This is a genomic window from Parapedobacter sp. (assembly GCF_035556095.1).
In the GTDB taxonomy this organism is placed as follows: Bacteria; Bacteroidota; Bacteroidia; order Sphingobacteriales; family Sphingobacteriaceae; genus Parapedobacter.
Window position 1 is genome coordinate 173,015 of the sequence record NZ_DATMFT010000005.1, and the last position, 57,671, is coordinate 230,685.

The following is a 57,671-nucleotide window of genomic DNA, read 5'->3' on the forward strand; positions in this document are numbered from 1 at the left end:
AACTTCGTTTTTCTTTCAGGTGGATATTCACGCTAATATTGCAATTGATAAATCATCAATTATTTATTTATATGAATTATGAAGAAGAAAATACCTAAAACTATCGGTGCGAGCCGAGGCACGGGCCGCACTATGCGGGTTGCAAACTGGTGGATGATGATAGTTATCATCCTTTCCGTTCCCCACATGCTTAAAGGGTATGGGTCTGGGGGGCTCATCCAACGGGAAGTATCTGGCAAAGTCACGAACGAACAGGGAGAGGGGCTGCCGGGTGTAAGTATTGTGGTGAGTGGTACCACCACAGGTACATCGACCGTAGATGACGGCACATTTAAGATCTCGGTGCCCGGCGAACACGCCGTGCTGGTGTTCTCATACGTTGGCTACGTTGACGAAGAAGTGGAAATAGGCACCCGAAATATTGTCAACATTTCACTCAAGTTAGCATCAGCATTGGATGAAGTTGTGGTTGTGGGTTTTGCTACCCAACGAAAGGCCAACGTCACAGGCTCGGTTTCAGTGATCGGCAGTAGAGAACTGGAATCAAGGCCGGTAACCAATGTCGCGCAAGCGCTGCAAGGTTTAGCTACCGGTTTAGAAATAGGGCAAAGCAGTTATGGGGGGAGCCTCGAGAGTGCTCCGACAATCAACATTCGGGGCCGCAATACAATCGGCCAGGGGTCCAACGGCGGTCCGCTGATTTTAATCGATGGTGCCGAAGGGAACCCTAATCACCTGAGTCCAAATGATATTGAGAGTATTTCGATCCTCAAAGACGCAGCAGCATCATCCATCTACGGATCTCGGGCACCGTTCGGCGTGATCTTAATTACGACCAAGCGGGGAACAAAAGGCGGGCCGATTATCACGTATAACAACAGTTTCCGTAATTCCTCACCCATCAATTTCCCTGAGACAGCTGATTCATATCGTTGGGCACTTTTTATCAACGATGCATCGAGAAACAGCGGGGCGCCGGATTTTGTGGGCCCTGAGCGTATGCAGCGGATTATCGATTATATGGCCGGCAAATCCGGAGTGACAAACATTCCCCCCGATCCGGGAAATCCTGTACGTTGGGCGGGCGGTTCGTCTGAAGGCAACGACAATCACGACTGGTGGACGTCGGTATTCCGTTCAAGCTCGCCTGCCAATGAACATACGCTGAGTATGCGTGGGGGCGGTAATGCGATGAATTATTACTTGTCTGGCAATGTACTTAATCAGACAGGTATGTTGAGGTTGGGTGGTGATGATTTGACGCGATACAATGCAGTTGTGAACCTCGAGTCTAAAATCGCTGATTGGCTTACCTTGGGTTATAATGGAAAATTTTCACGGGAAGATTACGACCGCCCATCGGACTTCGAGGGCCGATATATGCAATACATGAGTAGGACCCAGCCAGCCAATCCGCTCTACGATCCGAATGGTCATTTGTTTGATGTAACGACCGACCGGTTATCCATCATAGCGGTTGGCGGCCGCTACAACCGCATTATCGATAACAGCAGTAACCAATTCCGCCTCATCGCTGATCCATTGCCCGGACTGACCTTGCAAGGTCGTTTTTATTACAACCTCGGCGACCGCTTTGCACGGACAGTAAGACTGACCACCTATGCGCATGACGTGGAGGGAAACCCGTATGTGGCCGAGCCGGAAAATTATGTGAGTGAATATATTGAACGCTACGATTATATTTCACAAGATTATTTCGCGCGATATGATAAATCCATTGATAAGCATGGGTTTCAGGTGATGGCTGGATTCCAATCGGAATACAACAAATTCCGGAATGCCTCCGCAACCCGTCATGGCATGATTATCCGGGAAAATCCCACTATCAACGTAACTACGGGGCAGGCACTGGATGGGTCTACTATTCCACCATCAGTATCCGGAGGAGAAAACGACTGGGCAACGATGGGTTATTTTGGTCGAATCAACTACAGTTATGACGAGCGGTATTTTGTTGAACTCAACTACCGGTACGATGGTACATCGCGATTCCGTGCAGACAAACGTTGGGGCAGTTTTCCTTCTTTTTCTGCGGGATGGAATATTGCCGGTGAAGAGTTCTGGAAGGCTCATATAAAGAACATCAGTCAGCTTAAGCTGCGGGGCTCCTATGGCGTATTGGGCAACCAGAACACCAGTTCAATCTACCCCACATATGTAACTATGCCGGTAAATACGGCTAACGGCGGTTGGATCATCAATAATGCGCGACCAAACACCGCGTCGGCCCCAGGGTTGGTAAGTGCAGTACTCACGTGGGAAAATATCAGGGCTTGGAACATAGGAATCGATGTGGAAGCCCTTCGGAATCGGTTAGCGTTCACGTTTGATTACTTCACCCGTTATACGGAAGACATGGTGGGACCAGCGCCACAGCTGCCGAAAGTACTGGGCACAAGTGTGCCAACCACCAACAATACCGACATGAAATCCTACGGGTTCGAAGCGGAGGTAAGCTGGAATGACCGCCTTAGCAACGGATTGGGCTACCGGGCAAAATTCATGCTATCGGACGCACGAAGCGTTGTATTGAGGTATCCGAATCCGACAAACAACTTCTGGACTTATCTCGCTGGGCAGGAACTTGGGAACATATGGGGTTTCACGACCATCGGCATCGCAAAAACCCAAGCGGAAATGGATGCGCATTTAGCGACGTTGCCAAACGGTGGACAGCAGTACCTCGGTAGTGACTGGAGTGCGGGTGATATCATGTTCAAAGACATCGATGGCGACGGCAGGGTTGACGGCGGTACGGGTACCATGGATAACCAAGGAGACTATTCGGTTATCGGAAACTCCACACCGAGGTTCCGGTTCGGGTTTGACCTGGGCGCGGATTGGAAGGGCCTCGACCTGCGCATGTTCTTCCAAGGCGTCATGAAGCGAGATTACTTCAATGGTGGATACAATTTCTGGGGATCTGGCCCAAATGTTTGGTGGTCTACTGCGTATATACCCCATCTTGACTATTTCAGGGATGATCCCGATCATCCCCTGGGATTAAATCTCGATTCCTATTATCCGCGGCCTTATTTCAACGGAGATTACGAAAGCAGCGGACGGAATAAAGCGGCTCAGACCCGCTACCTGCAAAATGCGGCTTATATCCGGCTAAAAAATGTTACCGCTGGATATACGTTGCCCCAGGCGCTTACCAAGAAGGCAAAGATCGAGCGGGTCCGGTTATTTGCCTCCGGCGAGAACCTATGGACGTTTACTAAGATTTCGGAGCTATTTGATCCGGAGTTGTTGGATCAAGGATTCACCGGTGCAGTGTATCCCTTTAGTAGGGTAGTGAGCCTTGGGTTAAATGTGACTTTTTAAAACGAATATAATGAAGACGAAACATAGCTATATTTTATTGCTGCTATTGGCCTGCTTTGGCATGACCTCCTGCCAGAAGTCGTTTCTTGACCGGAAGCCAATATCGGCCGTGACGCCCGAAAACTACCTGACGGATGAGGCCCACTTAGCGGCCTACACCATTGCCCGGTACGGACCCACCAATGGCTGGAATATCGGTGATGCAGATACCGACAATCAGGCCGCTATTGGGTATTCTACGATATTCGCACCTGGAGAGTGGCGGGTTTCAGCCTCTGGGGGATGGGATTTTGGGTCGCTGTATCAGTGCAACTATTTTCTCCAAACGGTTTTACCTAGGTTTCATGCGGGGACAATAACTGGCAACGCCAACAATATCCGTCACCACATCGGCGAAATCTATTTCTTCCGCGCAGAGTTTTATTTCAATAACCTCAAGAGTTACGGTGATTTCCCAATCATCAGGAACGTTCTTCCAGACAACCATCAAGTGCTGAACGAAGCAAGCCAGCGTGCGCCCCGGACCGAAGTGGCACGTTTTATCCTGTCGGATTTGGATTCGGCTATTATGCTGATGCAGAATAATTCTCCCGATGGGCAGAAAAACAGGTTGTCAAGATTGGTGGCCCTCCAGTATAAATCGAGGGTCGCCCTGTATGAAGCCACCTTCCTGAAATATTTCAAAGGCACCGCTTTTGTTCCCAACGGCGAGGGCTGGCCCGGTAAACAAAAAGATTACCATGCCCAATATAATTTTCCATCGGGGAATATAGACGGTGAAATCGACTTTTTCTTGACGGAAGCTATGGCAGCGGCGAAAGAAGTGGCAGACAATGTGCCGCTTGTTGATAATACCCATCATTTTCCGCAAACTCCTTCAGATGCACTAAACCCCTATTGCGAGATATTTAGCAGTGTAGACATGTCTGGGTTTTCGGAAGTGCTTATGTGGCGTAAGTTTGACCGCAACCTCAACGTTACCAGCTACGCCGGCAAGAGCTACCAAGGGGGAAACATGGGGGTGGGCCTAACGAGAGGCATGGTGGAATCCTTTTTGATGGCTAATGGTCTCCCGATTTATGCAACTGGATCTGGTTATCATGGTGATGAGTACTTGGAGGATATCCCCAAAGACCGTGACAATCGTCTCCAATTGTTTTTGAAGGTGCCAGGGCAGGTGAAAATCCTGTACAACAACCCGGTCATTGTGGAGGAAGGAATACCCGATATCCTGGCATCGCACGAGCATCAGAAGTACACTACGGGATATGCACACCGAAAAGGGCTTAACCTGGATGATAACCAAAACTTCGATGGATATAGCACCCAGGGTGAAATCTCTTTCAGGGCCGTGGAGTCTTACCTCAATTACATTGAAGCTTGTTATGAGAAATTCGGGAGTCTCGATGGTACCGCTAATGAATATTGGAAATCGATTAGAAGGCGGGGCGGGGTAGATGAAGATTTTCAGAAGACAATTGATGCGACCGACCTCGCAAAAGAAGCGGCCGGCGACTGGGGAGTATACTCAGCGGGAACGATGGTAGATAAAACGTTATTTAATATCAGACGTGAGCGGCGGGTCGAATTAATGGGTGAAGGTTTGCGGGGGATGGATTTGCGCAGATGGCGCGCCATGGACCAATTGATCAATACGCCTTATCATATTGAGGGATTCAAGTTGTGGGGGCCGATGCAGCATTGGTATGATGCAGCACAGTTGACTTACAATGACGGTTCGGCGAGTACGGTTTCAGACCCTGCACGCAGTGCATACCTCCGCCCTTACGAACGGACTACCGTATCATTGGTGTATAACGGTTATCTTTGGAATATGGCGCATTACTTATCGCCCATTGCCATTGAACATTTTTTGATCACGTCAATAAATAACGATATGAGTACATCGCCGCTATACCAGAATCCGGGATGGCCGATGAACGCTGGCGTTGGACCCAATTAATCCGTGTTTATGAGGTGCATGATTTTCTTATTATCGTTATTGGGGGGGCTATCGATTGGATTTGCCCAGTCAGCCACAGACATCATATACCTATCGGGTACTGGTGCAGATAACCGTGTAGATTGGGAGTTTTATTGTTCAAAAGGGAGGAATAGCGGGAAATGGACGACGATTCCGGTGCCTTCCTGTTGGGAGCAGGAGGGGTTCGGCGGATATTATTACGGCTATGGCTCGGGTGACCGGTTTTACGAAACCGGTCACTACCGCCATGGGTTCGATATCCCGGCAAACTGGGAAGGAAGAGCCATCCACATCGTGTTTGAGGGGGTAATGACGGATGCGGAGGTGAAGATCAATGGAAGGCTGGCTGGCCCCGTTCATCAAGGAGCATTCTATCGATTCAGGTATGACGTCTCATCGCTTTTGACTTACGGCGGTACTAACACGGTGGACGTGCTCGTCAAGAAACATTCCGATAACAAGAGCGTGAACCAAGCGGAGCGTGATGCGGATTATTGGGTGTTCGGCGGCATTTTCCGGCCGGTATACCTCGAAGCCAAACCGGAAACACATATCGAACGCGTCGCGGTGGATGCCAAAGCAGATGGCCAGTTTAATGCCGATATCTATATTTCTGACATTAGACAGGTCAGTAAAGTATGCGTAGCCATACAATCCAGCGAAGGAACGGAAGTAGCTACATGGCAAACAGACCGTATTTCTGGGGTTACGCGGATCATGGGGCGATTGGATGCGCACCGGCCGTGGTCGCCGGAATTTCCGCATTTGTACGCTGCTGTTTTCCAGCTGTTTGACAAAGAGGGCTTCCTGGTGCATGAATACAAGGAGCGGATTGGTTTCCGGACGGTAGAAATCCGTGAAAGTGACGGCATATACATCAATGGGGTTAGGGTAAAACTGAAAGGTGTGAACCGGCACACCTTTCATCCTAAATTTGGTAGGACATCCTCCAAAGCGCTGAGTATCTTGGCCGTCAATCTGATCAAGGATATGAACATGAATGCCGTACGGATGTCGCATTATCCACCAGATAAACATTTCTTGGAGGTATGCGACTCACTCGGGCTTTTTGTATTGGACGAACTGGCCGGGTGGCAGCATCCCCCGTATGACGATACCGTGGGCAGGAAGCTCCTCATCGAAATGATTGAAAGGGATGTCAATCACCCCAGCATCATCCTATGGGACAACGGCAACGAAGGCGGGTGGAATACCAATCTGGATGATGTTTTTGCTCAATTGGATATCCAGCGCCGGCATGTGCTGCATCCGTGGCAGGATTTCGGACTGTTCAATACCTACCATTACATGGACTACAATTACCTCGCTAACGATGGGTACAGCAAACGCAAGCTGTTTATGCCCACCGAGTTCCTGCATGGCTTGTACGACGGTGGGCACGGCGCCGGGTTGGAAGACTACTGGTTACGGATGTGGAATGATCCGCTTTGTGCAGGAGGTTTTCTCTGGGTGTTCGCGGATGAGGCCGTGGAACGCGCCGACAGAGACAACGAATTGGATACCTACGGCAACGAGGCTCCAGACGGAATTGTGGGACCATACCATGAGAAGGAGGGAAGCTTTTATACTATTAAGGAAGTTTGGTCCCCCGTCCATTTCGACAAGCGGTACATCACACCAGTGTTTGACGGCAGTTTTCGCGTGGAAAATAGGTTCCATTTCACCGATTTAGCCGAATGTCGTTTTGTGGCCGAATGGGTGAATGTATCAGCCCCGGGTGAACCCATCCAAGAAAGGATCCTGAAAAAAGAAGACCTGGCAGTACGTATGCCTCCCGGACATAGCGGGACAATACAACTGGAACTTCCGGACGCTTGGCATGCCATGGATATGCTCCGCATCCGTGTGGTTGACCCTCATGGCCGGTTGGTCAATACGTTTAGCTGGCCATTGAAGACGGCGTCGGCAAAGAACGTAGAGCTTATCCAATCAGCATTTACCAATCCGGTGGTACAGGAAACGGCGGATGGCTGGCGTGTGCACGCCGGTACGATAGGCTATACGTTCGACAAACAGCAGGGCCGACTAATCGAGGTGACGAAGGAGGGGAAGCAAATCCCGCTTGCCAATGGGCCGGTACTGCTTGGCGGCAAAAGGGAAGTTGCCAGCGTAGACCAATCCTTCCAAGCAGGCGGTGTGGTAATCCACACCACATTTACCGACGGGGACGAATATCGATGGACGGTCAAGAGAAATGGGCTGTTGGATTTGGAAGTAGCGTATAAACCGGAGCTTACCAGTGCTTTCGCGGGTATAACTTTTACGTACCCGGAAGACCGGGTAGCTGGTGCGAAATGGCTGGGTGACGGCCCATACCGGGTGTACAAGAACCGTATGAAAGGGGTCCGTTTTGGTGTTTGGGAAAAAGCCTATAACAACACGGTGACCGGCGAATCGGGATATATGTATCCCGAATTCAAGGGCTACCATGCGAACATGTATTGGGCACATATCGATGGTAAGGATGTGCCTGACTTTACGGTGTATGTGCACAGCAACGATATTTTCCTTCACCTGTTTACCCCCCCGGAGCCGCAGAAACCCGAAAATGCCAAGATGGTTTATCCCGACGGGGATATTTCTTTCTTGCATACCATTAACGGTATCGGAGACAAATTCATGGATGCCTCCAGATTGGGACCCCAGGCCAACCCGGCACGGTTCGAGGCCCCGCGTTATGCCGGTGGGCGGTTAACAATGCATTTAACGTTCAATTTCAATTAACAAGATTACAATGGTCATTTCATTTACAGGCAAAACAGCAGTGGTGACGGGAGGAACATCCGGGATCGGCAAGGCGGCGGCTTTACAATTGGTAGCCGCCGGGGCAAGGGTAGCCGTTATCGGTAGGGACGCCACCAAACTGACCGGTGAACTCGCTGAATTCCCGGATCGGCTTTTCTTTTTCCGTTGCGAGCTAGCGGATCACGCGTCCATCAAAAACACGTTTGCCAAGATTGGGAACCTATTCGGAACAATTGATGTATTGGTCAACAATGCTGGGGTACAAACCTATGGGAATGTGGTGACCACGGGTGAAAATATCTGGGATTTCACGATGGATATCAACTTGAAAGCAGTATACTTATGTGCCAAATATGCCATTTCGCTAATGGAAAAGGCCCCCTACGCCGTCATTGTGAATGTGGGCAGTGTACAAGGTTTCGTGTCGCAGCGTAATGTGGCTGCTTACGCCGCTAGCAAAGAAGCGTTACACGGGTTAACGCGTTCCATTGCCATCGATTTCGCCCCTAAAATACGGTGCCTGGCTGTATGCCCCGGCGCAGTACAGACACCCATGTTGGAAAAAGACATCGAAAATTTCGTGGACAAGGAGGCCATCCTCGAAGAAACACGAAATATCCATCTGTTGAAGCGAATTGCCACGCCTGACGAGATAGCTAATTTTATCACTTTCCTCGCCAGTGACAAAGCAAGTTTCGCCACCGGGCAAACTTACCGGGTAGACGGTGGTATTGGGGTACGTATAGAAGGGACCTAACAATTGACGAACTAACCATGGCAACAACCATACGATTATTCGCCGACCAACGACTGCTTTGCGGAGAGGGGCCGGCATGGGATGCCGGCAACGGTCGGCTTTATTGGACAGACTGTGGCGGCGAGGCCATTTATGCCAAAGGTATAGCTGATGACGCCCCAAAACTAGTGCTTAGCGGCTACCACGCAGCATCATTGGCGCTGCATGAATCGGGCGGGTTGGTGTTCGGCGGGCGGGACGGATTCTTCCAATGGAAGGAAGGCGAGGTGCCGCGTTTGATATGCGACCGTAGCGATCACATGGAGGTGAACGATATCAACGATATCATTGCCGACCCCGAAGGCCGGGTCTTCGGTGGCCAGGAAGCTTTTCGTGAGGATGAAGCGTACGATACCGGATACCTGTTCCGTATCGATCCTGATGGAAGCTGTTCGGTTGTGGAGGAAGGATTGCACCTCAGCAACGGCCTGGGATTCAGTTCTTCCTGCGATCGCTTCTACCTCGTAGATAGCATTCCCCGGATGATTTACGCATACGATTATGACCGTGCCACCGGTGCCATCTCCAATCGAAAGCCGTTCATCCGACTGGATAAGGATGATGGCTTGCCGGATGGGATGACCGTGGACCAAGATGGGTTTATCTGGGTTGCGAAATGGTTTGGTAGCGGCATATCGCGCTATGATCCGGATGGAAAGCTCGAGCGGACAATTGATCTTTCAGCTGCGCAAACCAGTTCGCTAACATTCGGTGGCCCGGACTTCCGTGACATTTTTGTCACCTCGGCTGCCCAATATTGGGAAACACCGCTGGCTCCGACTGGCCACGATTTTTCATTCCCCAGGGGTGGCAGTGTGTACCATATCGTTCAAGATATCGCGGGTAAGCCCGAGTACAAAGCAAAGATTTGAAAAACAGCAATAAACGCATACTTAATTTTAAATGAAGATAACAAATATTGAATGTAAGATCCTGAAGATTCCGGGCTTGAAGGAAAACGCCACATCTTCTTCGCAGGACGATTTGGTCGTGATAGTACACACCGACGAAGGTATATGTGGCATCGGTGAGACCGACACCGGACCGTGGCTGGCCAAGGCGGCCATTGAGTCCCCCGGCAGCCATTCCATGGCCATGGGTATGCGTGACTTGCTAATTGGTATGGATCCGTTCGACACCGGGGCCATTTGGGAGAAATTATATACCTATACCTGTATGAGCGGCCGCAGGGGCGTGGTGATCTGTGCCATGGGCGCCATCGACATGGCGTTGTGGGACATCAAAGGAAAAGCCCTGGGTTTACCCGTTTACAAACTACTGGGTGGGGCAGCGAAGGAAACCATTACGCCATATGCTTCCCTGCAACCTTATGGAGATTCGGTGACGGCCTACGGCGATTCGCTGATTGCTTGGATCAAGCGGGCCAAAGACTATGGATATTCGGCAGCGAAAATCGAGTGCACGCTTGGTGGCCCCTATAACCACACGGGCTTGTGCGGCAGTGATGAGGAGATGACCGATATCATCCGCTCCTGTCGCCGTGCAGTGGGGACGGATATGCGGATCATGGTGGATGTGCAATACCTGTGGTATGATGCACGTTCGGCACTGCGCACCATACAGAAGTGGGATGATCTGGATATTTATTTTCTGGAAACGCCCCTGCAGATCGATAACCTTGAGGGTTATGCGCTCTTGGCGAAAGAAGCACCCATGCGGATCGCTGCCGGCGAATGGCAGAACACCCGGTTTGAATTTATGGATCTGCTCGACAAAGGGCTTATAGACGTGGCACAACCGGATGTGGGCAGGGTAGGGGGGCTTACGGAAGCTGTTCGTGTATGTGATATGGCACAGGATCGTGGGCGCTTGATTGTGCCGCACTGCTGGAAATCGGGCATTGGCATAGCCGCTACTGCCCACTTGGCATTTGCTACGCCCCATTGCCCCATGATTGAGTTTCTGCCGGCCGAAATGTGCGACTCGGCGCTACGCATCGAACTGGTGGACGATCCGATCCGTATGATAAACGGCGTCATTACGCTGCCGGACGAGCCCGGATTGGGCATTACACTGAACATGGATGCGGTTGCTAAATATGAGGTAGATTGATGAAGCAGTTGATTTATGTATGGTTCCTTGCCGGTGTGGCGGCTCTGGGCGGTTTCCTCTTCGGGTTCGATACGGCGGTCATCTCCGGTGCACTTAGCCCGCTTATCCAGTATTTTGGTTTAGCGTCCCAGCCAGCCTTCCAGGGGTGGTTGGTCAGCTCCGTGGTATTGGGCAGTGTAGTGGGTGCCCTACTATCCGGCTATTCTGCTGATCGGTTCGGCCGCAAATCCACGTTGGTATGGGTTGGCATCTTCTTCTTGGTGTCTTCCATCGGGTCGGCCGTTGCGGATACCTTTTTCCTATTCATAGGGTTCCGGTTGATGGCGGGATTTGCCGTGGGCACCGCGGCGATGGTTTCCCCGCTGTACATCGCTGAGATGGCCCCGGTGGCCATCCGGGGCCGCATGGTGGCGCTCAACCAATTTGCCCTGACCATCGGAATCCTGGCAGCCTATTTTTCCAATAACTACGTGGGTAATGTAATGGCAAACCAGGCACATGTGTTGGGGGGCTTATTTTCGGAGGTGGAAGTATGGCGAATCATGTTGGGTGCAGCAGCAATTCCGTCCTTGGTATTTCTGTTGCTGCTGGTATGGGTACCCGAAAGTCCGCGTTTTTTGATGTTAAAGCAACGAGGTTCGGCAGCTTTAGCCATCTTGCAGAAACTCAATGGAGCCCAAGTGGCCGAAAAAGAAGCACTGCTTATCCGGCGGACGATAGCCGGTACAGCCATCTCGGTAGGTGATCTGTTCAAACCGCCGTTACGGATGACCACTTTCGTTGCCCTGTATCTGGCCATCGTGTCGCAGTTGAGTGGCATTGATTTGGTGTTGCACTACGGCCCGCTTATTTTGGAGCGGGCGGGATTTTCTTTCGTGGACTCCCTGGGCGGGCAGTTGGTGTTTGGGGTTGTGTTGGTCGTGTTCACATTGCTGGCGATGTGGAAAGTTGATAGCCTGGGCCGTAGGCCCTTGCTATTCATTGGCAATGCCGGCATCTGTATGACGTTGTTGCTGATCGGCTATTTCTTTACAGATACCGCGTTTTCGGAGACGGGACTGCTCATCGCCATTTCCTGCTTTGTTGCCTGTTTTGCATTTTCCATGGGACCGATACCCTGGATCGTGATGGCCGAGCTATTTCCAACGAAGATAAGGGGACAGGCGATGGCACTGGCTACATTTTCCCTGTTTGGCGCCAATTGGGTCATTGCCCAGCTTTTTCCCGTCAGCATGGAATATTTTGGCGAATCGGCGACCTTTTGGTTGCTGGCTTTGACTACCCTGCCGACATTTTTCTTCATCTGGAAAGTCCTACCCGAGACCAAGGGCAAAGCACTGGAAGAGGAACGCTAATAACGAACATATCTTAAATTAGAAAATATGAAGCTCTATAGTAACCTTTTTTTTATATACCTGTTGCCGTTCTATGTTGCATCGGTGGTCGTGGGGCAACCCTTTGCTACCGCACAGGTTGTTGACCCTTTGGAATTATTTGCGCTCGACGGCAAGCGGAACATCATGATTGAGGAAAATTTCGGCATCATCAATGGAAAAATCACCACCCGTGTCCATCACGGGGATATTGGTACGATCAGTGGTCTTTTTGCGCCGCCCTACGCCAGTTCCAACTTTTTATTGGAAACTCGTCTTTTCGGTGAAAAGGTACCGACCTCCGATTACCGCTGGTATCCGTTCGAAGTGCAGCGTGAGGGAGAGATCAACGGCATTTCCGTGAAGACGACAACCGTGCTGCCCCATGGGGATCGGGCTGCATTGATTAGGATGACATTCGGCAACCAGAGCGGGAAGGATATCCTGATGCCGATCCAGTTCCATATACAGGGTGGCTTGGACTACGTGGAACGGTGGGAGTTTTCGCGGCCGAAAGCGGAAAGTAAAACGACAAACCTATCAGAAGCGAACAGGCTGGTCAGGTCAAATGCGGCGGGAAATATCGTCATCGCCACCGATATTCCCGGGTTGGATTGGTTTGAGCTCGGCTCCCGTTGGGATACCAAGGTAACCGTCCCCGCCGGAACGGATGTGACCTTCCATATCGCTATGGAGATCGGCGGTCCTGAGATTACCGGCGAAGCGATATCGGCCATCTTGCAAAATCCGCCGATGGTCATTCGGCAAGCGAATGCGGCTCATACCCAGCAGGTGGAAGACATGTTTGGAAAGTTGCCCCGCTTCTCTGCGAGCGACAAGCGACTGGAGGATTATTACTATCGGTCTTTGGTAACCCTATTGACCAATAAGTGGGAGGTGCCGGAATTCCTCTTGCAACCCTATTATGGGAGCGGGGGGGTTATTGGCGGCTGTGTAGGTAATTACCTGTGGGAGTTCGGGCTTCCTGCGCAGATTTTCCCGCTCTATGATCCACTGGCATCAGCGAGCCATATCAAGCAGTTCCTCAAAGTGGACATGACCAAACATTACCTCTTCGAACCGATGACCGGCGAAGGAGGGGGAGTGTGGTACCAGGTGAACCAAGATAAGATCGTGGAGTTGATTTACTATTATATACTTCATACCGGCGATGTGGGGTTCCTTGATGAGGTGGTAGAAGGCAGGCCTATTTATGACCACATGCTACAAAACGCGTTATTCGGTGACGACCTCAGCAAAAAAATCAACCTCGTGGACTATGGTCACGATGGCGAGAATCACCTGGAACTTCGGCGAGGCTATCCTTACCGGGGTGTCATGCCCGATGTGAATGCGTTGCGGTACCTAACTTATATCCGCGCATATGAGTTGACAAAATTAGCCGGAAAGCCCATGAAGCAGTTGTTCGCCCGTGCCGAGGAGTTGAAAGACCTATTGAAACGAGAGCTGTGGAGCGAGAAAGACCAATGGTTTTTCTTCCGGTATGACGGTAAGAAAGATATCCGGTATACGAATTTTATGTACACATTGATCGGTACGGGTGTGTTTGATGAGGAAGTGGAGCGGGGGCTGCTGTCGCATCTGAATGAAAAGGAATTTCTGGGCGACTACGGTATCCATAGCATTTCCAAGCTTGACCCGGCCTATGATCAGGTAGATATAGACCACGGTGGCGGCGGTAGTTATGTGGCGTTTCCTCCACTGATCTGCCAGCGGTTGTATAACGCAGGTTTCGCTGATGCTGCCAACGACCTGTTGGAGCGTCACCTCTGGTGGGGTGAGCGGCTGCCCTATTGGGGTGACTCGAAGGTGGCCAACTATATGGGCTACCGTGAAGATACCCCGCTGCAAAGCGACTTTGATGCGTGTACCGGTGCACAGACGTTTATCTTCGGGCTGTTCGGAGTCAGTGTAGGATTGGACGGAACCATTACGGTAAACCCGACGGTACCTTCGTTCTCGCCGGAAATCCGATTGGAGGGATTGAAGATACGGGGTAAGGAGCTGGCCATCGACGCCAATGCCAACGGGTATACGGTTACTGTGGATGGGAAGCCCTATACCGAAGCATTGGGTATCCCCATCACGTTTTAATACTTGTTTATATTGTCAACTCATTGTTATGATTAGGAAATCGGTTGCCATTGTTACATGGATAGTGACCATGCTATCCAGCTGTTTAGCTACTCAGCAGGATGGATATAACATCGTCGATTTCGGTGCGATAAGTGACGGCATCACCGTCAACACAGAAGCGATCAACAACGCAATACGGGCTTGTGCTGTCGATGGCGGCGGGCGCGTAGTTATCCCGCCCGGAACATTCAAGAGCGGTACGATCCGGCTGCTTAACAACGTAGAACTATATCTGGAGACGGGAGCCGTACTTATGGCAAGCACCGATCGACGGGACTTTCCACGGCAGCCTCAGCCGACGTACCGCTCCTTAAAAGATAAAGGGGGTTGGTTTGCATTGGTGTATGCTCTGGAAGCCCAAAATATTGCTATCACCGGCAAGGGTACGATTGATGGCAACGGAGCTGCGCAGCAGCCTGACCCGACCTTGTTTGGAGGCGACCTGGATGGACGACCCCGTAATATCCTTTTTATTTCCTGCAAAGGTGTCCGTGTGGAGGGTATCAGCATGCGGAATTCGGGGATGTGGAACCAACATTACCTGGATTGTGAAGATGTACTGATCGACCGGATTGAGGTGTATAACCATTCCAATCGCAATAACGACGGTATAGATATCGACGGCTGCCGCCGGGTCGTTTTATCCAACTCAATCATCGATTCCGATGACGATGGAATCACACTCAAGAGTACCGGTCCGGCCCCAACCGAAGACGTAGTGATCACTAACTGTGTGGTGTCCAGCTTCTGCAATGCAATCAAAGCGGGGACGGAGTCTACCGGTGGATTCCGTAATATCAGCATCAGCAATTGCGTGGTGAAACCGAGCAGGAGCGAAACGAATCCGATATTCGGTACTCCACGTCATGGTATAACCGGCATATCGCTGGAAATCGTGGATGGTGGAACCATGGAAGGCATCACGATAAGCAATGTTACTATCGAGGGGACGGAGTGCCCGCTGTATATCCGCTTGGGCAACCGGGCGAGGAAATATGCAGAGGATGTTCCCTCGCCGCCGATGGGCAAAATGCGAAACATATCCATCAGCAACGTGATCGCTTACCATACGGGCAATTTTTCCAGTTCCATCACCGCCATCCCGGGCCACTACATCGAAAATGTACTGTTGAGCAATGTGCAATTCTTCAACCGTGGGGGACTCCAGCCGGGAGATTATATCAGCCGTGCTAAGGATGTGGCAGAAGATGAACGGGGCTATCCGCAGCCCACGGTGTGGGGGAACTTGCCTTCGTCGATGTTCTTTATCCGCCATGCGAAGCGTGTATCGCTAATCGGCTTCCAGTTCGGGAGTGATAGGCCGGACCCCCGACCACCCTTGGTAGCGGTGGACGTGGATCTGCTGCGGGTAGTGAATGGAATGCATACCGGGCCGTCTGCAAAGGGTGTCCCTTTCATGGTGTCGGAAGGCGTTGCCTCGCATCATGTGGAAACGCCCATAGGTTGGGACGAATAAGTCGCTGCAATCTCATTTTTCCAAAACAATTCCGGCCGTTTCCCTGTAAGTCTTAATAAAGAAAGAGGAGGAAGATTTTATGGCTGATGAATTGAAAGACCGGCGTGTAGCTATTTTGACAGCTGATGGATTCGAGGAAATCGAACTGACAAGTCCGCGCGATGCCATCCAGATAGCTGGTGGCAAGACGTATATTGTATCGCCGAAAAACGATGTGGTGCGTGCGAAGAAAGGAAACGAATGGAGTTTGGATTTTGACGTCGATGTGTCGCTTGAACAGGCTAGTCCAGATGACTATGACGCACTACTCATCCCCGGCGGTGTAATTAATCCGGACAAGCTGCGTGCGATTGACAAGGCACTGGATTTTGTGAAAGCATTCTTCGATGCAGGGAAGCCCGTTGCCGCGATCTGCCACGGGCCGCAGGTACTTATCGACGCCGAAGTGGTAGCCGGAAGAAAGATGACTTCTGTAAAGAATATCCGCAAGGATCTGATCAATGCAGGTGCACGTTGGGAGGACAGCGCCGTTGTGGTTGACCAGGGGTTGGTAACCAGCCGAACGCCCGACGACCTTCCCGATTTTAACGAAAAGGTCATCGAGGAATTCACGGAAGGTAAGCATGCTGGCCAGCATGCATAAACCTAACGGACACCCCTGACTGCCATTTGTAGCGTAAATACTTTGTCGCTGGCGGTGATGAACAATACATCGTGATTCAAGCCGCTGAAACAGACGTTGGCTGTCCAGTTTACCGGCACATCGATGTGCTGGATTTTATTTCCAGCAGGATCGTATACGTCGATACCTTTGCCTGTGAGGTATACATTGCCTTTTTCGTCAATCGTCATTCCATCGGACCCTTGGTTTGCAAAGAGTTGTCTGTCGCTGATTGTGCCATCCTTCCGCAGCGTGTAGCGATAGATTTTATTGTCCCCGATATCGGCGACGTACAAGAACTTTCCATCCGGTGTGCCAATGATGCCATTCGGTCGTTTGAATTGGTCGTCCAGTCGGGTCACCTGTCCATCCTGATACCTATACAGCGCTTCGGCGGCGAGGTCGGGTGAAGTCCGACTCCAATAGTCGCGCTGGTAATACGGGTCTGTGAAATAAAGGACACCTTTTGGGGAAACCCAAACATCGTTGGGCCCGTTGAAAAGGGAATCACGGTAGTTCACGGCCAACTTCTCGACTTTCCTATCCATTCCAATGCGCCACAGTTCGTATTGTTCGTCTGCACACGCAATCAAGTATCCGTGTTGGTCGACGTAGAGACCATTGGCCCTGCCCGCGGGTTCCATAAAGATAGCCAGGTTCCCATTCGTACCGTATCGCCAAATCCGGTTATTGGGCTGATCGGTAAAAAACACATTGCCATTCCGGTCCGCGGCGGGTCCCTCGGTAAAGCTGAAACCGTCGGCAAGCAATTGCAATGTAGCGCCGGGGGCGACAACCTGCGCGAAGCTCAACTGCACCGCGAAGACGGCTATGACGACCGTAAGATGGAATTTTCGATTCATCGTTCCTATTGTTAATTTGTGTTTAATCCAATGATTTTGAAATCTGTGCGCCGATTGAGCTGGCGACCTTCCGGCGTTTCGTTGGTGGCCACCGGATGGGATTGGCCATATCCCTTGAAACGCAACCGTTGCGCCGAGATACCGGCTTGGACCAGATAACCATATACGGCTTGGGCACGGCTTTCCGACAGCTGTTGGTTGTAAGCTTCTGTGCCCGTATTGTCGGTGTGGCCGCCGATTTCGACCAGTACTTGTTTATTCAGGTCAAGGAAGCGGACGAGTTGATCCAGGTCACTCTTGGATTGGGGCAGCAGGGCAAATTGATCGGTTTCGAAGAAAATGTTGCTCAGTGTTTGTGAGTTGCCAACCTTTATCCGCGACAGCGGGATACGTATTTCATAGGCATCGTTGATTTTCACGCTGTCGTCGAGCGGATAGCTTTCTGAGAAAAAGAGGTAGCCGGGCTGGTTGATGTGCAACGCGTATGTCTTGCCAAAGGGTAGGGGGGCGAGGAAAGTCCCATCCTCGTAATCGGCGGTTTCGTTATATAACACCTGATTGGTCGTAACGTCTGTCACCCTCACCTCGGCTTGAAGCGGATTGCTGCTTTCGGCATCCACAATGATACCTTTGAGATACGCTACGGGATCGGGGCGTGCAGCCTCTGGCAGTTGGAAAGCGTATATGTCTAAACCGCCGATAGCGTCTGGCCTGCGGGTTGAGAAGAAAGCCTGCATGCCGTTCATGCTCACTGTCAACGCGTTTTGCTCGTGATGGTCGTTGATTGGATAGCCGATATTGACGGGATGCCCCCAGTTACCAATGCTATCTTTCCTGCTTTTGAAAATATCTTTATCGCCCAATCCCGGCCAGCCATTGGAGGCGAAGTAAAGCGTGCGGTTGTCAGCATGGATGTAAGGTGAGCTTTCATCGTAGGGTGTATTAACGGCGGGGCCGAGGTTCTGTGGTTCTCCCCATTGTCCATCTGCTTTGAGCAAGGCCCTCCAAATGTCATACCCTCCTTGTCCGCCAGGGCGGTTGCTGACGAAGTAAAGCGTACGCCCATCGGCGGCCAATGCGGGCTGTGCTTCCCAACCCCGGGTATTGATGGGCGCACCTAAATTATGGGGCGCTCCCCAACGATCACCCTCGCGCCTCGAAACGTATATATCACAACTCCCCAAGCCGTCGGGTCGATTGCAGCCGGTGAAAAACAGGTATTTCCCATCTGGCGAAATGCAATGGGCGCCTTCGTTGTACAGCTCCGAATTGATTTGCCCTTGTAAAAACCCGGCTTCCTGCCAGGTATTGCTACTATCCCTGGTACTCATGAAGAAATTCTCGCGGTTGTCCTTCTTGCGTGTAAAGATGATAGTCTGCTGATCGGCGGTAAGCCGGGGGAAGTATTCATCGAAGGGGCTATTGATCGCGGGTCCGGCATTTTGGGGGGCAAACGGGACGGGGTTGCGCAATGCTGTTGCGCTAAACTCACAATCCGCAATGTATTTATCGGTAAGCCGTCTGCTTTCCGCCGCTAAACCTGGCGTATCCCTGTACCGGTTCAGGGCAGTCAGTGCATCGGTATAATTGCCCGTATGCAGGAGGCTTTCACCGAGGCCAAACCACGTAAGCGGTGTTAGGGTAGGGTCAAGTTGAATGACCTTCTTGTAGTTGCGTTTGGCCATTTCATAGTCCCGTTGTTTGCGGTAAATGTCTCCAAGTTGTTGATAGGCGGTGGCGAATCCGGAATCCAATGCAATCGCCTTTTCCAGTGATGCAACGGCGAGGTTATATTGTTGAGCCCTAAGTTGCAATCCCGCCTTATCGAATGCCTGTTGTGCACGTTTATTGTTGGACGGTTTTTGCCCGGTGGCGGACAGTGAAAACAACACGCCGAATAAAATTAGGATGTATGTCGCGTTTACTGTTTTCATTACGGGAGATGGTTATCGGCTTTTGAATTCGCGAAGCGAGCGTTGTGCTTCTTCATCCAGCGCTAGGCGGCCGCTAATGGTAGCCAGGTCGTAGAGCGACACCTCCCAATGGTCCGTACCTTGCCACAACGTCTGCTTTAATGCAGTGAGTGCTTCCGGGTTTTTGTTAAACAATGTATTGCAGAATTCGTCGATGGCTTTGTCCATCTCGGTAGTGGTGGGCTGTACGCTGTGGACCAAGCCATTCCGTTGTGCCCAATGGCTGTCAAAAAATGTGGTCGGATTTAAAGAAAGCGTGGTGAATGCGGAGAGACCGATTTTACGTTCCAATGCAGGAGCGATAACGAACGGGCCGATATTAATACTGATTTCGCTGAGTTTGACAGCTGCGTTTTCGGATGCAAAACAATAATCGCAGGCTGCCATAAGGCCAACGCCGCCACCTATCGCTTTACCTTGGGTTCTACCTATCACGAGTTTGGGCGACCGTCGGATAGCGTTTATGACATGCGCAAACCCGGAAAAAAAGGCCTTACCTGCTTCTTCATCTGTTAGCGCCAAGAGCTCATCAAAGCTTGCCCCGGCGCAAAATGTACGGTCACCGTCACTTTGCAGTAGAATTAACTTTACGGCAGGTTCGGCCGCCGCTTGGATATGTTCACTGAGCTGTTTCAATAGGTAGGATGGTAGCGAATTATGCGCGGGGTGACCGAAAGTGATAACGGCGAGCCCGTCGGTGGTTATTTCGGTTTTTACGAATCCTGAATCCATAGTGATTACATCAGCAAGGAACGCTGTGTTCCGTCATCAAATATACTTATTGCCAAATTTCCCCTTTACATCGGCTACGATTTCCTTAACACCCTGTTCTTCATCCTTGGGGCAAATCATTAAGGTGTCGTCCGATTGGACCACGATGAAGTTGTGGAGTCCTTTCAAGATGACGAGCTTGTCCTTGGGTACATGGATCATACAATTCGACGAATCGTATGCGATCACATTTTCTGACGAAGAGGATACATTGCCGAGGTAGTCCTTTTCAGACAGTTCGTATATGGAGGCCCAGGTACCCAAGTCGGACCATCCGAAATCGACGGGCAGCACGAATACGTTGTCGGCCTTTTCCATGATGGCAAAATCGATGGAGATATTGACGCACCGCACAAATGCTCCGGAAATGAATTTGGCCTCCCTATTGGTATTGTATACTTCTGTGCCTTCCCGGAACACTTCATTCATTTCCGTCTGGTACTTCTGAAAGGCTTCGATAATCGCTTTAGCTGACCAAATGAAAATCCCCGCATTCCAGAGAAAATCACCACTTTGCAGAAACGTCGTAGCGAGTTCAAGATTCGGCTTTTCGGTAAAGGTCTTCACCTTTTTAAAACCCGGCACCGCGGCGCTTTTGCCGTATTGGATATATCCATACCCCGTGTCGGGTCGAGACGGCTTTATGCCTAGGGTAATGAGCCAATCATTATTCGCTGCACATTCGAGTCCCCTAATCACATCAGCTGAGAAACCATCAGGCTCCAGAATCAGGTGGTCAGCCGGTGCAATGACCATAACTGCATCGGGGTTCAACTGTTGTATTTTGTGGCCGGCATAGGCAATACAAGGTGCGGTATTGCGCATAATAGGTTCCAAGATCAGCTGCTGGGCCGAAAGCTCTGGCAATTGTTCCCTGACGAGCTGTGCATAGGACTCGTTTGTAGCCACGAAAATGTTCTCTTTGGGGATTACCTGCCGGAAACGATCATATGTGCTTTGGATGAGCGTTTTACCGATACCCAGCATATCTATGAATTGTTTAGGCAATTTGGTGCGGCTCACAGGCCAAAACCGACTACCGATGCCACCAGCCATGATAACGGCGTAATAATTCTTCATGTGTTGTCGTGCTTTCTATTCTCTATGTGCTTCTGGATTCCAGCCGTCCGGCCGATTTTTTTATTTCCGTGCATAATATAGTCATTTTGCGGATGCCGTCATAACCAAGTATGCATTAAGTAATGTCATGCTTCCTCGCTGCTTAACGCAGCCATCTGGCTTACAGCGACAGCGGAATGCTTAATGCAATATTTTTTTATTTCGGATTGCTTATCACAAATATATTTTCTAATTTTAGATACTGATATGCGCAAAAATATGTTATTTTGGGCATTCTTTGGTTATCAGTCTATCTGAATTTTTGCGAAAGGCGCAATGGAAATAGAGAAAAGATTATTTGACAATCTACAAGATTTTTTTGGGTTTGATACATTCAAGGGCGACCAAGAAGCGATAATCACCAACATCCTACAGAAAGAAGACACGTTCGTGATTATGCCGACCGGTGGTGGTAAGTCGATATGTTACCAATTGCCTGCGCTGATGAGTGAGGGTACGGCTATCGTTATATCCCCCCTCATTGCGCTGATGAAAAACCAAGTGGACCAGCTGCGTTCATTCGGTGGTGATGACAGTATTGCCCATTTTTTAAACTCTTCATTGAACAAAAGTGATATAACGCGCGTTCGGCAGGACGTAGTAGCGGGTAAAACAAAGTTACTTTATGTTGCTCCCGAGTCGTTAGCGAAGAGTGAGAACGTGGAGTTTCTTAAGCTAATCACCGTGTCGTTCGTGGCTGTAGATGAAGCGCATTGCATTTCCGAATGGGGGCACGATTTCCGGCCGGAGTACCGTAAAATCCGTTCGGTCATCAATTCCATCGGCGAAGGCATCCCGGTAATTGCATTGACGGCGACAGCGACACCTAAAGTGCAATCGGATATCCGGAAGAACCTGCAGATGAACGATGCCACGTTGTTCAAATCCTCTTTCAACAGGGCAAATCTTTTTTACGAAGTACGGCCCAAACGGAATGTTGTTAAGGAAATCGTCCGTTTTATCAAAAACAATACGGGCAAGTCAGGCATCATTTACTGCTTGAGCCGGAAGAAGGTGGAGGAAATAGCGGAGGTGCTGAATATAAATGGCATAAGGGCATTGCCATACCACGCGGGCCTTGATGCGAAGACACGAGCGGATACGCAGGATAAATTCCTTATGGAAGACGTGGAGGTCATTGTCGCAACCATTGCATTTGGTATGGGGATAGACAAACCGGATGTGCGGTACGTGATCCATCACGACATCCCCAAAAGCATGGAGGGTTACTACCAAGAAACCGGCCGTGCAGGACGGGATGGGGGAGAAGGGCATTGCTTAGCATTCTATTCTGAAAAGGATATTGAGAAGCTGACAAAGTTCATGAAGGATAAGCCAGTATCCGAACGGGAGATTGGCACGCAGATACTCAAGGAAGTCATTGATTATTCCGAATCTTCGGTATGCCGCCGCAAACAGATTCTCCATTATTTCGGCGAGAATTTCGATGAGACGGGCTGCAACAGTATGTGTGATAATTGCAGTTCACAGCAAACAACCTTCGATGCTGAGGAATCGCTTTTGAATGTGTTGAAATTTATCCAAGAGCAGGGTGAGAAGTTTGATGACCACCATGTCATCAATGTTTTTATGGGGCAGAATAACCAGCCGGTATCGTCTTATAAGCACGATACCCACCCGATGTTTGGCAGCGGAAAAGAACGTGGCATCCTTTATTGGAAGTCACTTATCCGGCAGGCTGTATTGAATAATTTTTTGGCGAAAGATATTGACCACTATGGGCTGTTGATGCTCACTGAGGCGGGAAGACGGTATATCGAAAACCCATATGGGTTGAAATTCATTTTAAATGAACCTATGGAAGCGGCGGCTGAAGACGGTAGTGATGAGCCCGCCCAACAAGGAGGTGGAGCGGTGGATACACAGTTGCTCAAGATGCTGAAGGAGTTACGTAAGAAAATTGCCAAGCAGAAAGGATTGCCGCCATTTGTGATTTTCCAAGACCCCTCGCTCGACGAAATGTGCACGCACTATCCGATCACCATCGACGAACTGAAACAGATTCATGGTGTAGGAGCCGGAAAGGCACTCAAGTTCGGGAGTAAGTTTATCGAACTGATAAAGCAGTATGTAGAAGAGAATGAGATAGATCGACCCCAAGATTTGGTGATTAAGGGTACGGCCAATAAATCGGCCCTGAAAGTTTCAATCATCCAGAACATCGATCGCAAAATCGGACTCGAAGACATTGCCCATGCCAAGGGGATTACGTATGAAGATTTATTGAAAGAGGTTGAGTCTATCGTCAACTCTGGCACAAAATTGAACCTCGGTTATTTTGTAGATGAGATTATCGACGAGGATCGGCAAGACGAGGTTTTTGATTATTTCCGCGCGGCTGAAATCGATTCGGTGGATCAAGCGCTACGCGATTTAGGTGCTGATGATTATACTTACGAAGAAATCCAGCTAATGCGAATCAAATTCATGTCTGAATTGGGGAATTAAGGGATAGTTCATCATGTGGTTTCCGAGCCGTTGTTCTGCTTGATCAGCTGCTCCAACATAGTAATCGTTTGCTGTTGCGCGGCTACGATGTTGTTGAGTGAAGCAATGACTTCGTCGTGGTTATGTCTGAGCATGTGCGCGATCTGCCGCTCTCTACACTTCCATTCGGTATCCATGTCATCGCTTGGATCCAGTAACATACTTTCTCTTCCAGTAAGCACCCAGTTTGGGTTGAGATCGGGATATACCTTCAGTATATTTTCTAATTTATCAATACCTATCGACCGGTTTCTTTTTAGCTGCCCTCCAAAAAGACCATTGGAAAATCCCGCTGATTTCTCAAAGGCACTAATGTTAATCCCTTTAAAATCAATATAATCCTTAATTCTCTTTAACGGATTCGACATAACAATAATAGAAATTTCTAAAGACGCTTGCTGTTTTTAGAATATATTCTGTATATTCGTTGCGTTTAATTCTACCATCAATAACACTCTTATAAAGAATATCGCTTATGGAAAATTCATTCACACAATTACCACAAATGATGCCAAAAAAAACCGTTTCGGTTATGTTGATTAACCCCTTACGAAAAACGCATCAAGGTAATTAACTATTAAGAGATAATTACATCTACTTTTTGGCAAAACATCGCATAGTCCTATTTCCTTTTGACCATTAAACCGCCGGTTTTCTTTTATTAGCTATTTAGACGGCCTGCGACTAAATTTAATAAGTCTGTCGAATACTTTCGCCATTCAGTTTATTCATCCTGATTCCGCGCAGTGCATGTTAGCGAAACCGAGTTTACAGAACATTGAATTGATATTGCCACAACAGCCAGTAAGCAAGCGTTGTCTGGTATGTTCCCTGTTGCTTATATTATGCATGGCTTGGGTTCCGCGACTGTTTGCCCAGGTCTCGCTTGCGCACGGCGCGCCAGCCATTTCTACCCATCGTATATCAGCTTTGGCATCGGAGAGTTACCCGGGCTCGTTGTCGCAGATTGGTGGGAGTCGTTGGGTTACGCCCATGCTAACCATCAAGACAAACGTCACCGAATTGGCCACCACCACATTGAATGTAGGAGTTGAGCAATATATCGGTAACCGATTCAGCCTGAGTATTCCCGTGAGTTATAATCCCTGGACATTTAAAGATAACAAGAAAATTAAGCACTTAGCGATTCAGCCTGAATTCAGGGTTTGGTTTGGCGAGACATTCCGGGGGTCGTTCATCAACGTACAATCATTTATTGGCCTACAGTTGCACTACCTATATTACAATGTGGGGGGCGTTAATCTCCCGTTCCGTATGTTCCCTGACCCCAAATCTACACGTTATGAGGGTCAGGGGGCCGGCGGGGGGCTTACCTATGCCAATCAGTTCGGCTTGGGTGGCCGGTGGCGGGGCGAAGTAGGCACTACGCTGGTCTTTTCGTATTTATGGTATGATAGCTACGAATGCAAAACCTGTGGTGCCTTTAAAGGATCGGGTACGCATAGGTATGTAGGACCTGGTAAGTCGTCGCTCTCTATCATCTACCTAACTGCTGTATATGCACTTTACTAATAATTATATATCAGATACTTAACAATTATTCACATTCAATTAATCAATTTTTTAAACATTTAAAATTTTTTACTTATGAAAATCAAACAGTATGCAGCCTTTGCGCTGATTGGACTCGCGCTCGGCGCTTGTAACAAGCCGGGAGGAGACGGCCCGGATGTGGTAGAACCGGAGGGAAGAATAGTAAAAACCAAGTTAGCCATTAATGTGCCGAATAGTATCCGTACGTATGCACCTGGAGATCTGGATAACTACGCCACTTCGGAAGAGAAGGTAGCAAATAGCATTGATGTATTTATTTATGAAGATGGGGGGAGTTATGCATTAACTTATTATCGCTTCGACCCGGCAGCAACTCTTACAGATCCTCCGGGCGCAGGTGAATTTGCTTATAATGCGGGAGGCACGCAGTTCATAACGGCTGATTTTGACGTAAGGGAAGGACCTAAATTAGTTTACGTTGGTATCAATCTACCAAGTTTCATTGTGAATAGGCTAAGAACGGGATATTTCGTCAATGAGATATTTCAACAAACCGACTTGATTGACGAGTTGGTTAACGCATTGCCAACAGGGTCGGGAGAATTGGCATTTTTTAATACGGCTATTGTTGAGTACGATGTTGACGCAGACGGCGAAGATATTCCTGTAAGTGTAAGCAGATTAGTTGCAAAGGTGATTGTAATGGCAGAAGATGGAGACGGTGATATAACTGCAGGCAATGATGCATCATGGGATGTTAATGGCGGAACTGTCTCTAATTTAGAATTTGCTATTGGTCAGCGTAACAACCAAATGTTTGTATCTCCGCTTGTTGGTGGGGTGGACCCAAATTATGTAAACGACTCTATTTCCGTTGTTGGTGCAACCAGTACCCCCGGGGGTATACAAAAACTGCAGTTTGTTGATGAAAACGATTACCTCGCGGTAAATGATATCAATATAGATAGGGAGGCAATATCATCATCATCGACTACGCATATTCGGTACGCCACGGAAAACACTTCTGAAAACCATCGACACCAAGATGTAACTTATGTTAGTGTAAAAGCACAATTCATACCACATCGTATAGGTGCAGATGCCGCTACGGGAAAGATACCTGACGATGGCTCGTCTTATAATAACGCGCCGATACCGGGCGGTTTTTATGCAGTCTTTACGGGAGAGTCAGTTGGCACGAGCGCTATTGGTGTACGGTATTTTGCCGATTTAGAAGATGCACGGGACTTTGTAATGGGAGCTTTTTTTGAAGGTTTAGCACCCGACCTTGCGACCAGAAGTTCTACCGGAACGGTGGATAACGATGCATTGAACACTGACTCCGACCATTACATCCATTTTTATGAAGATAGCTACTGCTATTACCGAATATACCTCAACCCAACTTTGGGAAGTGATGGCAATGCCGGAACAGGCACGCAAGGTTACAATATCCTTCGAAATACGGTATATTTAGCTACTGTCACCGGTGTGAACTATATCGGTACAACGGCACCTGATCATCTGCCTGGGTCGGTGGTATATGCAAACGGTAAAGGCACACCTACCTACCCCGGCGCGTGGCTTCTTGACCCTCTTCCTCATTTGCCGATTGCGAATACTGATCAGATTGACCCACTTGACTTGATGACAGGTCTTGGTGCAACAATAACGTTGAGTCCCTGGGATACTGACGATCAGGACTACGAAGTGTATTAAATTGTTTAATAGTTTTCATCGTATAGAGTAACAAACCTGACAGAGGTCCCTCATCCAATCAGGGACCTCTGTTTACAAAAAACCAGCAAGAGATTGACAATTCAATTCATGAAAGTCATTTCCTATTTTAAGATATATAGTTGTGTCATATGGGCAATGATTTTTGCAGGCTGCATCAAGGAAGACCTTGAGATTTGTCTGCCACAGTTGGTACGCCTTAATTTTGTGTTTGTTCCTTCTGAAGCGTGCGCCGAAGAACCGATCATTCCAACAGATTTGAATCGCTTATCGGTGTTTTTATTTGACCACCATGGACGATTTGTGCAACAGGTAGATACCATACCAACCGGAAGTAATTATCAGATTGAATTATCCTTAGAGCCCGCCCATTACCAATTCGTAGCCGTTGCCGGATACGACGAGGGTCAATTGGATGGCGTTCCGTTTATTCCAGGTGTCACACATATACAGGACGTAGCCGTATCGAGCTACCTCGAACAACGCGACGGTTCGTTGATGTCGGCAGAACAAGTGCTTTATCTTGGACACGATACACTTACAGTGCAGCCCGAGGTGCCGGGCCAGGAGCTCTCGATGACATTGGTCCAACAAACGAAAACATTGAACGTCACAGTGGATGGAATAGCCAATACCCAATACCGGATTGCGCTTGCAGGAAACGCTGCACGGTATATGTTTGAGATGGGACAAGTCTACCTAACGGGAAGCCCCGTAATCTATATCCCGTTAAAGCAGGAGGGCGGCATCTTCGAGGGACAAACGTTGGTCAATTGGCCACTGAAAGACGAAGGCGATTATACCCGATTGCAGATCATCGATCCAACCACAGGTCGAAGGGTCGTCGACGAGATTTTACTGGAATTGCTGGAACGTGTGCCGGAAATCGATTTGGAATGTTCCACTGGTTTTGACATCGAGATTGTGTATCGAATCAATGCCGGACTGACTATCTATATTGAAAATTGGAAAGTATACAGTGATGGTTATATCTTGATTTAGTAGGATTATGCAACGTTATGACAAACACGGGGGTATAAGGTGGCGATTGGCACGTCTGTGCTTGCTCTGCATCGTGCTCAACGCTTGCCATAAAAGCCCTTTCAAGCCGATACCGCCCGATTCTGACGAGGTAACACTCACATTTTCTGCAAAATTACCAAGTGCTTCGCAGGGTGTAAAAACATACGCGTTGTCCGATGCAGACGAGAATTTCCTTAAAGACATAGATGTATTAGTTTTTACTGATGACGGCAGTGGTAATATGAAATTCCGCTACCGGTCAGTTGGAAAAGACATCATGCCCAGCGTGGGGAACACCGTAGACATCAAAGTAACGCTTTGGAGGACCGTGGTGGATACGCGGCTGGTCATCATCGCTAATGCGCGTGACGTTATAAATGCTTTTGACTTTGAGATTGGAATAACCACACCGGACGATATCCAACAAGAGCTGGTCTATGAGATTGACCCGCTTGATAAATGGCTTGCTGACGACGATGATTTCACACCGTTGCCGATGTGGGGGCAACCCGATGATATTGAAGACGGTATTAATGGGGAGGTCATCCTCGACGACGTCACTTTGTTGCGTAGTCTCGCTCGCGTGGATGTCGTGGTGGACGAAAATGCGAATTTCGAGCTTACTGAGGTTTGGGTTTTTAACAGCAAATCAAACGGGTTGATCATTCCAGAACCCGGCAAGGTCGTGGGCGGTGTCGCCCAAAACCCAAGCTTGCCAGTCGGTGGTCCGACCAACAACAGCAATCCGTTGGAATATCAGACAAGCGGCGAAAATTCGGTTCGGGAAATTTACCTATTTGAGGCCGATGCCCAACCTATAAATGATGCCAACGCCACAGCGCTGGTGATTGGCGGAATATACGGTGCGGGGCCTTCCACGACGTATTACAGGATAGACTTTCGGGATCCGAATAACTCTAATACGGAGTATCCCGTGTTGCGCAATCGCCGATATCTGATTACAATTGCCGACGCTCTGAATGCTGGACACGCGGATGTGCCGGCAGCTTTCGGAGCACTTTCTGTTATTCCACTTGGTGCTTACGGTGGGGCTACCGGCGTGAAACCCGCACAGGCCGCACAGGTTACGAACCCCAATTCATTAACGCAATACGGCGACATCGTTCCCAAAAGTACCGGAGGGCTAATGTACACGGTTACCACCATTAATGAAAGCCAATGATACACCATGAAAGGTTATTACTTAACATATCATTCATGTCTCCGCGTGGTAGCATTCGTGCTAGTGCTTTTTAGTTGGTCATGCAGCAAAGATCCCACCATTGAACCCGAGCCCGACCTACCCAGCCGCACGATTCTCTATTACTTGGCGGCAGATAATAATCTACAGGATGAAGCCGACGAGAAGACCGAGGCGTTGCGCCTCGGCTTTCCCGGAGGCAATGACCGTTTGGTGATTTACCGGGATACCGAAACCGAAACACCCCGTCTGCTGGAAGTTTACCAAGACAAGATCGGCGAGAACAAAATCCGTGAGGTGAAAACCTACCCGGAACAGAACAGTGCGACGGCAGAAACTTTCCAAACCGTACTAAATGATGTGGAAGCACTTACTCCCGCAGATTCCTATGGACTTATCCTGTTTTCACATGCCACAGGTTGGTTGCCCACAGGCGCACTTTTACGGCCGGAAGCGGCCTTGCTACAAATGGGGCTGGTTCCCATACGGACTTATACCATAGCCATGGACGGCACCACCGAACTTGGTTTGAAAGAATTCGCCAATGCCATTCCCGATCGTTTTTTTAACTTCATTGCCTTTGAAGCGTGTTTCATGGCAGGGGTAGAGGTGCTCTACGAACTGAAAGATAAAACCGATTACATCTTGTCTTCGTCAGCCGAAATCTTATCCCCGGGCTTCGCTCCGATCTTCCCAGCCTCATTGCCGATGCTGTATCGGCCGGAAGCCGACCTCATAGGCTTTGCTCAGGCCTATTTCGACTTCTGGGACGGGCAACGCGGAGATTATCGTTCGGCTACCGTGACGGTGGCAAAGACCGAAGAGTTGCCCGCGCTGGCAAATTGGGTGAACCGATGGGGCGTCAACGAACTGCCGCCAGCAGCCTTGTCTGAAATACAGCATTTCGACCGATACTCAACCCATCGGCTTTTCTTTGATTTTGAAGACTACTACCAACACACGACGACAGAAACTGGAGCGATGAATGAACTGGCCGACCTATTCAGTGCTATCGTCGTATACCAGGCCGCAACGCCGACATTCATTCCCAGCCAACGCGGTTTCGATATCAACCGCCACAGCGGCCTGACAACCTACATCCCGCAAGAAGGGTTTCAGAAATTAAATGAAAGATACCGTGAACTGGCTTGGTATCAATCCATAACACGACCAGTGAGATAACCCATCCTGTGTGTGCCAGTAAACTATAAGCGCCGCGCGAAAAAACAACAACGCTGTGAGGAAATATTTGCCATAATTCATTGCCTATCCGAAGGCATCGGTGTTACATAAATTGATATGGCGCTGATATTACAAATGATGATTTAGTTCCCAAAAGATTGCTTAACAATATGTTGTGTGACAACTAGGTGGATTTTTTATTTTAAAACTACTATTTCTATATACTTTAAGTATATTTGTCGTCGAAACAGTGATGTCGCCTTATGCCATCACAAAGAGGTGGTAGCAGCATTGACAGGGGGCGAGGATCGTGTGCGTTTTTATTAATTTTTACTTTTAGCTAAACAACATCCATGCAGAGCTTTAGGACCGAACTGGAAAACCCGGTCGTTGAAAAGGAGATTATTGAACTTGAGCGCAAAATCAGGGCGTTTCGTGACGGATCGTTGCCGGAACAAAAATTCAAAAGCCTGCGGCTTGCCCGTGGCATATACGGACAACGGCAACCTGGCGTACAGATGGTGCGGATCAAATTGCCGTTCGGTAAGGTCACGTTCAAGCAACTGCTCCGTATATCCGATATTTCCGATGAATATGCAATTCGGAATCTGCACTTTACTACCCGTCAGGACATTCAAATCCATTTTGTAAGCTTGGACCGCACACCCGAACTTTGGGCGAAGCTGGCAGCGGATGATGTAACGATACGTGAAGCCTGCGGCAATACGGTGCGTAACGTCACTGCATCGCCCGAGGCGGGTATCGACCCCAACGAGCCTTTTGATGTATCGCCATATGCCCACGCCACATTTTCCTATTTCCTGCGCAACCCCATTTGCCAAGAGCTTGGCCGGAAGTTCAAGTTCGGCTTTTCGTCCAGCTCCCGGGATACCGCGTTTGCCTTCGGCCAAGACCTGGGGTTTATCCCAAGGACCCGCAACGTGGATGGCCAAGAGGAACGGGGCTTCCGCGTGGTGTTGGGTGGAGGATTAGGCGCTCAGCCTATGGCAGGGCATGTGGTGCATGAGTTTCTTCCCGAAGACCAACTGATACCATATTCCGAAAGCGTACTGCGGACATTTGATAGGTACGGTGAGCGGAATAACCGAAACAAAGCAAGGTTTAAATACCTTATCCAAAAATTGGGCCTCGAAGAAGTGAAGCGGCTGATCGAGGAGGAGCAGATGGCAACCAAAGTGAAGACATTTGCAATTGACCGCAATACGGTACCCCAACCGGAACCTCCGAGTCTGGTTCCAACAGAGGCAGTACCGGTAGTTGATAGCATTGCTTACGAAATATGGCGGAAAACAAACGTCTGGGAACAGAAACAAGCTGGATTCTATGCAATTAACGTTAAGGTTCCAACCGGCGATATGCCTACTGAGAAAGCAAGGGTATTGCTTGCTGGTATTCGTGGACATGTGGCTGACGAATTGCGAGTAACGCAAAACCAGGGGTTATTGCTAAAGTTCGCTCGCGAAGAGTCGCTCCCCCATATCTACAACATACTGCTTAAAATAGACTTCGCAAAGCCAGGATTCGACAGCGTTGCGGACGTGACAACTTGCCCCGGAACGGATACATGTAACCTGGGTATTTCCAACAGTACCGAAATGGCTAGGGTGTTGGAGGGGCTGATCTATGAAGAATATGAGGATCTTGTTTACGATCGGGACCTGAAAATCAAAATCAGCGGCTGTATGAATTCATGCGGACAGCATGGAATAGCCCATATTGGTTTGCACGGTAGCTCATTGAAAGCGGATGGAAAGGTCGTGCCGGCTGCACAGGTTATGCTGGGTGGCGGTGTGCTAGGTGATGGGCTTGGCCGCGTGGCAGAACGTGTGATTAAGGTACCATCCAAACGGGTTGTCCAAGCGGTACGGCTACTATTGGATGACTATGCGGCAAACGCTCTTCCGTCTGAGTATTTCCATGACTACTTTGAGCGCCAAACCAAGGACTATTTTTACCGAATGCTGAAACCATTGGCCGATCTCACGACGTTAGTGGAAGAAGAGTTCGTTGATTGGGGCCACCAAGAGACCTACCAGCAGGCAATCGGCGTGGGCGAATGCGCAGGTGTGGTTGTAGACTTGGTTTCTGTATTGCTCTTCGAAGCGGAAGAAAAACTCGATTGGGCTAACGAAAGCTATAGTAACGGTTCGTTTGCCGATGCCATTTACCATACCTATAGCATGTATATCAGTGCAGCTAAAGCGTTGCTGCTGGAAAAAGGCATTCACAGTAGCACCCAAATAGCCATTATCAACGATTTTGAGAAGCACTTTGTGGAATCTGGCGACATGGATGTACCAAATGGTTTTGCCAATCAGGTGCTTGAAATCAAAAAGTATGAGCCATCCGAAGCGTTTGCGCGACAGTATCTGGCTAACGCCATCGACTTTCACAAGGCAAATATCGCCAAACGATCGGTGCCCGAGGCAATAAACGGTTAACGGCAGGATTTCCTGTGCGTAAACAAAATAAACTGAACGACGAAATGAACAAACATCAAAAAATAACGCTGGTGGGAGCGGGGCCGGGTGACACCGACCTAATCAGTTTGAAGGGGTTGAAAGCACTGGCTACGGCAGACGTGGTTCTATACGACGCTTTAGTGAATGAAGCGCTGCTCGATTATGCTCCTGAACATGCATTGCGTATCTTTGTGGGGAAGCGCGCGAGCCATCATACATTTAGTCAGTTGGAAATTAATCAGATGATGGTTGAGCTTGCCCAAACAAATGGGCACGTGGTTCGCCTGAAAGGCGGTGATCCCTTTGTGTTTGGAAGAGGAGGGGAGGAATTGGCCTATGCAGCTGAAAACAATATTCCGACGGCAGTGGTACCCGGTATTTCTAGTTCCATTGCACTCGCAGGGTTGCAAGGGATTCCTTTAACCTATCGTGGCATAAGCGAAAGCTTTTGGGTGATTACCGGCGCTACAACGGCGGGGATGGTTTCAAAAGACATTCATGCAGCAGCCCATACAGATGCTACCGTGGTTGTGCTCATGGGGCTGAATAAATTACCGGAGATTGCCCGTATTTATCAGGATGCCGGGCGTGGGAAGTTGCCGATAGCGGTTATCCAGAATGGTTCGCTGCCGGATGAGAAAATTGCATTAAGCACAATGGATTACATCGTTGAGCAGGCTAACGTGCAGCAAATCGGAGCGCCGGCGGTGATTATCATCGGCGAAGTGGTCGCCAAACACGAGCACTATGGGGTGAAGCAGGGTAGGGAAGATGCAATAGCCGTATGAGCGAAAAGCCAAGCAATCAGCTATTTCCGGTTTTCCTGCAGTTGAACCGCTTGTACACGCTCCTTGTGGGCGGCGGGAATGTGGCGCTGGAAAAACTTACTGCGCTCCTTGGTAACAGTCCTGGTGCGACCATTAAAATTGTCGCGAAAGAAATCAGTCCGGCCGTACGAACGTTCGTTCGTGATTATCCATCGGTGGTCCTGCACGAGCGAGTTTTCGAGGATGGCGATTTGGACGGGGTAGATATCGTGGTTGTTGCCGCAGATAATGCCGAACTAAACGTGCATATTCGCAACGAGAGCCGTAAGCGGCATTTATTGATCAACGTGGCAGACAAACCGGATTTATGTGATTTTTATCTTGGTTCTGTCGTGAAAAAGGGGAATTTGAAACTTGGGATATCCACGAACGGGAAATCGCCCACAATTGCAAAGCGACTCAAAGAGCTATTGAATGAAGCATTGCCTGAGGAAATCGACGAAACGCTGACCTATATGAATCAGCTTCGAGACCTACTGAAAGGCGATTTTACCGACAAGGTTAGAACGCTAAATGCACACACCGTATCTTTGCTTGCTTCACAGGAAAAAAAATGAATGCACTGACAACTGAAATTGCTACGCTCGTAGCGGGGAAGTCCATATCGGACGCGTTGGCTTCACTGGCCGATCGTTTTCCCGGCCGCGTGGTTTTTTCCACGAGCTTCGGAATAGAAGATCAAGTCATCGCACACATGATCTTCACCAATAATTTGCCGATTCGGGTTTTTACGCTCGAAACAGGTCGGCTGTTCCGCGAAACATATTATGTATGGAACCGTACATTGGAGGTTTATCAAAAAAAGATTGAAGCTTACTTTCCGGATACCCAGGCGGTGGAGCAGTTGATCAGCCAAAAGGGTCCTGCTAGTTTTTATGAATCGGTTGAAAACAGGAAGGAATGTTGCCATATACGTAAAATAGAGCCACTCCAGCGGGCCTTGGAAGGTGCCGCCTGTTGGATAACAGGAATCAGGGGTTCCCAATCCGACAATCGGCAAGGCATGGCCCAAGTTGAATGGGATAGCGGCCACGATCTTATCAAGTTTCACCCCATTTATCATTGGTCGGAAGATGAGGTTTGGGATTATGCAAAGAAGCATCAAATCCCTTACAACCCACTGCATGATAAAGGGTTTCCAAGTATCGGTTGCGCCCCTTGTACACGGGCAGTGGGAGAGGGGGAAGACTTTCGAGCGGGCCGTTGGTGGTGGGAAGACAAAAGTAAAAAGGAATGTGGCTTGCATGCCACTTGATCGGATGGTGGTTAGATTGATGAGCATTTAAGAATTGATTGAGTTAATAACGACGATAGAGAAAATAATAGAAAACGACAAAAATGGATTATTTAGACCATCTAGAGGCTGAGGCCATATATATTTTGCGGGAAGTGGCGGGCCAGTTCGAAAAACCGGCATTGTTGTTTTCGGGCGGGAAGGATTCTATTACGCTGGTGCACTTAGCAAAAAAGGCGTTCAGACCCGGTAAGTTCCCTTTCCCGTTGGTGCATATCGATACCGGCCACAACTTTCCCGAAACAATTGCTTTTCGGGATGCATTGATAGCAGAACTGCAGGAGGAACTGATTGTCGGTTACGTACAAGACAGTATAGATGCCGGCAAAGTGATTGAACAAAAAGGAAAGAATGCTAGCCGTAACCAACTGCAAACCACCACACTATTGGATACCATTGCCGAGTATGGTTTCGACGCTTGTATCGGTGGTGCACGGCGTGACGAAGAGAAGGCCCGGGCAAAAGAGCGTATATTTTCCGTTAGGGACGAATTTGGGCAATGGGACCCCAAACGCCAGCGTCCCGAATTGTGGAATATCTATAACGGACGCATTCACAAGGGCGAGAACGTACGGGTCTTTCCAATCAGTAACTGGACGGAATTGGATGTGTGGAATTATATTCGTAGGGAAAACATCAATTTGCCATCCATCTATTTTTCGCATGAACGGGATGTCATCACTCGCAATGGGCAATTGATGACGGCTACCGAACACCTGAGCATCGACCATGAAGACGTAGTGGAACGGCGTAAGGTTCGATTTCGAACAGTTGGAGACATGACCTGCACAGCTGCGGTACCATCTGAAGCGTACCATATCGATGATATTATCGAAGAAATACAATTGTCTAACATCAGTGAGCGTGGAGCTAGGATGGACGATAGGGTATCGGAAGCGGCTATGGAAGACCGGAAAAAAGGTGGTTATTTTTAATCGACGACCTGACAGTAGTAGAAATCACACAAAAAAAAGAAAATCCAACATGGATCTATTAAAATTCATAACAGCAGGTAGTGTAGACGACGGAAAAAGCACGTTAATCGGTAGACTGTTGTACGATACCGACTCCATATTAGATGACCAACTGGAGGCTATCCAGCGCGCCAATAGAAAAAACGACGATGGCACACTGGACCTAGCTATCTTAACAGATGGTTTAAAAGCGGAGCGCGAACAGGGTATCACCATTGATGTAGCTTATAAATACTTTCATACTGAGAAACGTAAATTCATCATTGCCGATACACCCGGGCACATCCAGTACACCCGTAATATGGTTACCGGTGCGTCTAATGCGGACCTGGCAATTATCTTAATCGATGCCAGGAAAGGAGTTGTAGAGCAGACTCGGAGACATTCATTCTTGGTATCGCTGTTGGCCATTCCCAATATCCTTGTTTGTATCAATAAAATGGATATGGTCGATTACGATAAAGCGGTCTTTGACAAAATCCAGGCTGATTACGAGCGGTTGACAAAAAACATGAATAGTACCCAGGTGGACTATATCCCGGTCAGTGCATTGAAAGGCGATAATATTGCTATGCGGTCGCCGAATACACCATGGTACGATGGAAAGCCGTTATTGGAATTCCTCGAGACCGTTGAAGTCAACCAGCAGCCCGAAGTCCAACAGGCCCGTTTTCCCGTTCAATGGGTTATCCGGCCGCAAACGGCGGAACTGCCAGACTACCGAGGCTATGCGGGCCGTGTTGTTGGTGGTTCTTTTGCAGTAGGAGACCGAATTGTTGCATTGCCATCTGGAGTGGCCAGTACCATTACGCGTATCGAATTGGCTTCGGAAAGCCTAACAACTGCCGAAAGCGGCGCATCGGTAATTATCCATTTGGCAGATGACATCGATATCAGCCGTGGTGATATGCTTGTGAAAGCCGGTGAACAGCCAGTATTATCCCAAAGTTTCGAGTCCGATATTTGCTGGATGGATACCAGGCCGCTAGACGTCAATCAAACCTATCTGTTACAGCAACATGGGAAAACGACCAAAGTGAAGATACAGGACATCGTTTATCGCATTGATATTGAAACACTGGAAAGAACAGCGAGCGACGGCTTCGGATTGAATGACATCGGCAGAATCCAGTTTAAATGTGCCGATCCGTTGGCATTCGACCGTTATGCGTTCAACAAAGCAAACGGCGGCGCAATCCTTATTGATACGCGAAATAACCTAACGGTGGCTGCCTTGATGATAAGCGAACCGGTCGATCATTGAGACCCGAATTATTGTTTATGATTTGATAGCCGCGTACCGGTTGACCTGGCTTGTTCAGCTTACGGTATTGTGGCTATTCTTTTTTATTCAGTTTAGCAACTTGTATGGCTATTAATTTGGGTAAAAAGTTGGGCGTACAATTTTTAGCAACTATTTCATTTTTATACAGCCCTGTACGTTCTCCAAGTGCAACGCATCTTGAACGATATTTTTCTTCAAAAATTCCGATCTGAGCCGTGGTATAATTCATTGCCCATTGTACTTCCGGTACTTCTTTTTCAATACGTGTTTCAATTTTAGAAAGTAATTCTTCACTGTTTGGCGGCGGTGTTTGTCCAACCCAACGTAAACGAGCTTGATAATACCAAAAGACTCGTCTTTGTAGTGAAGATTGGCTATTTTCCCAAGTTTCCATTAATGAGATATTTTTTTTGTCTTTGGAAAGCTGGTTTGCCATTAACCAATCAATCAAATGGAGTCTTTCATCTCCATTATGTTGCTGAATGTCGTTATCTAAATTGTCAATAAGTTTTTGAGAAAATTGTTTCTTGTCCATGATCAAAATTGCCAACTGCCGGGGTAAAAATTGTCCTGTTGACCAAAGTTCCAAAGCCAATTCGTGGTCTTTTTTTATCTTACTCGCAATCTTTCGCAAATCTCCCAGCTTCGTTTTAATATTGATTTGAGCCAAGATACTTTCTGCTTGTGAAGAGCGTTTCATATCAATCTTTTGTTTTTAGAAACAAAATAAATAATTCTGATCCTAAATAGTCATCCACGATTTATAGCAAATATATTATTTCTATTTTTCTATTGCTTAAGGCAAAAAAAAATATGAATAACCTGTAAGGGCGATCAGCACGTAATTATCTAACTTAATATCATTTAGGAAGCACGTATACATACCGGCGCTTTCTTATTATAATTGACGTTATGTTAAATAGATAAATAGGGCCTCCCTCTTATCGATTACGGATTGTATTTAGCTGCAGGTATATGTATCAAGACTTTGACATAATTTCAATGAATTTGGGATTTGCCGTTATAAATTCATAAAAAATAACGACTTTAATTAAATTTTCGTTAAATTCGCCTGCTTCTTACAAATTATATTACATTAGTATGCCAAACTACTTAGAATCGTTCGTCGATTATGTTACTGTGCGCAACCCGAATCAACCGGAATTTCTTCAAGCCGTCAAGGAGGTTGCCGAAGACGTTATACCTTATATTGAAAACCACGCTAGCGATTTGATTGCGTGTAAGCTTTTCGAACGGATTACGGAGCCTGAACGGACCGTTTCCTTCCGCGTAGTATGGCTGGACGACTCAAACACCGTGCAAATAAACCGCGGTTACCGTGTCCAAATGAACAGTGCCCTAGGGCCTTATAAGGGCGGATTGCGTTTCTCCCCTACCGTTAATCTCAGTGTATTGAAGTTCCTCGCATTTGAGCAAACATTTAAAAATAGCCTTACTGGTCTCCCACTAGGGGCTGGAAAAGGCGGTGCCGATTTCGATCCGCGGGATAAATCAGACAGTGAAATTATGCGCTTCTGCCAAAGCTTCATGACCGAACTTTATCGCCACATCGGAGCAGATACGGATGTGCCAGCGGGAGATATCGGCGTTGGGGAGCGGGAAATTGGCTACCTGTTCGGGCAGTATAAGCGGATTCGGAATAATTTCACCGGGGTTTTGACCGGCAAAGGCCCTGCTTGGGGTGGAAGTTTCATTCGGCCGGAGGCAACGGGTTTCGGCTTGCTTTATTTTGTTGAGCGCATGCTCTATGAAACACAAGACTCGCTTAAAGGCAAAACGGTAGCGATATCTGGTGCGGGCAATGTGGCTTACTATGCTGCGCTCAAAGCGATATCGCTTGGTGCCAAAGTAATCACCATCTCCAACAGCAACGGCACCATTTATGATGAACATGGTTTCTCCCAAGAAAAATTGGATTATGTGAATTCACTTAAACGTAACCTTAAGGAATACACAAACCGCTTTCCTGCAGAATATCACCCTGACAAAAAACCGTGGCAGTTTGCTTGTGATATTGCGCTACCTTGCGCTACACAGAATGAACTTGATGAGCAGGACGTCAAACAACTGCTGAAAGGAGGTTGTATGTGTATTGCAGAAGGTGCGAATATGCCCTGTACAGAGCTTGCCGTAAAAGCGATAATGAAGGCCAAGATTCTTTTCGCACCTGGTAAAGCAGCAAATGCCGGTGGTGTTGCTGTGTCTGGCCTTGAGATGTCGCAAAACCGGATTGGACAGCAATGGGCTTTCGATAAAGTGGATAGCAAACTCAAAAAAATCATGCAGGAAATCCACGATACTTGCGTACATTATGGAAAGGACAAAAACGGCGTAATCAACTATATGAGGGGTGCCAACATTGGGGGCTTCGTTAAAGTGGCCACAGCGATGAAAGCCCAAGGGTATGTCTAGAAACCGCATATGCGAACCATAGCTGAACTTCCCCACCCTGACTTCAAGATCACATTCTTTGCAATGAACCAAAAGTTCATTATCAAATTTGAGCAGGGTACACTCGAACAAATTTATAAGATCGCCGAGGCCGATGTGACCGATGGGATCGACGGGTTATTCCAGCTCGTCGACGCGGAGTTCACCAAATCGGTCTCGGCGCGTTTCGACGAGATGCGGAAGTGCTTTGTGGAGGCTTACAAAAGACATGAATACTAAGCCATCAACTCCTCAACGACGTTAGGGACGCCTACCGTCGCTTGTTGGTCAATGTAATTGGCTGCCCTTGCGATGGGGAGTTGGGAGGCGTGCGGATCTATCACATAAATTTTTGTTTGAGCGGGCACCTCTTCCACGAGGCCTGCAGCGGGGTAAACCTGTAGCGATGTTCCAACGATAAGGAAAACCGAGGCTTGCCGGCAAATCCGTATCGCCTCGCCCATGGCTGGAACGGGTTCGCCAAACCATACGACATGCGGCCGCAATGGACTGCCTAGTTCGCAGCGCTCCCCCATCGCGATCTCACTTCCTGTGATGGGATAGGTAAGCGTAGGGTTAATGTTCGATTGTGATTTCGTAATCAGGCCGTGTAGATGCACGACACCGGTCGACCCAGCACGCTCATGCAGGTCGTCGATATTCTGCGTAATGATTGTCACTGGTTTCGTCCGTTGAAGCGCTGCCAACGCAAGGTGTGCGGCATTAGGCTGGGCAGCCAGTACCGATTTCCGACGCACGTTATAAAATGCCTGGACTTGAGCCGGATTGCGTTGCCATGCTTCCGGCGTTGCGACGTCTTCCACACGATATCCTTCCCACAATCCATCATCGCCCCTGAACGTCTTGAGACCGCTCTCCGCCGAAATGCCAGCCCCCGTAAATACAACGATGTGTTCCATGGGCGCAAAATAAGCAATTTTTAGCCGATCTACCGGGCGATTCCGATATGAATGGATTACCTTTGGACCGATGATCGAACTATATACAGACGGCGCATCAAGCGGCAATCCGGGCCCAGGTGGCTATGGTACCATTCTGCGATCGGGGCCCCACTATAAGGAGCTGTCCGAAGGGTTCCGTAAGACAACAAACAATCGAATGGAATTGATGGCCGTAATCAAAGGCCTAGAAGCACTTAAAAAGCCAAATCAGCACGTCACCGTCTATTCAGACTCGAAGTATGTTGTTGACGCTGTAGAAAAAGGTTGGGTACACGGATGGGTACGAAAAGGGTTTGCTGGCAAGAAAAACCGTGATCTTTGGATGCGTTTTCTGACCGCTTACAAATTGCATAACGTCCGGTTCATTTGGGTAAAAGGACATGCGGGCCATCCGGAAAATGAGCGCTGCGACCGCTTAGCCGTGCAAGCCGCTCAGGATGCTGTACATTGGAAAATCGATAGCGCTTTCGAAATGGGAAATGCCTGATAAAATACCTATTTTGGTGTATTGTCGTTACATTGGTTTTTTGCGATGTTTGTAACATACTAATAATAAGTTTTTTATCAGAATCGGATTATGAAAAGTACAACCATTCAAAAGAAAAGTAGATTGAATCTTATTCCCGTAGAGTTGGCACAGCAGATGGTCAATGCGTACGAGAAACAGCGGGGTGCGCCCGCAGCAAGGAAACGGAGCAAAGAGTTGGGTAAGAAAGTGGAGGAGCCTCGTTCATTTTGGGTGAGTAAAGAGGCGCTCCTCGAGTTATTGAAAATCAACAAGGCCGATGGGGTACGCTTTTACTATGCCATCGCTGACGATTACCCGGGGTTTAAATTAAAGAAGCCCGAATATAAAAAAGCACATACCGCTGTTATGGTCGCTACGCGCTCGGCCGATCCTGAAAATCCAACGATGGAGAATAGCGTGGATTGCCTGGATATACCGAAAGATGCAATACCGGCAACGCGCAAAGGGAAATTAGGCCCGGTAGTCCTTAACATGGCTCCGTCAAGAGCAGGGCTGCCAGCTGACGAGTTGGATTTGTGCCCTCCCCCATCGCCCAAAGGCCAATTACTATGATGACAGCCCGACCCGATACTCACCCAATAGGGGGAATTTAAGCTAAGGCCGAAATATCAGCCTATGAATAGTATTACCATCGTATTATTGGCTTTAGTTCTATTGGGTGCAGTAATTGGGTTTTACCACCGGCATAATCTCGGTCTGCCGGTATTGAAACTGTTTCCTTATTTCCTGCTATTCCAATTTCTTTACCAGCTGTTTGCATCCCTGTATTCCTTTGTTTTTACAGATCTCTCGTCCAACCACTTTATCTTCAATTTGGCGCTACCGATGAACATTCTGTATTTCGGGGCATTGTTTCATGGGGTAGTTCAGCACCCCCTGAAACGGAAAGTGATTATTGTAGGTACGGTATTGAACCTATTGTTTTTCTTTATTGATTTGATATTTATCCAAGATATCTCATTTTTAATGACCTATCCCCGGACGACGATGTCGGTGTCTTTGGTTGTTTTTGCTCTACTCTATTTTCACGATCTCGTTAAATCCGATCGTCAATACGACATCAATCCGGTCAGAAATGCGACATTCTGGATTGTTACTGGGATATTCTTCTTTTACCTGAGCAGTACGCTTACTATTATTTTTTGGACTTACTTTGTGGTCAACGACGTATATTTCGGCTCGGTGATGTTACGGGTATTTGCATTCATATTATATTCCATGTATATTGCTGGTATAGTACTACATAAACCACCTAGAGAGGCTGACTAACCGATCTATGAAATATTGAATCGTGGGAGACTCGATAGAAACAACGAACATCGAAATAGCAATCGCTATCTTATTTGGCAGCCTGATGCTGGCACTGATCGGTGTGTTTATGTTCCTCATGGTCATTATTTACCAAAAGCGTAAAATAAAGGCTATCAGAGAACAACAGCTATTGATTGCCCAGTATGAGCAAGCGGTACTGAAGGCCAAGGTGGAAATACGGGAGGAAACGCTTAAATATGTCGGGCAAGAGCTTCATGATAATGTGGGGCAGGTGCTTTCATTAATCAAACTTTATCTTTCCAGTCCGACCACGCAGCGCAAGGCAGACGTGACGCAGTTAATTGACCAGGCCATCAAAGATATTCGGCTATTGTCTCACGACCTCAATATCAATCGGGTGGAACAGTATTCGCTCAGCGATTTCATTGAGCAAGAGCTCAATAAAGTCCACAAAGCGGGCATCGTTAAAATATCATTCAAAAATGAAGGGTTTTGCGAACCGGCGTCTGTCCATGGCCGATTGATGATTAGCCGGATATTTCAAGAATGCATCAACAATATTTTAAAACATGCGGATGCTAAACATATAATTGTTAAGTTAGTAGCGGAGGAAGGCGCCTGTGCCTTGTCGATTACCGATGACGGCGTAGGGTTCGAATCAGATTCAACGCGGATTGGGTCTGGGCTTATCAATATATATGACAGGGTTAAGCTCATCGGAGCGTCCATCGAAATTATGTCTTCACCTGGGCATGGGACCAGTGTTTTATTGCACATCCCACGGTAATAGTTGCTACAGCAAAACGAATAGAGACTAACCAATGATAAGGATTGCCATAGCGGATGACCATAAGTTGATGTCGGAGGGTATCGCTTCCATTTTGCAGTCGGATGCAGAATTGTCGGTTGTGAAAATTTGCAACAACGGCAGGGAACTTATTGAGTACCTCCGGACCGATGCGGTTGATCTGGTGTTAGTGGATCTGAATATGCCGATACTTAACGGCCCAGACACCATTCGCATTATCAAAAACAATCAAATACCCTGTAAGGTCGTTGTATTAAGCATGTATGCCGACGAAAACATCTATGCGAAATGCCGCGAGCTAGATATCAACGGATATCTACACAAGGACTCGGATGCACAGCACCTCATTGACACCATAAAATGCATCCATAACGGCAGAAACCATTACGATTACGACCATGCTTCGGCAGCAGCCGGGCCTAGTAAGCTTTTTGACGACAAATTCGTGAACAAATTCAAACTTTCCCCGCGCGAATTGGAAATCATTACATTGGTAAGCAACGGACTTACCAATAACGAAATCGCAGACAAGCTTTTTTTGTCCGTACACACCGTGATGACTCACCGAAAAAACATCCTCCACAAATTGCAAGTGCGCAATACGGCTGAGATGCTTTCATTACTCAATAGTTAAACGTGGATGTTTTCCCGGCTATAACAGGTCGCTGTATACGTACCTTATTTCTTGGCGGAGGTTATACCGTGAGGCCATTACTTCACCGTAGGCGCCTGCTGTGCGTATGGCGATAAGATCACCCCGAAAGGTTGTCGGAAGAGGGACTTCCTTTCCAAAACAATCGCTACTTTCGCATATGGGGCCCACTACGTCATAGTGGACAACGTCGTCCCTATCCCCATCCGCCTGCGCTGTAAGGTTCTCTATTCGGTGATACGCTTGATACAGTGCTGGACGCATAAGTTCCGTCATTCCCGCATCGATGATAAGAAAATTTTTCTTGATGCCATTTTTCACATATAGCACGCGAGAAACCAAGCTACCACATTGTGACACCAAAGCTCGGCCAAGTTCGAAATGAACTTCCTGGCCAGGTTTCCGCTCCAAGAACTCGTCAAAAACCGAAAAATAAGCCTTGAAATCGGGTATCGATTGCGCATCCGGTTCGTGATAGTCCACGCCCAAGCCGCCACCCACGTTGAGCACCTTTATCCGGAAACCGCGCTCGTCAAACCAGTTGTTCAATTCATTGACCTTCACGCATAGACTCTTAAATACATTAAGATCCGTGATCTGTGAGCCTACATGGAAATGGATCCCTACCAATTCAATGTGCAGACATCGTCTTAACGTTTCTATGGCTTCCGTCAATTCCCAATGGGCAATACCAAATTTATTTTCATCCAAGCCGGTTGTGATATACTGGTGGGTGTGTGCGTCCACATTGGGATTGATACGAAGGGCTACCCTGGCTTTTTTTCCATCTGCAGCCGCAAGTGCGTCGATTACTTCCAGCTCCTGTATCGATTCGACATTGAAAGCAAAGATGTCCTTGCTCAATGCAAAAGTAATTTCCTTGTCCGATTTACCCACGCCGGCAAACACAATTTTACCGGGGTCGAATCCCGTTTCAATGGCTTTACGCACTTCATTTCCGCTTACGCAGTCCGCCCCGAATCCCATCGCCCGTACGCACTCCAATAAGCGGTCGTTGAAATTCGCTTTCAGGGCATAATGCACATGGAAACCCATGGGGTCTGCCGCTTGGCGGGCCGCATCCAACGTCCGTTCGAGCAGCGCGATGTCATAGTAATAGAAAGGCGTTTCCTGCGGAGTAAATGCGTTGACGCGGTCAGGTTCAAACATGATATCGGTCATTTACTTTGTTAATTAGAAAAGCCTATTATGCAGTGATCGAAGGGATTCGACCTTGTGTGCTGTTTGCAATAATAAGGAAATGTTGTAATCGCTACCACCATATGAAATCATCCGTACGGGAATATGCTTCACCGCATCCAATACACGCGATGCATAGCCGTGGGTATCCCAACCGAAGTCACCCACCACACAGATAATTGTTTGATCACGATCGATTTCTACGGTACCGAAATCACGGAGCTCCTGCTCGATTTCATGAAGGTATTTCGTATCGTCTATGGTCAAAGAAACTGCCACTTCAGATGTCGTGATCATATCTATTGGTGTTTTGTAACGTTCGAACACCTCAAAAACCCGCCGTAGAAAGCCGTAAGCCAATAGCATTCGCGATGAGTGTATACGAATGGCAGTGATACCATCTTTCGCGGCAATGGACCGCACGATACCTTTGGCAGCACCGTCCTTGCTGATTAGCGTACCGGGCGCGTTGGGCGCCATCGTATTGAGTATCCGCACCGGCACGTTAAATCGCTGTGCCGGGAAAACACTTTGCGGATGGAGAATCTTCGCACCAAAATACGCTAACTCAGCTGCTTCATCAAAGCTGAGGTGGGCAATGGGCTCAGTACCTTTCACGATGCGAGGATCGTTGTTGTGCATACCATCGATATCCGTCCATATCTGTATTTCATCGGCACCGATGGCTGCCCCGATGAGCGATGCCGTGTAATCGCTTCCACCCCTTCGAAGGTTATCGATTTCACCGAAGGAATTCCGACAGATATACCCTTGGGTGATAAAGAAGTTATGATCACTAGATTGAAGTAACAATTCATTCAGCTGCTCACGGAGAAAGTCAATTTTCGGCTCATTATCCTCATCTATCTTCATAAAATCCAAGGCGGGCAATAGTTTTGACCTTATACCCAGCTCTGTCAAATGGAAATGGAATAACGTGGTCGAAATCAGCTCTCCTTGGGCGAGGATGATTTTTTCTTCAACAGGTGTAAACAGTTGATTTGAAAAGGAGGCAATCAAGTTGAAATGGTAGTCGATCAACTCTTGGCCATTCCGAATCCCCTCTTCTGATGTGAAAAGCTCCGAAAGCAGCTTATTGTAATTATCGTACAGCGCGCTGATGAGTTCCGCCGCCTTGTCTTTGTCTCCGGCCGTGTAGGCCTGTGAGATTTCCACTAATGCATTGGTCGTACCAGCCACGGCCGATAATACGATGATTTGACGGTTTTGAGGATTGATGATATCTAGCAATCCTTTAATACGATCCGCGCTCCCTACGGATGTTCCCCCGAATTTTAGTACTTTCATCGATGGTATGATTTGAATTACCCCAATCCGTGTTCGGTACTACTATACCGACAGTCGGTGAGCAGTGCCCCCTAGGAATCGGATAAACATGCCTTGAATTTATTTTTGGAGGTGATCGATGATCAACTGCGCTAGCTCTGATCCAATCCGCTCCTGTGCCTCTCCTGTTGCTGCACCAATATGCGGTGTAAGTGAGATTTTCGGGTGGTTAAGCAACTCTTTACGCGGCGTAGGCTCGTTGTCATACACGTCCAGACCCGCAAACGCAACCTTACCGCTGTCGAGCGCTTCAAGAAGTGCGAGCTCTTCAATTACGCCACCCCGCGAGGCGTTTACCAGTCCCACTCCGGTTTTCAGCAAGTCAAACTCAGCCCTTCCAATAATCGGTTTGTCTGTAAAAGGAACGTGGATTGAGATGAAATCAGCCTGTCGAAGTAATTCTTCGGTTGGTACCTGGCGGATGGGCACATCAACCGTTATTCCTCCTGAAAGCTCCAATGGCAGGCTTGTTGGTGCTTCAAATAAGTCGCTTATAATCACATCCATTCCCAAACCTAGGCCTACTTTCGCCGTTTCGCGGCCAATCCGTCCAAAACCGATTATTCCCAACGTTTTCCCACGCAGCTCTACACCTTTGGCATACGCTTTTTTGAGCGCACCGAAATTCGTATCACCCTCTACAGGCATTTTCCGTTGTGAATCGTAAAGGAAGCGAACCCCTCCCAACAAGTGAGCAAACACCAACTCCGCAACGGATAGTGAAGATGCCGCTGGCGTATTCACCACCGCTATGCCTTTGGAGCGTGCGTACGCTACGTCGATGTTGTCCATCCCTACCCCACCCCGGCCGATTAACTTCAAGTTCGGGCATCCATCGATCAGCTCCTTACGTACTTTGGTGGCGCTGCGTACCGTAATCGCGTCGTATGCGGGAAGCTTTTCCGCGAGTTCTTCTTGGGGTATATGGGTTGTGTCTACTGTAAATCCTGCGTCTTCGAGCATTTTCCTGCCCAAAGGATCTATACCATCATTAGCTAATATCTTCATGTTCTGGTTATCTATTTATTTTTCTCTTCAAATTCCTGCATGGTATCTACCAATGCATTCACACCCGTAATACTCAGCGCATTGTAAATCGAAGCGCGGAAGCCACCGACGCTCCGATGCCCTTTTAGGCCGACCAGACCGCGTTCTTTTGCCAATTCCAGGAAGGTGCTTTCGTGTGCTTTGTCTTCGGTTACAAATGTGACATTCATCCTGGATCGGTCTGCTACTTGAGCGGTTCCTCTAAACAGGGGGTTCCGATCAATTTCGTCATACAGCGTACGCGCCTTAATGATATTTTCCTGTTCGATGACCGATACTCCGCCTTTTTTCTTCAGCCAACGGAGATTCAGCATAGCCACGTAGATGGAAAATACCGGTGGCGTATTATACATGGATTGTGCGTTGATATGTGATTGATAGTCAAAAATAGTAGGCAATGTCCGGCCGGTTTTTCCCAACAACTCCTCTTTGACGATTACCACCGCTGCACCAGCCGGCCCTACATTTTTCTGTAAGCCTGCGTAAATAAGGCCATGGTCCGCCACGTTGATCTTACGGCTCAAGATGTCGGATGACATATCGGACACCAGCGGTACATTGGTCTTAGGAGCTTCGAAGACTTCCGTTCCGAAAATTGTATTGTTACTCGTATAGTGCAGGTATGCCACATCAGACGGCACCTCGTAGTTCTTGGGTACGTAGTTATAATTCGCGTCTGCGGAAGATGCCACGACCTCTACATTGCCTATTTTCTTCGCTTCCTTGACCGCTTTGCTCGACCACGTACCCGTGTCGAGATAGGCTGCTTTTCCCCCTTCGGGAAGTAGGTTCATGGGTACCATTGCAAACTGTGTACTAGCCCCTCCCTGAAGGAAAACGACTGCGTACCCCTGCGGTACCGAAAGCAGCTCACGCATCAATTGCTCGGTTTCAATCATCACAGCTTCAAATTCTTTGCTGCGGTGCGATATTTCCAAGATCGACAATCCGGTATCATTAAAATTCAATACGGCTTGGGAGGCTTCCTGAAAAACTTCTTGGGGCAATATGCACGGCCCCGCTCCAAAATTATGCTTCATGTTATTTGATCTGAGAGGTGTATTCTTTTAATTTGCCGCAAAAATAAGAATTATTTATTGAAATTCATTCAACAATTCTCATACTACGTTGCGAATAATTCAATGATAAACGAATGTTGTTAAATCAACAACAACGTTCTCCATGCTTTCACTACTTCACCGTCGTCGAGCAGTGCTGCTGCCTTCCGGTGCAAGTGGATCTGAAGCGTGGCCTTGTCGCCGATAAAAGCATCCAGCATTTCCCGGATTTCAGGGTCTCCCCGCAGCACATCTACCTCATCTTCTGAGGGAAGTCTGTCAACATTCCCCAATTGCCCCAAGTGATTGCCGGTGAGCACCGGCGATAAGCGGATATGCTGCGGCAGTTGGTCAACACCCATTCCGCGGTTCCGCAAGGGTTTGGCCACTTCAAACAGGTTGGCAACTGTAACACGGCAATACCAATTGCCACCGAGTCGGGCCACCAGATCGAGTGCTGCCTGATCCATCTGCCCTTCTTCATCCAGTAGCGCGTCATGCACATGCATCCGCATCACCTCAGCCAGTACCAGGTTCCCGGCACCGGGTACCTCGGACAATTCAATGACCTGACGTACCCGGCATTCCAATTGCACGGGCGACTCACTCACACGTGGGGGTGTTATCAGTTCGGACGCAAGCGGGGTGAATCCCGATTTAGCGAATTCATCTACTTCTCTCGGGTATTCGGTACTCGCAAGCGACTGCTGGTACACCATAGCGTAGTTGACAATATTGATCACAACTTCGGGTACCTCCGCAATATTCTCGAGTGTGTGTTTTGTACTGCCGTCTCGCATGCGGCGCAGCGGAGAAAACACGCAGATAGGCGGACGATGCGACATGAGGTTGAAATAACTAAAGGGGCTCAGATTCACCTTACCGGATTTGTTAACAGTGCTTGCAAAACAAATAGGTCGCGGTGCGATGGCCCATTTGAGCAGGCTGTCAAACTGCGGGTGGGTATGTGGATCGATGGTTTTCGTCATTTTACACTGCCAGCATTATCGGGTTCAATCAGAGAATAACCTCATTCAATTCCGTATTTATCCATTTTGTTATATAGGGTTTTCCGATCGATATTGAGCATTTGCGCGGCCTTGCTTTTGTTGTATTTGGCCTTCTGGAGCACATCCATAATCAGTTTTCGCTCGTGTGCTTCGCTATGCAGCCGCAGGTCGGGGTTATCGTCTGATGGTGTCGGTGTGGTATTCTCCGCTGATCTTTTTATCGCATACACCATTTCTTCGGGTAAGGCAACCGCTTCGGCTTTCGTGTCGGGCGAAAGCAATACCATGCGCTTGATCACATTCTTAAGCTCCCGCAAGTTGCCCGGCCAGTCATATGCATTGAAAATATCCTTTACGTCGTCAGCCAGCTCCGACACGTTCCTACCCAGTTCCTCATTGGCTTTCCTGACGAAGAAATCGACGAACTGTTGGAAATCCCCCCGCCGATCGCGAAGTGCGGGCACGATGATTTCAAACTCATTGATTCGGTGGTAAAGGTCTTCCCTAAATTTACCCGAACCTAACAGATCTTCATTCGTCGCAGCAATAACGCGCACATCTACGTTAATGGTCTTATTCGCCCCTACGGGTTGTATAACCTGTTCCTGCAACGCGCGCAACAATTTCACCTGCACGTCATATGAAAGGTTACCGATTTCGTCGAGAAATAAGGTACCCCCTGTCGCCTCCTCAAACTGGCCGGTTTTGTCGTTCAGCGCACCGGTAAATGAGCCCTTTACGTGTCCGAAAAGCTCACTCGATGCCAGTTCTTTAGATAACGTACCGCAGTCGATAGAAACAAACGGTTTGCCTGCCCGTTTGCTCTTCCGGTGAATAGTCCGCGCCACATACTCCTTCCCTGTCCCGCTTTCACCCCGTATCAAAACCGACATATCCGTAGGCGCTACCAACGCAATATATTCGTGGAGCTTGCGCGCGGCAGTACTTGCTCCTTCCACGAAGTCCAGGCCCGGCGAGACGTCCACATTGGTTTTGCGTGCCTGCGATGCCACGTTAGCCTTACCTTCCGACTTCCCTTCTAATGCTTCATTAACAACCATCAGCAGCTCATCGGGGTTTACGGGTTTAGTGATGTAGTCGAACACGCCTTGACGTATGGCGTTAACCGCTGTGCGGACGTCGTTGAAACTGGTCATGATGACCGAAGGAATTACCTTATTCTGGGCACGGAGCGCATCCAATACTTCCAATCCTATGCCGTCACCTAACCGGTAATCCAACAATATCAACTGGAATTCATGGGCCTTGAGTGCTTCAATGCCACTTTTTACACTATATTTCACCACTACGTCGAACCCCTTTTTTTTCAAAAAGTTTTCCAGTATCGTGGCAAATGTGGTATCGTCTTCCACCAAAAGAATATTGGCCATGTCAAGCGATTAAAGTGTTTAGTATCTGTTATTAGTATATCGAACGGTCAAAAACCTATTTTATTTTGTCGATGATAGCCGAGGCGAATTCGCTTGTTTTCAACAATTTTCCATCAGTCATCTGATTGAAAAAATCAATTGTCACCGTCTTATTCAATATCGTATGTTGCAAAGCAGCCACAATCAACATGGCGGCTTCGTCCCAGCCAATATATTCGAGGAGCATCACCCCGCTTAAAATCACAGACGATGGGTTCATGCTGTCGGTATCCGCAAAGCGCGGTGCGGTACCGTGCGTGGCTTCGAAAACCGCATGCCCAGTCTGGTAGTTAATGTTCGCGCCCGGTGCTATCCCAATGCCACCCACAATTGCCGCCAGCGCATCCGATATGTAATCACCGTTCAGGTTCAATGTGGCAATGACCGAATAATCCTTGGGGTTCAACAGTATCTGTTGCAGAAAATTATCGGCAATCACATCCTTGATGATGATTTTACCAGCCGTTTGCGCAGCAGCCATCTCCTCGTTTGCCGCGGCTTCACTATCTGCGGTCTTCTTCCGCTCCCATTGCTGCCATGTGTATGTGGCTTCAGCAAATTCGGTCTCGGCCAGTTCATATCCCCAACTCTTAAATGCTCCTTCCGTATACTTCATGATGTTTCCCTTGTGCACCAGGGTTACCGATGGCAATCCATGCCGGATGGCGTGTTCGATAGCTGCCCTGATTAACCGTTTCGAACCATATTCGGAAACGGTCTTGATGCCAATGGCGGTATCTTCCGTAAAATCAAAATCCACTGCCATTTCACGTTCAAGGAAGGTTTTAAGGCGTTGCCCTTCGGGAGATTCGGCTGGAAATTCGATGCCCGTATATATATCTTCGGTGTTTTCCCTGAAAACGACCATTTCTACTTGCTCGGGGTGTTTTACCGGTGAAGGCACGCCCTCAAACCAACGGGTTGGCCGTTGGCATACATATAGGTCGAGTGCCTTGCGTATGGCTACATTGAGCGAGCGTATGCCACCGCCTATGGGCGTGGTCAACGGTCCTTTTATACCGACCAGGTGCTCCTTAAAGGCGGCTAATGTTTCCGCTGGCAGCCATTCGCCCGTTTGTTGGAATGCTTTTTCACCCGCTAGCACCTCTTTCCAGTCAATCTTCCGTTTTCCACCGTACGCTTTCTCCACCGCGGCGTCAAATACCCGTACGGAAGCACGCCATATATCGGGACCAATGCCGTCGCCAATGATGAAGGGGATGGTCACCTGGTCCGGAACGGCGAGTGTGCCATCGTGCAGCTTTGTGATGTGGATTGTAGCCATAAATCAATGTTGTTTTTCTTTATTAAAGATATTGCCTATACCTCTGCCAATGCGTTGGAAAATCGGTGCGGCGGCGACATCCTCATATTCATCGAGCGAATATGCCGCTCGTCTACTTGGAAACACCAGTACCCGGTTTTGCTCGGCATATACTTTTCCAAGCTTTTTCGCGATCCCGTCAAACGAGTGTCGGTACGAGACCTCTCCCTGCCGTGCGGATATGAATACAACAAGATCATTGTCCTTTACAAAATTACGCAGTGTCACCAGGTCATCCCATTCACTATGTTCGGAAAACAGTACCCGCGTACTACTCTTATTCTGTTCCATATATGCCGAAATGGCATCTTTTGTGCGCCCATTGCACACATAAAGGATGGGTATAGTTAACTCCTGAGACAAACGCAACACTTTATTCATACAAAAGTCGAATCCGAGCTCGGACTCTGCCAGTGGTGGACAGAAAACAATAATCCGCTTCTGCAAGACAAGCGGTTTGTCTACGTGGCACATGAACAAGTTCGTATCGGTCTGGTTGAGTATGCTTTCGGTCTTTTCCCCTACCATTTTCTCAATAATCCCGGGCCGGCTGGGCCACCCCAAAAGAATACCGTCTGCTGCCACTTCGCGTGCCGCACGGCTAATTCCGCTGGCAATATTGTAATCGATAGTGGCCATCATATTTACCTCAGTTTCACTTCCAGACGCATATTTGGCCGTCGAATCCAAGTTCTTACGTGCCCGCTTCAGGTTTTGCTCGGCCATTTCGTTGTTGGGCACCACCGTCAATACGGTAATCGGATGTGGAGAATGTTTGCTCTTGATCAGTGTTGCAAAATCCAACAGCGACTCCATATTGTTCAGGTTGGCAATGGGCAGCATCAACTGCTCCTCGCGGGCCGTGTTCTTCTCGCTCGGCATTTCGTCCTGTTCGCCTGCAAGCACTACTTTTTTGGAAGCCGCTTCGGTGGCCAACGTTGCGACAATACAGGTAACGAGGATCAAAACGATTGTTCCGTTGAGCACATTCTCGTCAATGATTTCATACCGATAACCAACCATAATCACGGCAAGCGTAGCTGCGGCATGAGCCCCGCTGAGTCCAAAGATGACCTGCCGTTGTGCAGACGAGTAACCATATATTAACTGGGTGAACCATGCTGCCGCCCACTTGCTAAAAATCGCAACCACCGTCAACGTGCCGGCGATGATAAGCGCTGCAGGTCCATTGAGCAACACACTCACGTCTACAATCATACCTACGCTAATCAGGAAGAAGGGAATGAAGATGGCATTCCCGATAAATTCGATCCGGTTCATCAATGCTGATGAATGCGGAATCAATTTATTGAGCGCTAAACCAGCCACGAACGCACCAATGATGTGTTCTAAACCGGCGAGTTCGGCCAAAAAGGCTGCGAAAAAAACAACGGTAAGCACAAAAATGTAGTGTGCCGTTTTTTCGCCCTCCACTTTTTGGAAGAACCACTTGGCAATCCGTGGAACGACACCCAGCATGATGGAAAGGAAAATGGCGAACGAGATGCCAAGCGTTACCCAAAATTCCTGGTTCAGCTGCCCTTGCGAGGCCCCGATAATCACGGCCAATATAATCAATACAGCTGTGTCAGTGAGAATGGTTCCCCCTATCGTGATAGCCACAGCTTCATTCTTGGATATCCCATAGCTATTTACCACCGGGTATGACACCAACGTATGCGTGGCAAACATACTTGATATCATGGCACTGGCCAAAACGTCATAACCCAGTATATAATAACATACAGGATAGCCAATGGCTATTGGAATGACGAACGTTAAAAAACCAAATGCTACACTTTTATGGCGGGTTTTCCGGAATTCATTCATGTCCAGTTCCAATCCGGCAATAAACATGATATACAGTAAACCGATGGTGGAAAACAGGTCTACTGCTGAACTTTGTTCCAACAAGTTTAGGCCGTGCGGGCCTATAGCCACCCCGGATAAAATAAGACCGATGATGCCCGGGATTTTAATCCGGCGTAGTAAGATGGGAGACAGTAGGATAATGAAAAGGATGAGTGCGAAGATGAGCACGGGATTCGATAACGGTATATCAAATGCATGACCCAGCTTGTCCGATATGTTTCCAGCCATAGAGTGATTTTAAAGGTGTCCGATTTCATGTATCATCAAACAGCCTCAAAGATAACAAAATTAGCGGTTTAGTCCGGGTCGCCGATCGTTTATTGAAATTGTATCGCCCTGATTGGGCTAATACGGCCGATCAAATAGGAAGGGATAAGTAAGGCCGCTAACGCGATTCCTGCCATCCCGGTATTGAGTAAAATAACTTCGAAAAAGCTAATATCCAATGGAATGTAAGAAACATAGTAAGACGCTTCGTCCAACTTGAAATAATGGGTTTGCCGTTGAAACCAATAGAGTCCATAGCCCAAAGCATTGCCGATTAGCAACCCCAGTCCAATAAGATATACCGACTGGTACAAAAACACGTTCCGGATGCCACCGTCGGTATAGCCAAGCGCTTTTAATATGCCGATCATCGAGGTACGTTCCAGAATAATGATGAGTAATGCCGATACCATATTTACCACAGCAACTATGACCATCAAAATCAATATGATGACGGTATTTACATCCAGCAAATCCAACCATTGAAAAATCTCGGGGAGTTGATCTCGCACACTGATAGCATCAATCGAGACAGGTAGTTGCGCCCCGACAGCCTCGACAATCTTTTCCAGCTTGTTGAAGTCATCGATTGCTACTTCGTAGCCGCCGACAGCACCGTCTTGCCAGTCGTTAAGTCGTCTAACAAGCGACAACGCTCCGATGACGTAGGTATTGTCTAGTTCCTCCACACCGGTATGGAAAATACCGGCTATTTGGAATTTACGCGGCCGCGGCCGGCCTTCCTGCTGTACAAAGTACATGATGAAATCGTCGCCCACCGCGAGCCGTAGCCGATTCGCCGTATACTGCGACAACAAAATCTGGCCGATCGCCTTCGTGCTATCAGCAAAGTCGATGGGATGGCCGTCGACGAGCGTAGCTGCAAGGAACTGTTGATTGTAGCTGCTGTCAATCCCCTTAAACAATACGCCTTCTACCTCGTTGTTTACGTTGATAATACCAGCCTTGGTGGCAAAATGACGTACATCGGCGACGCCTGGTATCTCCCGCAGGTCGCTGATCTCGGCCGGCCTTAGTTCAATCGGTTCGGGTTCATAAGATTCGTTAAGGTCGTAATTGCTCAGGGTAATATCGCCGAAAAAGCCCCGTTGCTTGGCTGTTACCTCGCCTTTAAAGCCTTTCAGCACCGCTATCGAAAGCATCATCGCAGCAATGCCCAATGCGATAGCACCCACTGCCACGCGAACAATCAGGCCGGAAAACGTCCGTTTTCCGTCAATTGCAATCCGCTTCGCTAAAAAATATGGGAAATTCAAGCCGCCCGATATAATTTGTACCTTTGCAAAGGTAAGGTACCAGATTAAAAATACGAAATACGAATTACAGCATGCGCATTATCTTCATGGGTACGCCCGAGTTTGCCGTCGCTTCGCTTGCTGCCCTGCTTGATGCCGGCTTGGACGTTGTTGCAGTGGTAACCGCACCCGATAAACCGGCAGGCCGGGGCCAGAAATTACACCAATCTGCGGTAAAACAACATGCTCTTTTAAAGGGACTACCTGTTTTACAGCCTGAAAAGCTGCGCGACACCGGTTTCCTGGCCGAACTGCGGGCACTAAAGGCCGACCTGCAGGTGGTGGTCGCCTTCCGGATGCTACCGGAGGTCGTATGGGATATGCCCCCCCGAGGTACCGTCAATCTGCATGCCTCCCTCCTGCCCCAATACCGCGGCGCCGCCCCTATCAATCACGCCATTATCAATGGTGAGACCGAAAGCGGCGTTACTACGTTCCTGCTGCAGCATGAGATTGATACGGGTCACATCCTTTTTGCCGAACCGGTGGCCATCGGCCCCAACGATACCGCTGGTGATCTGCACGACCGTTTGATGGCCGTAGGTGCCGAACTGTTGGTAAGAACGGTAAATGCCATCGCCAGTGGCACAGCCGAGCCGGTTCCCCAGCGAAACCTAGTGACCGATGGTGAACTCAAACACGCCCCCAAAATTTTCAAGGAAGATTGTTTAATCGATTGGAATCAGTCGGTCGTCACGGTGCATAACCTCATCCGTGGCCTTAGTCCCTATCCTACCGCCTATACCGTATTACACGGAAAAACTTTAAAGCTTTTTGAGGTAGAAAAAGACGAAACGCCACCACAGTATCAACCGGGCGCCTTTTACACCGATGGCAAATCGTTCCTTAAATTCGCCTGTTCTGATGGCTATATCGTCGTAAAAACGCTGCAACTCGAAGGCAAAAAGCGGATGGATATTATTGAATTTTTAAAAGGATACCGGTTTTAATCCCGGTATTCCATTAAGTCTCCCGGCTGGCATTCCAGTGACCTGCAGATCGCATCCAACGTCTCCAAACGGATAGCCTTGGCCTTTCCCGTCTTTAAAATGGAAAGGTTAGAAAGGGTAATGCCTACCCGTTCGCTCAATTCATTGAGCGACATCTTACGCTTGGCCATCACCACGTCCAAATTAATAATTATAGCCATTGTTATCGTATTAAGTTAAGTTCCATATTACATGATCCCGGTTTGGCGCTGTAACAAGTCGCATATCTGCAGCGACATCTAAACATGTTAATTAGACCTATTTCATGTAAGTGCATTTATTATCAAATAATTAACTAAACTTTATTGAACTCGTTATGTCACAATTCTTTCATATTCATTTTCCAAAGATAAACGGAAATAACTTTGAAACGATATATTTTAATTGAATATCAATAAATTTTTATTCTTTTATAATATATGCCAATTAAATCTGTATTTTAATATTTGGAACACTTTTTGATGTAAAATGAAGGGTAAAAAAATCGGATAATTTCCTCTAAATCAGACAACTTTTTCCGAAAAAATCAGTTTATATGATTAGAAAAACCGTATTTTTGCACTCTTTTTAGAAAGGAAGGTACTTAAAAGATTAAATGAGACAGCTCAAAATTACACAATCCATTACCAATCGCGAGTCGCAGTCGTTGGACAAATACCTGCACGAGATTGGTAAAGTAGACTTGATTACAGCCGAAGAAGAAGTAATCCTTGCCCAAAAAATAAGGGAGGGTGACCAAGCAGCCTT

At 48.3% G+C, this 57,671-nt stretch carries 48 protein-coding genes (1 of these 48 cut by a window edge); 31 read left to right on the plus strand and 17 right to left on the minus strand.

Annotation, left to right across the window (positions count from 1 at the left end; genetic code table 11):
• Positions 1-78: 78 nt before the first annotated feature.
• From VNQ80_RS02765 to VNQ80_RS02810, 10 genes are all read left to right on the plus strand, one after another.
• On the plus strand, positions 79-3,348 hold the full coding sequence (locus tag VNQ80_RS02765) for a TonB-dependent receptor (RefSeq protein WP_325635920.1): 3,270 nt from the start codon (positions 79-81) through the stop codon (positions 3,346-3,348).
• 10 nt (positions 3,349-3,358) lie between these two features.
• Complete coding sequence (locus VNQ80_RS02770; RefSeq protein ID WP_325635921.1) at positions 3,359-5,311, plus strand: RagB/SusD family nutrient uptake outer membrane protein; 1,953 nt, start codon at positions 3,359-3,361, stop codon at positions 5,309-5,311.
• A gap of 18 nt (positions 5,312-5,329) precedes the next feature.
• Positions 5,330-8,077, plus strand: a complete 2,748-nt coding sequence (locus tag VNQ80_RS02775; protein ID WP_325635922.1) for a glycoside hydrolase family 2 TIM barrel-domain containing protein — start codon at positions 5,330-5,332, stop codon at positions 8,075-8,077.
• A gap of 10 nt (positions 8,078-8,087) precedes the next feature.
• Positions 8,088-8,855: an SDR family NAD(P)-dependent oxidoreductase gene (locus VNQ80_RS02780; RefSeq protein WP_325635923.1), complete on the plus strand. Its 768-nt coding sequence runs from the start codon at positions 8,088-8,090 to the stop codon at positions 8,853-8,855.
• A 17-nt stretch (positions 8,856-8,872) separates the two neighbouring features.
• Positions 8,873-9,766, plus strand: coding sequence for an SMP-30/gluconolactonase/LRE family protein (locus tag VNQ80_RS02785; protein ID WP_325635924.1), 894 nt, complete (start codon positions 8,873-8,875; stop codon positions 9,764-9,766).
• Between the two features lie 31 nt (positions 9,767-9,797).
• Positions 9,798-10,967: a mandelate racemase/muconate lactonizing enzyme family protein gene (locus tag VNQ80_RS02790; protein WP_325635925.1), complete on the plus strand. Its 1,170-nt coding sequence runs from the start codon at positions 9,798-9,800 to the stop codon at positions 10,965-10,967.
• A complete protein-coding gene (locus tag VNQ80_RS02795; RefSeq protein WP_325635926.1) occupies positions 10,967-12,322 on the plus strand; it encodes a sugar porter family MFS transporter in 1,356 nt (451 codons plus the stop codon). Before VNQ80_RS02790 ends, VNQ80_RS02795 begins: the two co-directional genes overlap by 1 nt.
• Before the next feature lie 27 nt (positions 12,323-12,349).
• Positions 12,350-14,455 carry a hypothetical protein gene (locus tag VNQ80_RS02800; RefSeq protein ID WP_325635927.1) on the plus strand — a complete coding sequence of 702 codons (2,106 nt, stop codon included), beginning with the start codon at positions 12,350-12,352 and terminating at the stop codon, positions 14,453-14,455.
• Between the two features lie 28 nt (positions 14,456-14,483).
• Positions 14,484-15,974 (plus strand): glycoside hydrolase family 28 protein, encoded by a 1,491-nt coding sequence (locus tag VNQ80_RS02805; RefSeq protein WP_325635928.1) that lies wholly within the window; start codon positions 14,484-14,486, stop codon positions 15,972-15,974.
• A 79-nt stretch (positions 15,975-16,053) separates the two neighbouring features.
• On the plus strand, positions 16,054-16,617 hold the full coding sequence (locus tag VNQ80_RS02810; protein ID WP_325635929.1) for a type 1 glutamine amidotransferase domain-containing protein: 564 nt from the start codon (positions 16,054-16,056) through the stop codon (positions 16,615-16,617).
• 2 nt (positions 16,618-16,619) lie between these two features.
• Here VNQ80_RS02810 and VNQ80_RS02815 read toward each other — a convergent pair whose 3' ends face one another.
• Genes VNQ80_RS02815 through VNQ80_RS02830 form a run of 4 tightly spaced genes read right to left on the minus strand, consistent with a single transcriptional unit; the run spans position 16,620 to position 21,322 of the window.
• Positions 16,620-17,498, minus strand: a complete 879-nt coding sequence (locus VNQ80_RS02815) for an SMP-30/gluconolactonase/LRE family protein (protein ID WP_325635930.1) — start codon at positions 17,496-17,498, stop codon at positions 16,620-16,622.
• Positions 17,499-17,509: 11 nt separating this feature from the next.
• Positions 17,510-19,432: an OmpA family protein gene (locus VNQ80_RS02820; RefSeq protein WP_325635931.1), complete on the minus strand. Its 1,923-nt coding sequence runs from the start codon at positions 19,430-19,432 to the stop codon at positions 17,510-17,512.
• Positions 19,433-19,444: 12 nt separating this feature from the next.
• Positions 19,445-20,203, minus strand: a complete 759-nt coding sequence (locus VNQ80_RS02825) for an enoyl-CoA hydratase/isomerase family protein (protein WP_325635932.1) — start codon at positions 20,201-20,203, stop codon at positions 19,445-19,447.
• A 36-nt stretch (positions 20,204-20,239) separates the two neighbouring features.
• The gene (locus VNQ80_RS02830) at positions 20,240-21,322 is read right to left on the minus strand and encodes a mannose-1-phosphate guanylyltransferase (protein WP_325635933.1); all 1,083 of its coding nucleotides are present in this window, start codon (positions 21,320-21,322) and stop codon (positions 20,240-20,242) included.
• 315 nt (positions 21,323-21,637) lie between these two features.
• On the opposite strand from VNQ80_RS02830, the gene recQ reads away from it, so the two are divergent.
• A complete protein-coding gene (gene recQ, locus VNQ80_RS02835; protein WP_325635934.1) occupies positions 21,638-23,830 on the plus strand; it encodes a DNA helicase RecQ in 2,193 nt (730 codons plus the stop codon).
• A gap of 11 nt (positions 23,831-23,841) precedes the next feature.
• On the opposite strand, the gene VNQ80_RS02840 is transcribed toward recQ, so the two are convergent.
• Complete coding sequence (locus VNQ80_RS02840; RefSeq protein WP_325635935.1) at positions 23,842-24,237, minus strand: hypothetical protein; 396 nt, start codon at positions 24,235-24,237, stop codon at positions 23,842-23,844.
• Positions 24,238-24,718: 481 nt separating this feature from the next.
• On the opposite strand from VNQ80_RS02840, the gene VNQ80_RS02845 reads away from it, so the two are divergent.
• The 11 genes from VNQ80_RS02845 (at position 24,719) to VNQ80_RS02895 (ending at position 37,369) form a co-directional block, all read left to right on the plus strand.
• Positions 24,719-25,402, plus strand: coding sequence for a DUF3575 domain-containing protein (locus tag VNQ80_RS02845; protein WP_325635936.1), 684 nt, complete (start codon positions 24,719-24,721; stop codon positions 25,400-25,402).
• Between the two features lie 75 nt (positions 25,403-25,477).
• Entirely contained in the window at positions 25,478-27,103 is a 1,626-nt protein-coding gene (locus VNQ80_RS02850) for an Mfa1 family fimbria major subunit (RefSeq protein ID WP_325635937.1), read from the plus strand.
• A 108-nt stretch (positions 27,104-27,211) separates the two neighbouring features.
• The gene (locus VNQ80_RS02855) at positions 27,212-28,123 is read left to right on the plus strand and encodes a FimB/Mfa2 family fimbrial subunit (protein WP_325635938.1); all 912 of its coding nucleotides are present in this window, start codon (positions 27,212-27,214) and stop codon (positions 28,121-28,123) included.
• Between the two features lie 7 nt (positions 28,124-28,130).
• Positions 28,131-29,327: a hypothetical protein gene (locus VNQ80_RS02860; protein WP_325635939.1), complete on the plus strand. Its 1,197-nt coding sequence runs from the start codon at positions 28,131-28,133 to the stop codon at positions 29,325-29,327.
• 6 nt (positions 29,328-29,333) lie between these two features.
• Positions 29,334-30,527, plus strand: coding sequence for a clostripain-related cysteine peptidase (locus VNQ80_RS02865; protein WP_325635940.1), 1,194 nt, complete (start codon positions 29,334-29,336; stop codon positions 30,525-30,527).
• 353 nt (positions 30,528-30,880) lie between these two features.
• Positions 30,881-32,989, plus strand: coding sequence for a HEPN domain-containing protein (locus VNQ80_RS02870; protein WP_325635941.1), 2,109 nt, complete (start codon positions 30,881-30,883; stop codon positions 32,987-32,989).
• A gap of 44 nt (positions 32,990-33,033) precedes the next feature.
• On the plus strand, positions 33,034-33,798 hold the full coding sequence (gene cobA, locus VNQ80_RS02875) for a uroporphyrinogen-III C-methyltransferase (protein ID WP_325635942.1): 765 nt from the start codon (positions 33,034-33,036) through the stop codon (positions 33,796-33,798).
• Positions 33,795-34,394, plus strand: coding sequence for a bifunctional precorrin-2 dehydrogenase/sirohydrochlorin ferrochelatase (locus VNQ80_RS02880; RefSeq protein WP_325635943.1), 600 nt, complete (start codon positions 33,795-33,797; stop codon positions 34,392-34,394). The genes cobA and VNQ80_RS02880 overlap by 4 nt, the downstream gene beginning before the upstream one ends.
• On the plus strand, positions 34,391-35,092 hold the full coding sequence (locus VNQ80_RS02885; protein ID WP_325635944.1) for a phosphoadenylyl-sulfate reductase: 702 nt from the start codon (positions 34,391-34,393) through the stop codon (positions 35,090-35,092). The genes VNQ80_RS02880 and VNQ80_RS02885 overlap by 4 nt, the downstream gene beginning before the upstream one ends.
• Before the next feature lie 83 nt (positions 35,093-35,175).
• Positions 35,176-36,066, plus strand: a complete 891-nt coding sequence (cysD, locus tag VNQ80_RS02890; protein WP_325635945.1) for a sulfate adenylyltransferase subunit CysD — start codon at positions 35,176-35,178, stop codon at positions 36,064-36,066.
• A 49-nt stretch (positions 36,067-36,115) separates the two neighbouring features.
• Positions 36,116-37,369: a sulfate adenylyltransferase subunit 1 gene (locus tag VNQ80_RS02895; protein ID WP_325635946.1), complete on the plus strand. Its 1,254-nt coding sequence runs from the start codon at positions 36,116-36,118 to the stop codon at positions 37,367-37,369.
• Between the two features lie 73 nt (positions 37,370-37,442).
• Here VNQ80_RS02895 and VNQ80_RS02900 read toward each other — a convergent pair whose 3' ends face one another.
• On the minus strand, positions 37,443-38,090 hold the full coding sequence (locus VNQ80_RS02900) for a DNA alkylation repair protein (protein WP_325635947.1): 648 nt from the start codon (positions 38,088-38,090) through the stop codon (positions 37,443-37,445).
• Between the two features lie 401 nt (positions 38,091-38,491).
• Between VNQ80_RS02900 and gdhA the strand changes: the two genes are divergently transcribed.
• Both gdhA and VNQ80_RS02910 read left to right on the plus strand, forming a co-directional pair.
• Complete coding sequence (gene gdhA / locus VNQ80_RS02905; protein ID WP_325635948.1) at positions 38,492-39,823, plus strand: NADP-specific glutamate dehydrogenase; 1,332 nt, start codon at positions 38,492-38,494, stop codon at positions 39,821-39,823.
• A 9-nt stretch (positions 39,824-39,832) separates the two neighbouring features.
• Positions 39,833-40,081 (plus strand): hypothetical protein, encoded by a 249-nt coding sequence (locus tag VNQ80_RS02910; protein WP_325635949.1) that lies wholly within the window; start codon positions 39,833-39,835, stop codon positions 40,079-40,081.
• Here the strand turns inward: VNQ80_RS02910 and VNQ80_RS02915 are convergent.
• Positions 40,078-40,761: an SIR2 family NAD-dependent protein deacylase gene (locus VNQ80_RS02915; protein WP_325635950.1), complete on the minus strand. Its 684-nt coding sequence runs from the start codon at positions 40,759-40,761 to the stop codon at positions 40,078-40,080. The genes VNQ80_RS02910 and VNQ80_RS02915 overlap by 4 nt on opposite strands.
• Positions 40,762-40,831: 70 nt before the next feature.
• On the opposite strand from VNQ80_RS02915, the gene rnhA reads away from it, so the two are divergent.
• The 5 genes from rnhA (at position 40,832) to VNQ80_RS02940 (ending at position 44,046) form a co-directional block, all read left to right on the plus strand.
• Positions 40,832-41,290, plus strand: coding sequence for a ribonuclease HI (gene rnhA / locus VNQ80_RS02920; protein WP_325635951.1), 459 nt, complete (start codon positions 40,832-40,834; stop codon positions 41,288-41,290).
• Positions 41,291-41,380: 90 nt separating this feature from the next.
• The gene (locus VNQ80_RS02925; RefSeq protein WP_325635952.1) at positions 41,381-41,884 is read left to right on the plus strand and encodes a hypothetical protein; all 504 of its coding nucleotides are present in this window, start codon (positions 41,381-41,383) and stop codon (positions 41,882-41,884) included.
• A gap of 63 nt (positions 41,885-41,947) precedes the next feature.
• Positions 41,948-42,601: a hypothetical protein gene (locus VNQ80_RS02930; RefSeq protein WP_325635953.1), complete on the plus strand. Its 654-nt coding sequence runs from the start codon at positions 41,948-41,950 to the stop codon at positions 42,599-42,601.
• A gap of 22 nt (positions 42,602-42,623) precedes the next feature.
• The gene (locus tag VNQ80_RS02935; protein WP_325635954.1) at positions 42,624-43,391 is read left to right on the plus strand and encodes a sensor histidine kinase; all 768 of its coding nucleotides are present in this window, start codon (positions 42,624-42,626) and stop codon (positions 43,389-43,391) included.
• 34 nt (positions 43,392-43,425) lie between these two features.
• The gene (locus VNQ80_RS02940) at positions 43,426-44,046 is read left to right on the plus strand and encodes a response regulator transcription factor (RefSeq protein ID WP_325635955.1); all 621 of its coding nucleotides are present in this window, start codon (positions 43,426-43,428) and stop codon (positions 44,044-44,046) included.
• Between the two features lie 18 nt (positions 44,047-44,064).
• Here VNQ80_RS02940 and lysA read toward each other — a convergent pair whose 3' ends face one another.
• From lysA to VNQ80_RS02985, 9 genes are all read right to left on the minus strand, one after another.
• A complete protein-coding gene (gene lysA, locus VNQ80_RS02945; RefSeq protein ID WP_325636052.1) occupies positions 44,065-45,234 on the minus strand; it encodes a diaminopimelate decarboxylase in 1,170 nt (389 codons plus the stop codon).
• A gap of 24 nt (positions 45,235-45,258) precedes the next feature.
• The gene (locus VNQ80_RS02950; protein WP_325635956.1) at positions 45,259-46,572 is read right to left on the minus strand and encodes an aspartate kinase; all 1,314 of its coding nucleotides are present in this window, start codon (positions 46,570-46,572) and stop codon (positions 45,259-45,261) included.
• 99 nt (positions 46,573-46,671) lie between these two features.
• The gene (locus VNQ80_RS02955; RefSeq protein WP_325635957.1) at positions 46,672-47,619 is read right to left on the minus strand and encodes a D-2-hydroxyacid dehydrogenase; all 948 of its coding nucleotides are present in this window, start codon (positions 47,617-47,619) and stop codon (positions 46,672-46,674) included.
• An 11-nt stretch (positions 47,620-47,630) separates the two neighbouring features.
• A complete protein-coding gene (gene serC, locus VNQ80_RS02960) occupies positions 47,631-48,698 on the minus strand; it encodes a 3-phosphoserine/phosphohydroxythreonine transaminase (RefSeq protein WP_325635958.1) in 1,068 nt (355 codons plus the stop codon).
• Positions 48,699-48,817: 119 nt separating this feature from the next.
• Positions 48,818-49,705, minus strand: a complete 888-nt coding sequence (locus tag VNQ80_RS02965; protein ID WP_325635959.1) for a flavin reductase family protein — start codon at positions 49,703-49,705, stop codon at positions 48,818-48,820.
• Positions 49,706-49,746: 41 nt separating this feature from the next.
• The gene (locus VNQ80_RS02970; RefSeq protein ID WP_325635960.1) at positions 49,747-51,117 is read right to left on the minus strand and encodes a sigma-54 dependent transcriptional regulator; all 1,371 of its coding nucleotides are present in this window, start codon (positions 51,115-51,117) and stop codon (positions 49,747-49,749) included.
• 55 nt (positions 51,118-51,172) lie between these two features.
• Entirely contained in the window at positions 51,173-52,441 is a 1,269-nt protein-coding gene (gene icd / locus VNQ80_RS02975; protein ID WP_325635961.1) for an NADP-dependent isocitrate dehydrogenase, read from the minus strand.
• A 3-nt stretch (positions 52,442-52,444) separates the two neighbouring features.
• On the minus strand, positions 52,445-54,580 hold the full coding sequence (locus tag VNQ80_RS02980; RefSeq protein ID WP_325635962.1) for a cation:proton antiporter: 2,136 nt from the start codon (positions 54,578-54,580) through the stop codon (positions 52,445-52,447).
• A gap of 89 nt (positions 54,581-54,669) precedes the next feature.
• The gene (locus VNQ80_RS02985) at positions 54,670-55,896 is read right to left on the minus strand and encodes an ABC transporter permease (RefSeq protein ID WP_325635963.1); all 1,227 of its coding nucleotides are present in this window, start codon (positions 55,894-55,896) and stop codon (positions 54,670-54,672) included.
• Between the two features lie 71 nt (positions 55,897-55,967).
• On the opposite strand from VNQ80_RS02985, the gene fmt reads away from it, so the two are divergent.
• The gene (gene fmt, locus VNQ80_RS02990; RefSeq protein ID WP_325635964.1) at positions 55,968-56,885 is read left to right on the plus strand and encodes a methionyl-tRNA formyltransferase; all 918 of its coding nucleotides are present in this window, start codon (positions 55,968-55,970) and stop codon (positions 56,883-56,885) included.
• Here the strand turns inward: fmt and VNQ80_RS02995 are convergent.
• On the minus strand, positions 56,882-57,085 hold the full coding sequence (locus tag VNQ80_RS02995; protein WP_325635965.1) for a helix-turn-helix transcriptional regulator: 204 nt from the start codon (positions 57,083-57,085) through the stop codon (positions 56,882-56,884). The two genes, fmt and VNQ80_RS02995, sit on opposite strands and share 4 nt — an antisense overlap.
• A gap of 434 nt (positions 57,086-57,519) precedes the next feature.
• Between VNQ80_RS02995 and VNQ80_RS03000 the strand changes: the two genes are divergently transcribed.
• Positions 57,520-57,671: the 5' portion of a sigma-70 family RNA polymerase sigma factor gene (locus VNQ80_RS03000; protein WP_090605261.1), read on the plus strand. The gene runs 709 nt beyond the window's last position; the window shows 152 of its 861 coding nt (coding positions 1-152); its start codon is at positions 57,520-57,522; its stop codon lies beyond the right edge, outside the window.

What these genes read in the sequence shown, in the direction of transcription:
- VNQ80_RS02940 (WP_325635955.1), top strand. Translation starts at nt 43,426, where the DNA reads ATGATAAGGATTGCCATAGCGGATGACCATAAGTTGATGTCGGAGGGT.
- VNQ80_RS02865 (WP_325635940.1), top strand. Translation starts at nt 29,334, where the DNA reads ATGAAAGGTTATTACTTAACATATCATTCATGTCTCCGCGTGGTAGCA.
- VNQ80_RS02830 (WP_325635933.1), bottom strand. Translation starts at nt 21,322, where the DNA reads ATGAAGAATTATTACGCCGTTATCATGGCTGGTGGCATCGGTAGTCGG.
- VNQ80_RS02860 (WP_325635939.1), top strand. Translation starts at nt 28,131, where the DNA reads ATGCAACGTTATGACAAACACGGGGGTATAAGGTGGCGATTGGCACGT.
- VNQ80_RS02980 (WP_325635962.1), bottom strand. Translation starts at nt 54,580, where the DNA reads ATGGCTGGAAACATATCGGACAAGCTGGGTCATGCATTTGATATACCG.
- serC (WP_325635958.1), bottom strand. Translation starts at nt 48,698, where the DNA reads ATGAAGCATAATTTTGGAGCGGGGCCGTGCATATTGCCCCAAGAAGTT.
- VNQ80_RS02970 (WP_325635960.1), bottom strand. Translation starts at nt 51,117, where the DNA reads ATGGCCAATATTCTTTTGGTGGAAGACGATACCACATTTGCCACGATA.
- VNQ80_RS02910 (WP_325635949.1), top strand. Translation starts at nt 39,833, where the DNA reads ATGCGAACCATAGCTGAACTTCCCCACCCTGACTTCAAGATCACATTC.
- VNQ80_RS02795 (WP_325635926.1), top strand. Translation starts at nt 10,967, where the DNA reads ATGAAGCAGTTGATTTATGTATGGTTCCTTGCCGGTGTGGCGGCTCTG.
- cysD (WP_325635945.1), top strand. Translation starts at nt 35,176, where the DNA reads ATGGATTATTTAGACCATCTAGAGGCTGAGGCCATATATATTTTGCGG.
- VNQ80_RS02995 (WP_325635965.1), bottom strand. Translation starts at nt 57,085, where the DNA reads ATGGCTATAATTATTAATTTGGACGTGGTGATGGCCAAGCGTAAGATG.
- VNQ80_RS02770 (WP_325635921.1), top strand. Translation starts at nt 3,359, where the DNA reads ATGAAGACGAAACATAGCTATATTTTATTGCTGCTATTGGCCTGCTTT.
- VNQ80_RS02765 (WP_325635920.1), top strand. Translation starts at nt 79, where the DNA reads ATGAAGAAGAAAATACCTAAAACTATCGGTGCGAGCCGAGGCACGGGC.
- VNQ80_RS02805 (WP_325635928.1), top strand. Translation starts at nt 14,484, where the DNA reads ATGATTAGGAAATCGGTTGCCATTGTTACATGGATAGTGACCATGCTA.
- VNQ80_RS02820 (WP_325635931.1), bottom strand. Translation starts at nt 19,432, where the DNA reads ATGAAAACAGTAAACGCGACATACATCCTAATTTTATTCGGCGTGTTG.
- VNQ80_RS02840 (WP_325635935.1), bottom strand. Translation starts at nt 24,237, where the DNA reads ATGTCGAATCCGTTAAAGAGAATTAAGGATTATATTGATTTTAAAGGG.
- VNQ80_RS02965 (WP_325635959.1), bottom strand. Translation starts at nt 49,705, where the DNA reads ATGACGAAAACCATCGATCCACATACCCACCCGCAGTTTGACAGCCTG.
- VNQ80_RS02885 (WP_325635944.1), top strand. Translation starts at nt 34,391, where the DNA reads ATGAATGCACTGACAACTGAAATTGCTACGCTCGTAGCGGGGAAGTCC.
- VNQ80_RS02925 (WP_325635952.1), top strand. Translation starts at nt 41,381, where the DNA reads ATGAAAAGTACAACCATTCAAAAGAAAAGTAGATTGAATCTTATTCCC.
- VNQ80_RS02900 (WP_325635947.1), bottom strand. Translation starts at nt 38,090, where the DNA reads ATGAAACGCTCTTCACAAGCAGAAAGTATCTTGGCTCAAATCAATATT.
- VNQ80_RS02915 (WP_325635950.1), bottom strand. Translation starts at nt 40,761, where the DNA reads ATGGAACACATCGTTGTATTTACGGGGGCTGGCATTTCGGCGGAGAGC.
- VNQ80_RS02955 (WP_325635957.1), bottom strand. Translation starts at nt 47,619, where the DNA reads ATGAAGATATTAGCTAATGATGGTATAGATCCTTTGGGCAGGAAAATG.
- VNQ80_RS02785 (WP_325635924.1), top strand. Translation starts at nt 8,873, where the DNA reads ATGGCAACAACCATACGATTATTCGCCGACCAACGACTGCTTTGCGGA.
- recQ (WP_325635934.1), top strand. Translation starts at nt 21,638, where the DNA reads ATGGAAATAGAGAAAAGATTATTTGACAATCTACAAGATTTTTTTGGG.
- VNQ80_RS02815 (WP_325635930.1), bottom strand. Translation starts at nt 17,498, where the DNA reads ATGAATCGAAAATTCCATCTTACGGTCGTCATAGCCGTCTTCGCGGTG.
- cobA (WP_325635942.1), top strand. Translation starts at nt 33,034, where the DNA reads ATGAACAAACATCAAAAAATAACGCTGGTGGGAGCGGGGCCGGGTGAC.
- VNQ80_RS02790 (WP_325635925.1), top strand. Translation starts at nt 9,798, where the DNA reads ATGAAGATAACAAATATTGAATGTAAGATCCTGAAGATTCCGGGCTTG.
- icd (WP_325635961.1), bottom strand. Translation starts at nt 52,441, where the DNA reads ATGGCTACAATCCACATCACAAAGCTGCACGATGGCACACTCGCCGTT.
- VNQ80_RS02870 (WP_325635941.1), top strand. Translation starts at nt 30,881, where the DNA reads ATGCAGAGCTTTAGGACCGAACTGGAAAACCCGGTCGTTGAAAAGGAG.
- VNQ80_RS02800 (WP_325635927.1), top strand. Translation starts at nt 12,350, where the DNA reads ATGAAGCTCTATAGTAACCTTTTTTTTATATACCTGTTGCCGTTCTAT.
- VNQ80_RS02895 (WP_325635946.1), top strand. Translation starts at nt 36,116, where the DNA reads ATGGATCTATTAAAATTCATAACAGCAGGTAGTGTAGACGACGGAAAA.
- VNQ80_RS02855 (WP_325635938.1), top strand. Translation starts at nt 27,212, where the DNA reads ATGAAAGTCATTTCCTATTTTAAGATATATAGTTGTGTCATATGGGCA.
- VNQ80_RS02780 (WP_325635923.1), top strand. Translation starts at nt 8,088, where the DNA reads ATGGTCATTTCATTTACAGGCAAAACAGCAGTGGTGACGGGAGGAACA.
- lysA (WP_325636052.1), bottom strand. Translation starts at nt 45,234, where the DNA reads ATGTTTGAACCTGACCGCGTCAACGCATTTACTCCGCAGGAAACGCCT.
- VNQ80_RS02850 (WP_325635937.1), top strand. Translation starts at nt 25,478, where the DNA reads ATGAAAATCAAACAGTATGCAGCCTTTGCGCTGATTGGACTCGCGCTC.
- VNQ80_RS02930 (WP_325635953.1), top strand. Translation starts at nt 41,948, where the DNA reads ATGAATAGTATTACCATCGTATTATTGGCTTTAGTTCTATTGGGTGCA.
- VNQ80_RS02825 (WP_325635932.1), bottom strand. Translation starts at nt 20,203, where the DNA reads ATGGATTCAGGATTCGTAAAAACCGAAATAACCACCGACGGGCTCGCC.
- gdhA (WP_325635948.1), top strand. Translation starts at nt 38,492, where the DNA reads ATGCCAAACTACTTAGAATCGTTCGTCGATTATGTTACTGTGCGCAAC.
- rnhA (WP_325635951.1), top strand. Translation starts at nt 40,832, where the DNA reads ATGATCGAACTATATACAGACGGCGCATCAAGCGGCAATCCGGGCCCA.
- VNQ80_RS02775 (WP_325635922.1), top strand. Translation starts at nt 5,330, where the DNA reads ATGATTTTCTTATTATCGTTATTGGGGGGGCTATCGATTGGATTTGCC.
- VNQ80_RS02950 (WP_325635956.1), bottom strand. Translation starts at nt 46,572, where the DNA reads ATGAAAGTACTAAAATTCGGGGGAACATCCGTAGGGAGCGCGGATCGT.
- VNQ80_RS02810 (WP_325635929.1), top strand. Translation starts at nt 16,054, where the DNA reads ATGGCTGATGAATTGAAAGACCGGCGTGTAGCTATTTTGACAGCTGAT.
- VNQ80_RS02880 (WP_325635943.1), top strand. Translation starts at nt 33,795, where the DNA reads ATGAGCGAAAAGCCAAGCAATCAGCTATTTCCGGTTTTCCTGCAGTTG.
- fmt (WP_325635964.1), top strand. Translation starts at nt 55,968, where the DNA reads ATGCGCATTATCTTCATGGGTACGCCCGAGTTTGCCGTCGCTTCGCTT.
- VNQ80_RS02845 (WP_325635936.1), top strand. Translation starts at nt 24,719, where the DNA reads ATGGCTTGGGTTCCGCGACTGTTTGCCCAGGTCTCGCTTGCGCACGGC.